Here is a 57,671-nt window from a genome sequence, read left to right as displayed (position 1 = left end):
TGGACTCGGGGCGGCGCACGCGCGCTTCGCCAAGGCGATGCTGGGTCCGACGTTCAACCGGATGCGGGAGCTCGACGCGGACGACACCGAGACGGCCCCGTTCCCGGTGCGCCCGTGACCACGGAGAATGTGCGCATGCCGAACAAGGCTTCCGCAGACCCCAAAAGTTCATCGGCGGGCTCACCGGAGCGACCACGAGGGTGGCTCACCCTCCTTTTCATGATCGCGAGCTTCCCGCTGCGACTCGTCCAGTTCGTGCTGATCGTCTGCGGCACGTTGATCGGGGTCGCCACCGTCGTGATCTGGATCGGTATCCCGATCCTGACGGCGACGATCTGGCTCGTGCGCGCGTTCGGCGACCTGGAACGGGCATGGGTACGGCGGACACTGGGTGTGAGCGTCCCCGACGCGGAACGCGCACGCGGTGACGGCGGGTGGGGCCGACGCTGGTTGACCCGGGCGACCGATCCGACGACGTGGCGCGACCTCGCGTACCTGATGCTCGCCTTCCCCATCGGAATCGTCGAGTTCGCCGTGGGTCTGGTGGCCATCCTGCTCGTGCCGGTCGCGATCTGGGTGATGCCGACGCTCGGATGGCTGCACGCCCAGCTCGCCTCCGCCCTGCTCGGACCTCCGAAGGCGCAGAGGGCGGAGGCGCGGGCCCAGCGGCTGCAAGCGTCGCGGGCGCGCGGCGTGGACGCGGCCGAGGCCGAACGACGACGCATCGAACGCGACCTCCACGACGGCGCGCAACAGCGACTCGTCTCGGTGGCCATGACCCTGGGCCGGGCGAAGGCCAAGGTCGGCGCTGGTACTCGACCCGACACCGACGCGCTGCGGGAGCTGATCGACGAGGCGCATTCCGACGCGAAACTCGCGGTGTCGGAGCTGCGCGACCTCGCCAGGGGCATCTACCCCGCCGTGCTGGCCGACAGGGGCCTCGACGCGGCGCTGTCCGCGCAGGCCGCCAAATCGCCCATTCCCGTCGACGTGACGGTGGAGGTGGAGCCCCGCCCTCCCGCGGCCGTGGAGACGACGGCCTACTTCATCGTGGGTGAGTCTTTGACCAACATCGCCAAGCACTCCGGAGCCGACCGGGCCTCCGTGAGGGTGTGGCGCGACGGCGACACCGTCGTGGTGGAGGTGACCGACGACGGTAAGGGCGGCGCGAGTCTACGACCCGGTGGTGGCCTTGCGGGCCTCGCCGACCGGGCTGCGACCATAGACGGCACCGTTTCCGTCGTCAGCCCACCCGGCGGCCCCACCGTCGTCCGAGCGGACCTGCCGTGTACGTGGTGAGCTGTATCGCACACCTGGGGAGTACACATGCGCGTGGTCATCGCGGAGGACGCCGTCCTGTTGCGGGAGGGGGTGCAGCGGCTGCTGGCCGACGACGGCGTCGAGACGGTGGCCGCTGTGGACAACGGCGATGACCTGATAGAGGCGGTTCAGCAGCACCGTCCGGATCTCACGATCGCGGACGTGCGGATGCCCCCGACGTTCACCGACGAGGGGCTGCGGGCGTCGCTGCGGGCGCGGCAGCTCGTGCCGGGTCTGCCGGTGCTGGTGCTGTCGCAGTACGTCGAGGAGACGTACGCGGTGGAGTTGCTCTCCGGCGGCGCGGGTGGCGTGGGCTACCTGCTGAAGGAACGCGTGGCCGACGTGGCCGAGTTCCTGGACGCCGTGCGGCGCGTGGCGTCCGGAGGCACGGCGATCGACCCCGAAGTGATCAGCCAACTCATGGCGCGGGGGCGCCGGAACCCGCTGGATTCGCTCACCCCGCGCGAATCCGAGGTGCTGAGCCTCATGGCGCAGGGTCTCACCAACAGCGCCATCGCCTCCCGGCTCGTCGTGTCACACGGTGCCGTGGAGAAGCACATCGGCAACATCTTCGCCAAGCTCGGCCTGGAGAGCAGCAACACGGAGCACCGCCGGGTCCGTGCCGTGCTGACCTATCTCGGACGCTGAAGCCCCGACGGTGGGTGAGTGGGGACCGCGGAAAGCGAACCGGGGTTCCCGGCGCCGACGCGCTCGCTTCGCCATGCCGCCCGTGCCGGTGTGTCCCCGGTGTGTCCCCGGTGCGTCCCCGGTGTGTCCCCGGTGTGTCCACTGTGGTGGCCGACACGGTAGGGACAACCCCACCTTCAAGACACCGGCTCGCACCGCTGTTTTCCGCCGCCGGGCACGCCACGATTCGATCATGACTTTGAGTGCGCCGAGAACGGCGACCGTGGTGCCCACCCGAGACCGCTTCCTGGACGTCGTCCGCGCACTGGCCATCGTGGCCGTGGTGGTCCAGCACTGGACCATGCCGGTGCTCGGCTACACCGACGGTCTGCTCACCGCCGGCAACGCGTTCACCACGCCCGGATGGTGGATCGTGACGTGGTTGTCACAGGTCATGCCTCTCGTGTTCTTCACCGGTGGGGCCGCCAACCACCTGTCGCTGACCCGTGCCACCACGGCCCGCTCGTGGCTGTCGAGGCGGCTGAGCAGGCTCCTGCTTCCGGTGCTGCCGCTCCTCGCCGTCTGGACGGCCGTTCCACCGGTGCTGCGGCTGCTCGGCGCCCCTGAGCAGCCCGTGGCGCTGGCGAGTTCGATCGCGGCACAGCTTCTGTGGTTCCTCGGCGTCTACCTGATCACCGTGCTCGCCACGCCGCTGCTCGTCGCCGCCCACCGACGCTGGCGCTGGGCCGTTCCCGCGGTGCTCGCGGCCTTGGCGGCCGTGGTGGACGCCGCCCGCTTCGACGGTATGCCCTACGTCGGCTACGCCAACGCGGTCTTCGTCTGGTTCGCCGTGCACCAGCTCGGTTTCTTCTACTCCGACGGGACGCTCCGACGCCTGTCCCGCCGTGCGGCCCTGTCCGTGTCGGCGGCCGGGTTCGGCGTGACCGCACTCCTCGTGGCCTTCGGCCCGTACGTGGCGAGCATGATCGGAATGCCTGGCGCTCCGATGTCCAACATGAGCCCTCCCGCCGTTGTCCTGGTGTCCCTCGCCGTCGGCCAGATCGGTCTCACTCTCGCCGCCCGCGAATTCCTGACGACGTGGGCAGAACGACCCGCGATCGCCTCGACCCTCGGCTGGCTCGGCAGCCGGTTCATGAGCGTGTACCTGTGGCACATGCCCGCGTTGATCGTGCTCACGGGTGTGACGGTGCTCTGGTTCGACTACGCGACACCACTTCCAGGCACGATCACGTGGTTCGCCACGGCCCCGGGCTGGCTGCTGTCGGCCGGCGCCATCCTGGCCGTGCTGCTACGGGTGTTCGGCCGGTTCGAGACCCACGTGCCGCACTCGGGGCCCACTTCCACGCCCCGGCTCTGTGTCGCGGCGCTGCTCGGCGCCACGGGCACACTCGCGCTGGCCGCCACGGGATTCTCCTCGGCGCCGTGGCCGTGGATCGCCCTGGTCGTCTGCGCCTACGCCCTCACCCGCGTCCGGTCCCGGACGCCGGTGCCTGCCTGAGCAACCGCGACGGCGTGTCGTGCAGCACCGCACGCAGGAACGGTTGCCCCAGGCCCGGGTGCGATTCCGCCCACGACGCCACGGCACGCAACTGGGTGGCATAGGAGTACGGGATGTTCGGGAAGTCGGTCCCCAGCACCACCCGATCGGCGATGTCGACCAGCCGGCTCGGCCAGGCGGCGGGCATGGGCATGAACCCCTCGGTGAACGGCACGCCGACCATCGTGGTGTCCAGGTGGACGTTGGGGTACCGCCGCACCAGTTCCAGTGCGGCGTCGTACTCGGGCATGCCCGCGTGCGCGAGCACCGCCACCAACCGCGGATGCCGGTTCAACACCTGTTCGAAGACCTCGATGCCGGTGTGCTCACCCCGCAGCGGCCCGTGCCCGCAGTGCACCACGACGGGCACACCGGCGTCCGCGATCAGCCCCCACGCGAGGTCGAGCGCCGCGTCGCGGGGATCGTAGGCGCCCACCTGCACATGCGCCTTGAAACATCGCACACCCGCGGTCAGAGCCTCCTCCACGTAGGTCGCCACGGAGGGCTCGGGGAACAACGTCGCGGTGGGGACGGCCTCGGGCACGTCGGCGGCGAACTCGCGCACCCACGTGTTGAGCCACTCGGCCATGTCCGGTTTGTGCGGGTACACCAGCGGCGCGAACGCCCGCACCCCGAGCGACCGCAGTACGGCCAGCCGCTCGGGCTGCGGCAGCCGGTAGTACACCGGCCACCGCAGGCCGTAGTGCTTTTCGGCGTCGTCGAAGTACGCCCACACCTTGCGCAGCACCCGCTCGGGCAGGAAGTGCACGTGGACGTCCACGATCCCGTCGAGGCCGAGTCCACGCACCCAGTCCGCCACGTCCTCGTCGGACCGCGGACCGGGCCCGTGGTGATCGTCGGCGACGCTCAACGGCGGTACTTGCCCTTCGCCGCCCGTCCCATCGCGCGCGCCATCTCGCGCTGCGCGTCGCGCTTGGCGATGGCCTGCCGCTTGTCGTGCGCCTTGCGGCCCTTCGCCAACGCCAACTCGACCTTGACCTTGCCGTCCCTGAAGTACAGCGAGAGCGGCACGAGGCTGAGACCGGACTCCTTCGTCTTGCCGATCAGCTTCTCGATCTCCTTGCGGTGCAGCAGGAGCTTGCGCGTCCGCCGCGGCTCGTGGTTGGTCCACGTGCCGTGCGAGTACTCCGGGATGTGCAGGCCCCGCAGGAACACCTCGCCGTCGTCCACGGTCGCGAACGAGTCGGCCAGCGACGCCTTGCCCGCGCGCAGGCTCTTCACCTCCGTACCCACGAGCGCCACTCCGGCCTCGTAGGTGTCGATGATCGTGTAGTCGTGCCGGGCACGCCGGTTCGACGCGATCACCTTCTGACCGACTTCCTTCGCCATACCTCGACTGTATCTTTCCCTGACGGTCTTCCCGACCGAATTAGTGCCGCACGTACAGGCGCAACGTCGCGTAACCCGTGACCGCCGAGATCAGTATCGACGTGCCGAGCAGTATGGGCGACACCCAGGCGAGGATCTCCACCAGCTCGATCTGGGGAATGACGGACCCCGTCGCCCCGATGATCGAGTCGAGCACCAGGTACTTCAACGCGACCAGGCCGCCCGTGCCGATGACCGCGCCCAGCACACCGGCGACCACCGCCTCCAGGAGGAACGGCAACTGCGTGTACCACCGGGTGGCACCGACGAGACGCATGATGCCCACTTCGGTGCGCCGGGTGAACGCCGAGACCTGGATGGTGTTCGCGATGAGCAGCACGGCCGCGAACGCGGCGATCAACGCGATGATGAACGTACCGTTCCGTCCCGCGTTGAGGATGTCGAAGAATCGTTCGAGGAACTTGTTCTGGTCGTCGACGTGGTCGACACCCTCCATCGCGGAGTACTCCTGCACGAGTACGTCACTACGCTCGGGATTGACGAGCTTCACGTGCAGCGACGAGGGCAGCGACTCGGGACGGGCCAGCTCGACGAGCTCCGGCTGCCCCGCGAAGATCTCCTGGAACCGCTTGTAGGCCTGGTCCCGGTTCTCGTAGATCACCGACTCGACGCCCGGATTCGTCTCCAGCGACTGCCGCAACGTGGTGCACGTGTCGGACGCACACGTGGCGTCGCTCGAACTGACCTCCTCGTTCAGATAGATCGTCACCTGGACGTCGTCGAGGTAGTTCGCCTTCATCTTGTCGATCGTGCGGACGAACAGCAGACCACCGCCGAACATCCCGAGCGAGATGGCCGTGGTGAGGATCATCGCGATGGTCATCGTGACGTTCCGGCGAAGGCCGGTGATGACCTCGCTCAAGACGAAGCTGGCACGCATCGGTACGAGGTTTCCTTGGGTCGGGGGAAGTGGGGAGGCGGGTGGGGGAACGACCGGGAGCGGTCAGCGGCTGACGCCGTACACGCCGCGCCGGTCGTCGCGGACCACGCGCCCGTGATCCAGTTCGACGACCCGACGGCGCATGGAGTCGACGATCGAGTGGTCGTGGGTGGCCATGAGCACCGTCGTTCCGGTGCGGTTGATGCGCTCCAGCAGGAGCATGATGTCCTGACTCGTGTCGGGGTCCAGGTTCCCGGTGGGCTCGTCGGCGAGCAGGACCAGGGGACGGTTCACGAACGCCCGCGCGATCGCGACGCGCTGCTGCTCACCGCCGGACAGCTCGTGAGGCATCCGATCCGACTTGCCGTCCAGGCCGACCAGCTCCAGGACCTCGGGGACGACCCTGTCGATGGTCTTCTTCGGCTTGCCGATCACTTCGAGGGCGAACGCGACGTTCTCCGCCACGGTCTTGTTGGTCAGCAGCCGGAAGTCCTGGAACACGCAGCCGATCGTCTGCCGCAGTCGGGGCACCTTGCGCCGGGGCAACTTGGCGACGTCGAAGTTCGACACCATCACCCGGCCCTGGCTGGGTACCTCCTCCCGCAGCAGAAGCCGCAGGAACGTCGACTTCCCCGAACCCGAGGGGCCGATGAGGAAGACGAACTCACCCTTGTCCACGTCGACCGAGACGTCTGCGAGCGCAGGACGTGAAGAGGTCTTGTAGACCTTGGAGACACTCTCAAGCCGGATCACGGTCGGCCATCCTACAGTCGGAGCCGGTTAAGCCTCGGTTGACCACCGGCTCCGCGCTCCCGCCTACGCGACCTCGGCCTGCTGCTTGCGCCAACGGATGCCGGCGTCGAGAAAACCGTCCAGCTCACCGTCGAGCACGGCCGACGGGTTACCCACTTCGTACTCGGTGCGCAGGTCCTTGACCAGCTGGTACGGGTGCAGCACGTACGAACGCATCTGGTTGCCCCAACTCGAACCGCTGTCACGCAGCGCGTCGAGTTCCTTGCGCTCCTCTTCCTTCTTCCGCTGCAACAGCTTGGCCTGGAGCACCTTCATCGCCGAGGCCTTGTTCTGCAACTGCGACTTCTCGTTCTGACACGACACCACGATGCCCGTGGGCAGGTGGGTGATGCGCACGGCCGAGTCGGTGGTGTTCACGCTCTGCCCACCGGGGCCCGACGAACGGTAGACGTCGACGCGGATGTCCTTCTCGGGCACCTCGACGTGGTCCACCTCCTCGACCTCCGGGAGCACCTCGACGTGCGCGAAGGACGTCTGACGCCTGCTCTGGTTGTCGAACGGCGAGATGCGAACGAGGCGGTGGGTGCCCTGCTCGACCGAAAGCGTCCCGTAGAGGTAGGGCCCGCTGACCTTGAAGGTGGCCGACCGGATGCCCGCTTCTTCGGCGTAGGAGATGTCGTAGACCTGGGTCGGGTAGTCGTGCCGCTCCGCCCACCGCAGGTACATGCGCAGGAGCATCTCCGCCCAGTCGGCCGCGTCCACGCCACCGGCCTCGGACCGGATGGTGACGACGGCGTTGCGCTCGTCGTACTCGCCGGAGAGCAGGGTGCGGACCTCGAGGGCGTCGACGTCGCGAGTGATGTCGGTGAGTTCCGCCTCAGCCTCGGACCGGCTCGCCGCGTCACCTTCGGCTTCGGCCAGCTCGTGCAGCACGGCGAGGTCGTCGACCCGCTGACGCAGTTCGGTGACACGCCTCAGGGAAGCCTGCTTGTGGGAGAGCTGGCTGGTCACCTTCTGGGCGACTTCTGGATCGTTCCAGAGGTCCGGCCGGGCGGCTTCCTCCTCCAGCTCGGCGACCTCCTTGCGGAGCGAATCCAGATCCATTACGGCCTCGATCTGGGCCAGCTTGCCGCCGAGGTCCTTCAGCGCAGCTTCGAAGTCGGCACTCACGAAACACAAGGTTACGGCAAATCGAGCGACCGCTTCCCGGGCGGTCGCTCCGACTCGCCGTCTTCACCGTTCTCGCTGACCCACCGTCACGGCCCGTCAGGCCGACGACACCGCGTCCAGCAGCTTCAGCGCGGCCCTGGCGTGCGCCTGACCGAACTCGGCGACCGCCTTCTCCACCGGGTCGACGGCTGCCTTCACCGCGGCCCTGGCCTCGTCGAGTTCGGCCTTGTAGGTCTCACGGGCCGACTCGAAGAGGGTCGCTCGCTGCTTCGGTGTGAGCACACCCGAGTTGACCACCCTGAGGATGAGCGGACTCCGCAGGTGGTCAGGCGCGGAGGCACTCGTCAGCCACGCCTTGAAGGCCTTCTTCCCCGCGGCCGTGAGGACGTACTGCTGACTGGAACGGGGCCCCTGCTTCCCCAACCGCACGTAACCCTCCTTGTGCAGCGCGGGGAGCTCCCGGTAGACCTGACTCCTCGTGACGCTGAAGAACGTGCCGAATCGTTCCTCAGCCGCCGCCACGAGTTCGCCACCGGTAGCGGGACCGTCATGGAGCAAACCAAGCAATGCTGCGGCAGTTGCGTTCAAATCGGACACGCCTCTACCGTGCCACGAAAATCGAGATCTGTCCACAGTGGTCAGGGTTGCGTCCACAATGGAACCCCTGGTTCACCCTGTGCACCGGGACGGACACACGAAGAAGGCCCGGATCGTAGCGATCCGGGCCTTCTTCGTTTCGTAGCGGGGACAGGATTCGAACCTGCGACCTCTGGGTTATGAGCCCAGCGAGCTACCGAGCTGCTCCACCCCGCGTCGTTGTGATTACCACTCTAGCACATCCGTTTTCCCCCTGTTTCAGGGGGGTCCGGGAGTGTGTCGGCCGTGGCTTTCACCTCTTCGGTGACACCCACTCTACGCCAGGCTGCCCGCACGACGCAAAGTGGGTGTCCCCTGGCTCACAGGATCAGTTGCCCGACCCGGTGAGCTCCTCGTACCGCTGAGCCGCCGCGTCGAGTTCCTGCAGCGCCTCACCCTGGGCCGCGAAGTCCCCGGACTGCTGCGCGTCCTTCAGTTTCTGCAGCGCGGCCTGGATCTCGTCCACGACCTGGTCGACCTCCGTGCCACCCGAATCGCCGTTCGGCGGAGGCACCGCCTGGTCGTCGCCGGGGTTCGGCTGTTCCTGGTCGCCGGTGTCGCCACCGTCCGTTCCACCCTGGTCGGCCGGACCGGTCGCGGCCTCACCCGTCCCTTCGCCGAACACCTCGTCCAACGCCTCGTTGAGCGTCGAGGCGACCCCGATCCGGCCACCGAACGACACCAGCACCCGAGCGAGCTGCGGGTAGCTCTGCGCGTTGCGTTGCTGGATGTAGACCGGTTCGACGTAGAGGAACCCGCCCGCGACGGGCAGCGTCAGCAGGTTGCCGTAGATGATGTCGACGCTCTGGTTGCCGAGCAACGTCCGGTCCTGAGTGAACTTCGGGTTGCTCTGGAACGCGTTCTGGACCTGCACCGGCCCTTCGAGTTGCTGACCACCGCCTGTGGGCAGTTTGAGCACCGTCATCTTGCCGTAGTCATCCGGTTCGGACGACACCGTCACCCACGCCGCGAGGTACTGCCGCGCCAGCGGTGTCAACGCGCTGGTGATCTGGAACGTGGGCTCGTCCTGGCCCGGCGCCTGCGCGTAGATGTAGTACGGCGGCTGGTTGGCCGTGTCGGAGTTCGGGTCGAGACCGCCCTCCTGGGTCGGGTCCTGCGGCACGTTCCAGAACGTCTGGGTCGAGTAGAACTCCTGCGCGTTGTTCACGTGGTACTTCGTCAGCAGCTCACGCTGCACCTTGAAGATGTCCTCCGGGTAGCGGAAGTGCGCCCGCAGTTCCGGGGTGATCTCCGAACTCGGCTTGACCAGCCCGGGGAACGTCTCCATCCACGTCTTCAGCACCGGGTCGTTCTTGTCCACCTCGTACAGCGTCACGGTGCCGTCGAACGCGTCGACGGTGGCCTTGACCGAGTTGCGGATGTAGTTGATCCGGTTGTCCTGCTGACGGGCCACCCCGGTGAGGGAGTCCTCGGTAGCACCCCCCAGCGAGGTCCGCTGGGAGTACGGGTAGTTGTTCAGCGTGGTGTAGCCGTCGACGATCCACTGGATACGTCCGTCGATCACCGCCGGATAGGGATCGCCGTCCACCGTCAACCACGGCGCCACCTTCTCCACCCGCTCGCGCGGATCGCGGTTGTACATGATCTTGGCACCGTCGCTGATCTGGTCGGAGAACAGGATGTTGCGCTCCCCGTACTGCGCGGCGAAGACCAGCCGGTTGAACAGGTTGTCGATCGGAACGCCACCCTTGCCCTCGTAGAGGTAGCTCCGGTCGGTGGCGGTGTCGTACTCACCCGGCGCCTGGCCCCGCGTACCGCCCACGATCGCGTAGTCCGTGGCCAACTCGCCGTAGTAGATGCGGGGTTCCTTGACCTCGATACCCGACCCCTTGGGGTTCTGCGTGTCACTCGTCCGGGCGAGCGGGTAACCACCGTCGCTGTTGGCGTCCTCCAGAGCGCGGTCGATCGTGTTGGCCGGTGCCGCCACGAAGCCGTTACCGTGGGTGTAAACCAGGTGCCGGTTGATCCACGTCTGCTGGTTCTCGGCGAGACCGTTGGTGTTGATCTCCTTGGCGGCGACGATGTACGCCTGCTCCTTGCCGTCGACCGTGTACCGGTCGACGTCCAGCTTCTCGGGGAAGCCGTAGAAGTTCTCCCGGCCGACCCGCTGCGTGAAGGTGGAGCTCAGCACGTTGGGGTCGAGAAGACGGATGTTCGGGATCGTGCCCGAGTCCGCCCGGATCTCCTCGGGGGACGCGTTCGTGTTGCCCGTGTAGTCGTCCCTGATCTCCACGTTCTGCGTGTCGAGCTGGTAGGCGAACTTGGTGGCCGCCATGTTGTGCTCGATCGACTCCGCTTCCTTCTCGTTCGCGTTCGGGCGGACGGAGAACTGCTCCAGCACCGCGGGCCAGGCGACCCCGAGGATCAGCCCCGACAGCAGCAACAACACCAGCGAGATGGCGGGGAGCTGGATGTTCCGCAGGAACGCACCCGCGAAGAACGCGATGGCGCAGAGCACGGAGATGCACAGCAGGATCAGATTGGCCGGCATGGCCGCGTGCAGGTCGGTGTAGGCGGCACCTGTGAAGAGGTCGTTGCGGCCCGACAGCAGCAGCTCGTACCGGTCGAAGAAGTATTCGAGCGCCTTGAACAGCACGAACACACCGATCAGCACAAGCAGGTGCACCTTGGCGGGCGCGGAGATCTGCCCACCCCGGCCCGCCAACCGGATGCCACCGAACAGGTAGTGGGTCACGACGGCGCCGAAGAAGGAGATGACCAGCGCCACGAAGACCCAGCCGAGCAGCCAGCCGTAGAACGGCAGGTCGAACGTGAAGAAGCTGGCGTCCTTGCCGAACACCGGATCGGTACGGCCGAACTCGGTGCCGTTCAGCCACATCTGCACGACTTCCCAGCTGCCCTGACCACTCGCCCCCGCGATGAGACCCGTGACCACCGGGATGCCGACACCGAACAGCTTCGTACGGGCCGCGATCAGCGAGCGGTACCGCGCGAGCGGGTCTTCGGTGCTCGACACGGGGACGAACACGGGGCGTGTGCGGTACGCGAGCCACAGACTCACCGCGAGCAGGCCGCCCACCAGCACACCCGTCGCGAAGAACAGAGCCACCCGGGTCAGCAGTATCGTCGAGAAGACGTCACGCGCACCGACCTCGCCGTACCACAGCCAGTCGACGTACGTGTCCAGCAGACGGGCGCCGAGCAGGAGCAGGAGAACGAGGACGGCCGCGATGATGAGCAACACGCGGGCGCGCCGAGAGAGTTTCGGCAGGCTGGCTGGAGGCCGGGTGGCCACTACGCACACTCCCGTGGTCAAGGCTGTCGTTGTCGGGGCGCCGACCTACGAGCGTCCCTGGTTACCTAACTGTACGGACCGCGACCTGAGTTCCCGAAGCCCCCCAAATCGGGCGCCGCGCAGGCCGAGCCCCTCGCCTGCCAGGATGGCGTCATGACGGAGAGCGAGAACCGGGCAGGTCCCGGAAGGGTAGCCGCACTGGCCCGCGAGGTCGAGGAGTTCGTCGCGAGCGGAGGCTGGGACCAGCAGCCTCAACTGTTCGCGCTGGTGCCGACAGCGGACCTGCTCCGCCAGCAACCCGAACTCGCCGACCAACTCGACCAGAACAGCGAGTTCACCCCGGTCGCCCAGGACTCACTTCCGGAAGGTGACCTCGCGGAGGCCCTCGGTCGCATCGCCTGGCCGGACGCCGTTCACGGCTGCGCCCTCGCCCAGGAGATCATCGTGCTCCCTCCGGACGCCGAGCAGGAGCTGCCCGGCCTGACCGAGGAGACCGACGACGGCGACGTCAGCGAGCAGGACCTGCAACGCCTGCGGCAGGCCGCGGCCGACCACCCGCGCCGTACCGAGGCCCGGCTCGTGGCCGCCGTCCTGCGCGACGGATCGGCCTCCTGTGTCATGCGCCTGCGCGGCGGGGTCACGGGCAACGACGACTCCGAGGCGGTCGACGAGATCGTCGAGAGCCCGGACCTCGCACCGAACCTGATCGACGCGCTGCGAGCCACGCTGCAGCCCTGATCCTCCGGCGTCAGCCTGCGCAGGACGGCACCGGTCGCCCGTTCGCCAACGACTCCAGCGCGCTGACGGCGTCGTCGAGAGTGCCCACCCGCACGAGCTGCAGGCCGTCCGGCGCGGCGGCCACGGCCTCGCCGCAGTTGTCCTCGGGCACGAGGAACGCCGTGGCGCCGGCTTCCCGGGCTGCGACGAGCTTGAACGGGATGCCCCCGATGGCGCCGACGTTGCCCTTCGAGTCGATGGTGCCGGTGCCGGCGACATGCTCGCCTCCGGTCAACTGCCCCGGCGTCAACTCGTCCACGATCGCCAGCGCGAACATCAGTCCGGCCGACGGGCCGCCGACGTCCTCCAGCGCGATCTCCACGTCGAAGGACGTCTCGGCGCTGTCCGAGGGTTGGATGCCGAGGAAGCCGTGCGCGCCGTTCGGGTGTCGCGCCAGGGTCACCGACTCCGTCCGTTCCGCCTCCTCGCCCCGCTGAAACGTCACGGACACCGTCTGCCCGGGTCGTGTGCCACCGAGGACGTCGCGCACCGCGTCGGAGTCGGCCACCTCCCTGCCGTCCACCTTCACGATCCGGTCACCGGGCTCGAGAACCCCCTCGGCGGGGCTGTCGCCCACGACCTGGTCGACCACGGCCACCACCGGGTGACCGAGCTTGCGCAACGCCGCCACCTCGGCGTTGCTCTGCGAGTCCTGGAACTGTCGCAGGTTCTCCCTGCGCACCTCCTCCTCCGACTGCCCCGGCCGGAAGTACTCCTCCCTCGGCGCGAGTGCGTAACGCCCACTGACCCACATACCGAGCGCGCCGAACAACGTCATGTTGTCGTTGAGGGCCACCGTGGTCATGCGGAGCTCACCACCGGTTGGGTAGGTGCGCTCGCCGTCGATCTCGATGACCGAGGTGCCGTCCACCGCGCCGAGGGTGTCGTACGTCGGTCCCGGCCCGAGTGCCACGTAGGGCACGCGAACGAACGCGCCCAACATCGCGAACGTGAGCACGAGCACGGCGCTGGCCACCATCGTCCAGCCGCGCCTGCTCAGCCGGCGCCGGCCGTCGCGGCCCCGTCCGGGGGTCCGCTCCGCACCGCCGGTGTCACTGAGTGTGCCGACGGGGCGCCCGGCGGGTTGCTCGGTCGGTGCTGCCTTGTCCGGGGACTCACTCACGCGACCAGCCTACGGACCATGTACCACGCGCACGCCGTGGGCATCACGGTCCTTTCTACGGACCTCCCCCGGGCCGCGTACGGTGGTGTTATGAGCAACCCACCGTTCGGCTTCGGACTACCCGATCCCGACAAAGGCCGCGACAACGAATCGTCGGGCGGGCAGTCCGGCTCGGGCTCCGACGCCTTCCAGCAGCTGGGACAGATGCTCAGTCAGCTCGGGCAGATGCTCAGCCAGGCCGGTAGCTCCTCAGGGCCGGTGAACTACGACCTGGCCAAACAAATCGCTGTGCAACGCCTGGGCTCCGAGGGGCAGATGGGTTTCTCAGCGGGTGACCAGTCGGGGGAGACGGCCGTACGCGACTCGGCCCACCTCGCGGAGCTCTGGCTGGACGAGGCCACGATCCTCCCCGCCGGGGCCACCACCACCACGACGTGGACGGCGCGGGACTGGATCGACAAGACACTGCCCACCTGGCAACGGTTGTGCGACCCGGTGGCGAGGCAGGTCTCCGGCGCGTGGATGCAGGCTCTCCCCGAGGAGGCCAAGCAGGCGGCCGGGCCGTTGCTCTCGATGGTCGGGCAGATGGGCGGCATGGCGTTCGGCTCTCAACTGGGCAACGCACTGGCCGGGCTCGCGTCCGAGGTCCTCACTTCCACGGACGTGGGACTGCCGCTGGGCCCCGAGACCACGTCGGCGCTGCTGCCCAGGAACATCGACAAGTTCTCCGAGGGGCTGGAGCGGCCGAAGAGCGAGGTGCTCGTGTTCCTCGCGGCGCGGGAGGCCGCGCACCAGCGGCTGTTCGCCCACGTCCCGTGGCTGCGGCAGCGCCTGCTGGCGACGGTCGAGGAGTTCGCCTCGGGGATCACGGTGGACACCAGCGCGCTCGAACAGCTCGCCGGCCGTGTCGATCCCACCAACCCGGCCAGCATCGAGGAAGTCATGTCCTCCGGCCTTCTGGAGCCGCAGACGACGCCTGAGCAGAAGGCGGCGCTCGGCAGGTTGGAGACGCTGCTCGCGCTCGTGGAGGGCTGGGTCGACGTCGTCGTGGCGGACGCTGTCGGCGACCGGCTTCCCGGTGCGGAGGCACTGCGGGAGACCCTGCGTCGACGCCGCGCGACGGGCGGTCCCGCCGAGCAGACGTTCGCGACGCTCGTGGGCCTTGAGCTGCGTCCTCGCCGGATGCGCGCCGCGTCCGCGCTGTGGAAGCTCGTGGGAGACCGACACGGGATGCAGGCCCGTGACACTCTGTGGACCCACCCCGATCTCATGCCGACGGCCGACGATCTCGACGACCCGATCGGCTTCGCCGAGCGTCTCGGTGCGAACGGGGCCCTCGACGACGGCATCGACCCGCTCGCGGAGCTCGAACGGACCGAGCGCGCCCGTCAGGACGAGGGCGAGAACGGGCAGGACGGTGGAGCCGAGCGCCCTGACAGCGACGGGGACGGCAAGGAGTGAGGACGGTGCCGCCGGGTTCGCGCCCAGCGGCACCTGCTCCACCGCGGTCAGTCGTTGCAGGGAGTTGCGCCGCCGAGTCGTTCGGCGGCCGAAAGCCCCTCGAGATACCCGATGGCGCGCTCGGTCTTGGGATACCGCCTGACCAGGTTCCAGAACGTGCGGTTGTGCTCGGCCACGCGAAGGTGCGCCAGTTCGTGCACGAGGACGTAGTCGAGCACCCACGACGGCACGTCCCTGAGCCGTTCGCTGACGCGGATGGTGCGGTCAGCGGGCGTACACGACGCCCACCTCGTGCGCATCGGCGGAACCCAGCGCACACTCGCGGGTTGCGCCGTCCCGTCCAGGTAGCGGCGTGAGAGCTGCGTGCAACGCAGGAGGAGGGCCTCGTCGGAGGCCCGCGCCGGGCTGGCGCGTCGACTCTCCGTGCGTTGCAGCTTGCGCTGCATCTCGGCCACCCAGTGTTTCTCCTCCGCCTTGGTCATGGTGGCAGGGATCAGTACGACGAGCGTGTCACCGTCCCGGTACGCGGTGACCGTCCGGCGGCGTCGTGGACTCCTTCGGACTTCCACTTTCTCTTGCTTGTCAGCGGAATCCCGCTGTGTGCTGTTCCGATTTCTGAGGGAGGGAAACCGTGCATCGGCCACGGGAACAACGGTAAGGCCAAGGACTGACATCATGGCGATCACCGGCCTGGATCACCCCAGTTGTCCACACGTGTGTCACCCTGTGGACAACTCGGTCACCAGGTGTGCGGGGTACGCGGATCACGGCCAGAGTGAGCGCATGACCGGATCACCGCCGCAGGTCGCCTTCCGCGTCCCGCTGCCAAGGCGACCCCGCCTGCGCGCGGGACTGCCCGTGGTGGAACGGCGCGAAGGTGAGCTCCAGATCGGGCTCGACCCACGCCATGGCGTCATCGCGACCGATCTCCCGCCCATCCTGGTGGACGTCCTTCGCGGGTTGGACGGCAGGCGCAGCACCGACACGCTCCTGTCGCTGGTGCGGGACGAGCACGCTGATCGGCTCAAGGCCGTGCTGTGCGGCCTCGCCGAACGAGGCCTCGTCGAGGACGCGGAGGCCTCCGCCGACCCCCTCGGGGCGCCCATGAGTCCGTCCGGCATCGCGGTCGGCTACGCCAACCACTCGATCGGTGTCCACGGCGGTGGCCGGCTGGCGACCGCCGTCACCGCCCTCCTCACCGGAGCTGGGGTGGCCAGGCTCTGTCTCGCCGCCGACGGCGTCGTGGCCAGGGCAGACGTCGGGTCCGGCTTTCGCGACGAGGACGTCGGACGGAACCGCGCGGCCGCGCTCGCGGACGTCGCGAGACGACTCGATCCGGAGGTGCGGGTCTCTCGTCTCCGCCCCGGCGCCACGCCCACCGACCTGGTCGTCCTGACCGACGCGGTGGTGCCCGCCCCCGAGGTGGTGACCGATCTGGTGGCCAGCGGCGTGCCGCACCTGGTGGCGCGGGTCAGAGACGGTGTCGGCATCGTCGGCCCGCTGGTCGTGCCCGGCCGGAGCAGCTGCCTGAGATGCGCGGATCTGCACCGCACCGGACGCGACGCCTGCTGGCCCCGCATCGCCGGTCAGCTCGCCGGGCGGTACCAGGAGGCGGATTTCACAAGCGTGTACGGCACTGCCGCACTGGCGGTGGGCCAGACTCTGCGGGCACTCCGCGCGACACCTCCGGCACTCGCCGTGGAACCACCGCCCACCTGGAACGCGACTCTCGAACTCGACTGCGTCACAGGCGTCGTCACCAGGCGGGAGTGGCCACCTCATCCGCGTTGTCCCTGCGGTGCACCACAGCACCGGGCGCAGCACTGACTTCCCTTTCACATCCCAAAACCGGTGCGGAAGCGGCGGCCCGACAGGCAGAATCGCTGTCGTGACGGACTCCCGCGACTCCCTCGGTGACCAAGCGGACGCACCCCTTCCACGCCGGACGATGGCGCGAACGGCGAAGTTGGCGAGCCTGCCCCTCGGCATAGCAGGCCGGGCCGTCGGTGGGTGGGGCCGACGACTCACCGGGCAAAGCGCCGAGGACATCAACGCCACCCTGTCGGCCAAAGCCGCGGAGCAGCTGTTCGAGGTGCTCGGCACGCTCAAGGGTGGCGCCATGAAGTTCGGGCAGGCACTCAGCGTGTTCGAGGCCGCCGTGCCCGAGGAGTTCGCCGCCCCGTACCGCGACGCGTTGACCCGCCTCCAGTCGGCCGCGCCGCCGATGCCGGTCAGCCAGACACGGCGGGTGCTCGCCGAACAACTCGGTCGCTCCTGGACCAAGCGGTTCGCCGAGTTCGACGACGAACCGGCCGCGGCGGCGAGTATCGGACAGGTGCACCGGGCCGTTTGGCACGACGGCAGAGACGTCGCCGTGAAGGTGCAGTACCCGGGTGCGGACGAGGCGCTGCGCAGCGATCTCAGGCAGCTACAGCGGTTCAGCAGGCTTTTCCAGGCGCTTCTGCCGGGCGCCGAGGTCAAGCCGCTGCTGACGGAGCTCGCCGAGCGCATGAACGAGGAACTCGACTACCGGGGTGAGGCAGACAACCAGCGCCGGTTCGCGAAGGCGTTCCACGATGACGAGAACGTGTTCGTACCCAGAGTGGTGGCGAGCGCCCCGAAGGTGATCGTGTCGGAATGGGTCACGGGAACCCCTTACTCGCGAATCATCGCGGACGGCACGGTCGGGCAACGCAACACGGCGGGCAGACTGCTGGCCGAATTCCACTACTCCTCTCCGGCGAGGGCGCGTCTCCTCCACTCCGACCCGCATCCCGGCAACTTCATGCTGCTCGAGGACGGGCGGCTCTGCGTGATCGACTTCGGTGCTGTCGCGAACCTGCCGGAGGGCGCGCCTCGCGCTCTCGGCGTGATGATGCGGTTGGCTCTCGAAGGCCGGTCACAGGACCTTTTCGAGGTGCTGCGGGCCGAGGGGTTCGTGCGCCCGGAGGTGGGGCTCGACGCCGACGACGTCTACGCCTGGCTGCTGCCGCTCGTCGCCCCGCTGACCGACGAGAGCTTCCACTTCACACGCCAGTGGGCGCAGAAGCAGGCGATGCGTATGGGCGACACGCGGAACAAGGACTTCCACACCGGACGTTCGCTCAACCTGCCACCCCAGTGGTTGTTGATCCATCGGGTCACGGCAGGGGCGATCGGCATTCTGTGCCAACTGGACGCCGAACTGCCCGTGCGCTCGATCGTCGAACGGTGGCAACCCGGCTTCGCCGACTGACGGAAGAACCGCCCACAGGCTCGGGTTGTCCACAGGAATGCTTCTGGGGAGCCGAGTGGCGCCGTTCGCAGGCGGTGGTTGTCCACAACGCGTGCGAGGTGGTGTCGGAGTGTGGAGGCACGGTACAGGCTCGTGGCATGGCGACAACGACCTCCACGACACGATCCGCGACCACAGTTTCCGGGCCCACGCTGACCTCGGTGTTCTCAGCCGTGCGCTCTCCGACTCGTCCGAGGGACAGCCAGGCTCGAGTGCTGTCCGTGGCGCAGCTTCGCGCCCTCGGTGTGCACCCGAGCACGATCACGAAGCGCTGCAGGCCGGGTGGGCCGTGGCGACGACTCGCCCCCGGTGTCGTCCTGCTCGGCACAGGCGAGCCGACCCGTCACCAGTTGCTCCAAGCCACCACCGCCTACCTGGGTCCCGACAGCGTCATCACAGGCCTCGACGCTCTGCGCACCTACGGCGTCCGGCTACCCCCGCCGACAGCCGTCAGGGCGCTCGTGCCCGCGCATCGCCGCCTGACACCGCCCGCGTTCGTGTCCCTCGAACGCACTGCGCGGCTGCCCGTGCCTGTCGACATCGAGGGACTGCCCTACGCCCCACCGGTTCGGGCGACGATCGACGCAGCGCGCCAGGAGGCTGATCCGGACCTTCTTCGGCGTGTGCTGGCACTGCCGGTGCAGGAAGGTCTGTGCACCATCGAGGAGCTTGGTGATGAGCTCGAGAAAGGCAACCAGCGTGGCTCGGCGGCGGTTCGAGTACAGCTCCGCACGTTGGCACGCACCGACCTGTCCGATCTGCGCAGAACCGCGCGGCAGTTGGTACGGCGCTGCCCGTTGCCTCCACCACGTTGGGACACGACCGTCTTCACCCGCGATCGGTGTCGCCTCGGCAGCGTCGACGCATGGTGGGACGACGTTGGCCTGGCATGGTCGGTGACCACCACTGGAGCCCCGGCTTCTCGCGGTGCCAAGGACGAGCGCGACCGTCTCGCCCTCACCTCCGTGGGTGTGGTGCTGGTTCGCACCACACCGTCGATGGTGCGGCACCATTCCGAGTTCGTCATCGCCGAGCTGGTCCGTGGTTTTCGTCAGGCGGCGCGACGGCCCCGCCCCCGCGTGTTGTCCGAAGCCCGTGTCATCGCCGCCTGATCAGCGATGAGAGCGTCAGGACAGTCGTCGCGCCGTGTGCACGGTGCGGGCGTAGAGCACGAACGCGTCGTCGCGCCCACCGACGTAGTGGGGGCTGCCGGGGTCGGTCAGCGCGGCCAGGGTCTCCCGGTCTGCCGGGTCCACCCGATCCCCCACTGTTTCGGCCAGCCAGGTGAACCGCTCGACCACGTACTGGCGGGCGGTCTCGTCCAGAGGAGCGGAATGCTCGACGAGATAGCTGAACGACGTGGGTTCCCCGAGCCCGGCCCGGCTCAGTGCCGCCGTCCAGCCGTAAGGCATGGCGATCGCACCTTCGATCCCCGCGCGCAACTCGCCGAACCAGGCGTCACGCGCCGCATTGAGCCGAGCCTCCAGTCCTGCACGTCCCAGCCCGATGTCCCACGGAATGAATGTCTGCCCCGTCCCACCTTCGGCGAGCGCCAGCATGCCACCAGGGGCGAGCAGCCGCGCGAGTACCGTGACGCCCGCCTGCTGGTCCGGCAGGTGGTGCACCATCGCCGACGCCCAGACGAGGTCGGCCTGCGGAACCCGCGTGTCCAGCGGGTCTGTGGCGACGTCCGCGGCCACCGTGGTCACCGAGACGGTTTCGCCTCCAGCAGCCACGGCCGCCTCCCGCGCCGCCGCGAGAAGCGCGTCACTGGCGTCGACCAGTACCAGGCGTCCTCCACCGTTCTCCCGCAGCACCGAGGCCAGCGCAGTGCTCATCCCCCCTGCCCCGCATCCCGCGTCCACGACGACCGCCCCCGGCGGCAGCCCTCCGGCGAGCTTGGCACCGACGCCGCGTACAGCGTCGCGTTCCAGCATGTCGAGCCGTCGCATAGCGCTCAGCCTGGCCGCCCAGTCGATGTCGTCGTGCGTCGCAGCAGACATGTCGGAGTTCCCTTTCCGTACTCGCGAAGGTGGGGGCAGCGAAGTATTCCGCTACCCCCACCTCGCTCACGAATGATTTCGGTGCGCCCGGCGTTGGGCCCAACCGACCACGCGCGCCCATCGCCGAGTATTCCCGGCGGCTCGGGCCTCACGTTGCTCGGCTGCCGATTGCAGCATGTCCCGTATTCGTTCTCTGGCGAGTTCTTCGTGCATCAACATGGCTGTGTACTCCTTGTTGGTCAGTGTGGGGAAAGGAATGAAGCGGACAACGCGGTGAGTTGCGGTCCGGTGCGGCAGCTGCCGTTCGCGAAACAGTGTGGTGGTCATGCCGCACTCCGCTGTCCGGTCTGCTGCGTTGCTGGGGTTGCCGACGAGGCAGCGGGCACCACCGGGTGCTTACGAGGACGACCACGCGGCCGCTTCCGTGCCACCACCACGCCTCTCTCGAAGATCTCGCCGCCCCATACGCCCCACGGCTCACGCCGGGCGAGCGCACCCGCCAGACAGGAGGCCCTCACAGGGCAGTCACCGCACAGGTACTTCGCCCGCTCCAGGTCCGCCGGAGTTTCGGCGAACCACAGGTCCGCGTCACCCGAGCGGCACGGCAGGTCGGCTTCCGGGGTGGTGACCGAGTCGAGCAAGTCGGCCACGCCCGTCGTACCGGTGTTGTCGTCGGTCAGCAGCTTCTCCGACGCCTTCTCTGACGCGAAGGCGATCGCCGATGACATTCGTTCTCTCCCTCATGTTGTTGTGCGCTACTTGTTTCAGCCGACGCCCGGACCGAAACAGCACAAAGGCCGCGGATCCGGTGTACGGTTCCGCGGCCTTTGTGAGCCTGTTCCACTGACACTCAGGTCAGGGGGCACTCTCCTGTGGGCACAACGGAACCCAGAACTGCTTTGGCAGATCGGCGGTCATACGACGGAATGCCGAATTGACGCCTTCGGCACCGCCGACGGCAGCAGAGAAAGCGGAGACAGCGCTGACGTACACGCTCCCCCGGCTCTGCTGCGCACACCGCGACATCATGACGTGTCGGCGCTCACGGATGGCGTGACCGATCCGAGACAGCGGCGTGCCGGCAATGCCGTTCTTCCAGTTGACCGTCATCGCTGGCACCTCCTCTCGCTGTCCGGCGATCCACCGCTCACAACGGCGGCCAAGATCGCGCAGTATCCACCCAGTGCTTGCAGGTTATTGCCCTGCGCCCGGCGCGGCAACTTATTTTTCGACGAATTTCCCGGACTGCCGAAAAACCCTCCTGACCAGGCGGTTCAGTCCAGGAGCTCACTCGCGGCCGGGGTCCTCGTCGTTGACGACGGTGAGGACCTCCTCGCCGAACCGCTCCACCTTGGCCGTTCCGATGCCGGAGATCGCCACGAGGCCACGGGCATCGGTGGGGCGCTGCTCGGCGATGGCGACGAGCGTGGCGTCGGTGAACACGACGAACGCCGGGATCTTCAGCTCCTTGGCCTTCTCCGCGCGCCATTGCCTGAGTCGTTCGAGAAGTTCCTCGTCGATGTCGGAGGGGCAGTCGGCACAACGCCCGATCTTGATTTCCAGTGTGGATTCAAGGTCGCGGCCACAGACACGGCAGACCGCCCTCGTCCCCGCGCGTCGTCGCGACGGACGGCGGACGCGCGGGGCAGGCTCCTCTTCCCCGGCGAGTCCGTGGAGGAACCGGCTGCGTCTGCGGTGCGGCCGTCCGCCGGGCGTGCGGGAGAGCGACCAGCTGAGCGCGAGGTGTTCCCTGGCCCGGGTCACACCCACGTAGAACAGCCTGCGCTCCTCCTCGATCGCGTCCTCCGTGGTGGCGTGTTGGATCGGCACGGTGCCTTCGGCCAGGCCGACGAGGAAGACGGCATCCCATTCGAGGCCCTTGGCCGCGTGGAGCGACGCGAGTGTCACGCCGTCCACGACAGGCGGATGCTGCGAGGAGGCGCGCTGCTCGAGCTCAGCGACGTAGCGTGCCAGGGCCGGTCGCTCCCCCGCGGACACCGCCGTGAACTCGGCCGTGAAGTCCTGCGCGAGTTCGTACAGGGCCTGCAGCCCGCTCCAGCGTTCGCGGGCCGCGCCACCGCTGGGCTGTCGCAGCCCCCATCCAAGCGGGGCGAGGACCCGCCCCACCAGTGCGGGCAGGTCGGTCGTTCCCGCTTCGGAATCCGATGCCGAAGCGGTGCGCAGGGCGGCCATCGCCTGCCGGACCTCTTGCCGGGAGAAGAAGCGCTCACCTCCCCGGACCTGGTAGGGCACTCCGACATCGGCCAGTGCCTGCTCGTAGCTCTCGGACTGCGCGTTGACCCGGAACAACACAGCGATCTCCGCGGCCGGAACACCGTTGCCCACGAGGTCGCGGATCTGCCGGGCCACCGCGGCGGCCTCGGCGGGTTCGTCGTCGTACTCGGAGAACGTCGGCCGCGGGCCGTCGGGGCGCTGCCCCACGAGGCGCAGTCGTGCGCCTGCGGGACGTCCTCGTGCCCCGCTGATGACCCGGTTGGCCAACTCCACCACCTGCGGCGTGGAGCGGTAGTCCCGCTCGAGCCGGACCACGGTGGCATTCGGGTACCGCCGGGTGAACTCCAACAGGGGGCGCGGCGAAGCACCTCCGAAGGAGTAGATCGTCTGGTTGGCATCGCCGACCACCGTCACGTCGTCGCGTCCACCGAGCCAGGCGTCGAGCAATCGCTGCTGGGCGGGCGTGATGTCCTGGTATTCGTCCACCACGAAGCAGCGGTACCGGTCGCGGAACTCCTCGGCCACCTCGCGGTGCTCCTCCAACGCGGCCGTGGTGTGCAACAGAAGGTCGTCGAAGTCGAGCAGCCGCCGGTCGTTCTTGAGCTCCTCGTAGGTGCGATAGGCGTCCGCGACCCGCTCCGCCGGGTGCCCGATGTCGCGGCGGCGGGCCCGAGCCGCGGACGGGTATTCGTCGGGCCCGACCAGGCACGCCTTCGCCCATTCGATTTCACCCGCGAGATCACGCAGCACCTCGGTCTCGGTGGGCAGCGCCACCTTGTTCGCGGCGAGCCCCACGAGCCGGAGCTTGTTGCCGTCGAGGAGGTCCCACTGCGCATCGCCCACCACGCGAGGCCAGAAGTACCGGAGTTGGCGAAGCGCCGCGGCGTGGAAGGTGCGGGCTTGGGCGCCGTCGACACCGAGTTGCCGCAACCGTGCCCGGAGTTCTCCCGCTGCTCGGGCGGTGAAGGTCACCGCGAGTACCTGCGTCGGGGCGACGTGCCCCTGACGCACGAGGTAGGCGATACGACGAGTGATCGTTCGCGTCTTGCCCGTACCAGCACCCGCGAGCACGCACACCGGGCCGCGAGGAGCACTCGCAGCCGCGCGCTGTTCCGGATCAAGGCCGTCGAGCGGGTCCTTCGACCGGATCGGGCGTTGTGCGCTGGCCACTCTCGCATCCTCGCAGAGGGGACCGACGGGCCGACGCCCACCCGGCCGCCCGTATCCTGGGGAATTATGGCGGGAAAGCAGGACAAGGAAGCTGCCAAGCAGGCCAAGCGGGAGAAGCGCGCGGCTGGTAAGGCCAGGCGGGCACAGATCTTCCAGGCGTTTTCGATGCAGCGCAAAGAGGACAAGGCCCTCATCCCCTGGATGCTCGGGTCTTTCCTCGTCGTGGCCGGAATCGTCTTCGGGCTCGGATGGCTCATGGGGATCGAGTGGTGGCTGCTGCCGATCGGCATCATGCTGGGCCTGCTCGCCGCCATGATCATCTTCGGTCGCCGGGTGCAGAAGACCGTGTTCACGAAGGCCGAGGGGCAGCCGGGTGCCGCCGCGTGGGCCCTGGACAACCTGCGCGGACGCTGGCGTGTGACACAGACGGTGGCCGCGACGACGCAACTCGACGCCGTGCACCGCGTGCTGGGCGGCCCGGGGATCATCCTCGTGGCCGAAGGCGCGCCACACCGCGTGAAGAACCTGATGTCACAGGAGAAGAAGCGCATCGCGCGGCTCGTGGGTGAGACCCCGATCTACGACGTCATCGTGGGAACCGACGAAGGTCAGGTGCCCCTGCGGAAGCTGCAGAGCCACCTCATGAAGCTCCCGCGCAACCTCAGGCCCCGCGACATCGATGTGCTCGAGACCAAGCTCGCGGCCCTCGGCAACCGCGGTGCCGCCATGCCGAAGGGACCCATGCCGCAGGGCGCGAAGATGCGGAACGTCCAGCGCACCATCCGTCGGCGCTGAGCCCCTCGTCGTCGGGGCGGCACACGCCGCCCGGTCAACGCATCGTCACCACGACGGTGTTGGTGAGGCGATCGTGCCAGCCGCGGTTGTCGGCGTTACGCACCGCGGCTGGGATGATGAAGAAGGTCAGCAAACACCGCAGGGCGGCCCTCCACAGTCCGACGACCGCCTTGCCGTCCAACCGCGCCACGCGGATTCCTGTCATCGCCATGCCGGGGGTGAACCCGAAGAACGTCACGGGTACGACCGTGATGACGGCCCAGGCCACCAGCGCCCAGAGGTTGTGCTCCTGCATGGCGGCGAGGTCGGAATAGTCCGGGCGGGTGAAGACCGCCGTCAACAGGGATGCGAGGACCAGGTCCGCCACGAGCGCGAGCAATCTCCGCCCTGTGCCCGCGACAGCGCGGGGTCCGCTCTCGGGAAGCCCGAAGCGCTCACCCGGCCATCGAGGGGGCTCCTGGGTGGTCGCCCCTCCGGACGAGATCGTCTGCAGCCATTCGCCGGTCCATCGTGCCACTCTCCCAGGGTATTCACCGTGCGTCGCCCGCGTCCGGGCCGGTCAATTCACCCGTGTCGCCGACCGGCTGACGAGGTACTCAGTTAACGTCCGCGAAACATCGGGGTGACGGTCGGGCAACACCGCACTCGTAGCGTGATTCGACGAGAGCGACGAGAGCAACGAGAGCACTGCCGCCGGCACCGACCACGAAGGAGCCACCGAGGGTGTCCACTACTCCAGACGAGGTCCTGCGTCTGCTCGCGGACGAGGACGTGCAGTTTGTCGACGTGAGGTTCTGTGACCTGCCAGGCGTGATGCAGCACTTCACCGTTCCCGCGTCGACCTTCGACGCGGAGGCGTTCGAAGAGGGCCTCGCTTTCGACGGATCGTCGGTCCGCGGCTTCCAGTCGATCCACGAGTCCGACATGCTGCTGCTTCCGGACCCCGCGACGGCTCGCATCGACCCGTTCCGCAAGCACAAGACGTTGTCACTGAACTTCTTCGTGCACGACCCGTTCACTCGGGAGCCCTACAGCCGCGACCCTCGCAACATCGCGAGGAAGGCCGAGCAGTACATCACGGAGTCCGGTGTCGCGGACACCGCGTTCTTCGGGCCCGAAGCCGAGTTCTACATCTTCGACTCCGTGCGTTTCGACTCCTCGGAGCACGCGACCTTCCACGAGATCGACTCCGTCGAGGGTTGGTGGAACACCGGCCGCGAGGAGGAAGGCGGCAACAAGGGTTACAAGACCAAGTTCAAGGGTGGCTACTTCCCCGTGCCGCCGGTGGACCACTACGCCGACCTGCGCGACGACATCTCGCAACGGCTCATCGAGTCGGGCTTCGTCCTGGAGCGCGCTCACCACGAGGTCGGCACCGGCGGGCAGACTGAGATCAACTACCGGTTCAACACGCTCCTGCACGCGGCCGACGACCTGCAGCTGTTCAAGTACATCGTCAAGAACACGGCGTTCGCCGCGGGCAAGACGGTGACCTTCATGCCGAAGCCCCTGTTCGGCGACAACGGGTCGGGCATGCACTGCCACCAGTCGCTGTGGAAGGACGGCGACCCGCTGTTCTACGACGAGTCCGGCTACGCCGGCCTGTCGGACATGGCGCGCTACTACATCGGCGGCATCCTGACGCACGCGCCGAGCCTGTTGGCGTTCACGAACCCGACGATCAACTCCTACCACCGCCTGGTGCCGGGGTACGAGGCGCCGGTAAGCCTCGTGTACTCGCAGCGCAACCGTTCCGCGTGCGTGCGCATCCCGATCACGGGCAGCAACGCGAAGGCCAAGCGCATCGAGTTCCGGTGCCCCGACTCGTCCGGCAACCCGTACCTGGCGTTCGCCGCGATGGTGATGGCCGGGCTCGACGGCATCAAGAACAAGATCGAGCCGCCGGAGCCCATCGACAAGGACCTCTACGAGCTTCCTCCCGAGGAGGCCAGGGACGTCAAGCTCGTGCCGAGTGACCTGGGCACCGTTCTGGACACGCTGGAGGCCGACCACGACTTCCTTCTCGAAGGCGGCGTGTTCACTCCCGACGTGATCGAGACGTGGATCTCGTACAAGCGGGAGAACGAGATCGACCCGCTGCGCCTTCGCCCGCACCCGTACGAGTTCGCGCTGTACTACGACGTGTGACGCGAGCGCCGCGCCCACGCGCTGAGCCGGATGGCCCGTCGGCACTCACGCCGGCGGGCCATCGGCGTTCGAGGCGCCGGACAGAACGCGGAACACCGCGCGTGCCGTCTCCTCCGGATCGCCCCCCATGCTCTCCGGCAGCGCGCCGCTCGACCACAGGTGGGCGAAGCCGTGAGCACACGACCACGCCGCCAGAATCGCCGCTCGGTCGGCTACGGCACCGGGCGTGAGCGTGCGAGCACCGTTGACGAGCACCGCACGAGCACGGTCGCGTGCCACGGCCACCGACGGATCGCCGACACGGTAGAGATCGGGGCGGAACATCACGGTGAAGTAGGCCGGTCTCTCCAGCGCGAACCGCACGTAGGCCACGCCGACCCGCTGGAAGTCGTGCGACTCGCGTTCGAGGGCGTCGGCGAACAACTCGTACCCTTCCGCGGCCAAAGCGGTGAACACCCCGGTCTTGTCACCGAAGTGGTGTGCTGGCGCGGCGTGGGAGACGTTGGCACGCCGCGCGAGTTCGCGCAGGCTCCACCCGGCAGGCCCCTGCTCGGTGATGGCTTCGAGCGCGGCGTCGAGAAGCGCGCGCCGCAGGTTTCCGTGGTGATAACCCGAGCCGCCGATCTTCCTCACCCCTCCAGAACTTGACGTTGACAAGTTATCGCACTTCTGCAATCTTGTCAATGTCAAGATTGGAGTGTGCCTTGGTACCCCTCTTCGCTCTCATCGGCGGGTTCGTCGCGTTCCGGCTCGTCGGTCTGGTCGGCGTGGACGTCCTGGACGGCTGGCAACCCGCCCTGCGTGCCGCGTTGGCACTGATGCTGGTGTTCACGGGAGTCCCGCACTTTCTGCCGGGCTGGCGCGACGCCATGGCGGCCATGGTCCCGCCTGCTCTTCCCTACCCCCGGGTGCTGGTGGCCGTCACGGGAGTGCTGGAACTGGGCGGCGCCGTCGCGCTGCTCGTCCCACCCGTCGCTCGGTGGGCCGCGCTGGGGCTGGCGTTGCTCATGCTGGCGATGTTTCCCGCCAACGTGTCCGCGGCTCGGCGCAACCTCACGCTCGGAGGCAGGCCTGTCACCCCGTTACCGCTCCGCACGGTGATGCAGGTGGTCTTCGTCGGCGCGGCCGTCGCCGCCGCCCTGTGACCGGTGGCCGCTACGACGCGGTGCCGCAGAGCACGTCGAGGTCGAGTCCCGCCTCGGCGAAGCGTTCGCGGGGTTCGGCCACGAGCTTGCGCAGGTTCAGGTCCATGAGGCCGAGTGTGCACCGGATGTCGGCCGACGGTGTGCCGTCGATTTTGACGATCTCGTTCGACATCCAGAACACCTTGCCGTCGCCGAACTTCGCACGGCAGCTCACGTCCACCTCGTCGCCCGAGCGCAACTCGCGACGGTAGACGATGTGCGATTCGAGGAGCACGGGAGCCATCCCCCACTTGAGAAGGTCACCGTTGATGCCCCCGGCCTTCTCGAACAGCTCCAGTCGGGCGATCTCGCCGTACTGGTGGTACACGGCGTGGTTCACGTGGCCGAGGCTGTCGAGCTCGTAATGACGCACCTTGACTCGGACTCGGAACGGCTCCAGCTCACTCACGGCCCCACCATATGCCGTCCGCCTCTTCGGCGTCCCCCGGCGGTGACGATCACGACTCGTAGAACAGCCGTTGCACCACGGCGTGAGCGCGGCGCGTCACCCGCCGGTAGGTGTCCAGGAACTCGCCGGGATCGTCGTCGGCGGAAAGACCGAACACCCGCGCCACCGCAGCCAGCTCCCGACCCGAAGCGGGAAGCTGGTCGGACGGCCTGCCCTTGACGAGCATCGTCACGTTGCGCGCCCGGGTGGCCAGCTCCCAGGCGCGAACGAGCGCGTCCACGTCGTCCCGGTCGGCGAGGCCCGCGTCGACGAGCGTGTGCAGCGCGCCGGGAGTCGAGGTCGTGCGCAGACCGGGGATTTCGTGGGCGTACCGCAACTGCATCAACTGCGCCGTCCACTCCACATCGGCCAAGCCACCGCGACCGAGCTTCGTGTGCGTGGTCGGGTCCGCTCCCTTCGGCAGCCGTTCGGTCTCGACCCTCGCCTTGATCCGCCGGATCTGACGTGTCTTCGCCGCGTCCAGGCCGCCGTCCGGGTAACGCAGACCCTCCACGTCCGCCAGGAACCGCTCACCGAGTTCCGGATCACCGGCCACGACCCTGGCCCGCAACAGGGCCTGCGCCTCCCACACCTCTCCCCAGCGTGCGTAGTAAGCGCGGTAGGAGTCCAACGTGCGCACCAGCGGCCCACTGCGTCCCTCGGGCCGTAGCTCGGTGTCCACCACCAGCGGCGGATCCTGACTCGGGGCACCGAGCGCCGAGCGCACCGACTCTGCCACGGAGGTGGCGAACCGGACGGCCTCGGAGTCGCTGGCACCCCCCACCGGCTCGCACACGAACAGCACGTCGGCGTCCGAGCCGTATCCGAGTTCCTCACCGCCGAGCCTGCCCATGCCGATCACGACGATGCGTGCCCGCTCACCGCCTGCCTCCTCGGCCCGCCTGCGCACGGCAGCAGCCAGGGCGGCCTGCAACACCGCCGTCCAGACCGACGACAACGCGACACAGACCGAGCTGACGTCGAGCAGTCCGAGCAGGTCGGCGCAGGCCACGCGCAACAACTCGTGCCTGCGCAGGGAACGGGCTGCCACCACGGTGGCCTCCATGCCCGGCTGCCTGCCCGCCGCGGCGCGCAACGACCGCGCCACCTCCTCGGGAATCCGGCCCGCGAGCGCTTCGCGGTCGCTCAGCCGTTGCAGCACCTCGGGCGCACGTACCAACAGGTCCGGCACCAGTTTGGACGTGCCCAGCAGAGTGGCGAGACGTTCGACGACGGCCGCCTCGTCACGCAGCACCCTGAGGTACCACGGAGTGTCGGCCAACTCCTCGGACACACGCCGGTACGCCAGCAGACCGCCGTCCGGGTCGGGCGTGTCCGCGAGCAGGTCCAGCAGTACGGGCAGCAGCGTCTGCTGGATCGCCGCCCTCCGCGACACCCCGGCAGTCAACGCGCGGATGTGCCGGAGCGCCCCGTCGGGTGCGAGGTAGCCGAGCGCGGCCAGCCGACTGGCGGCCTGCTGGGTCGTCAACCGCAACGCCGCCGTGGGAACCTTCGACACCGCCTCCAGCAGCGGCCGGTAGAACAACTTCTCGTGCAGCCGGCGCACCCGGCGCGCGTGCCTGCGGAACTCGGCGGTCAGCACCTCGCTCTCGGGACGGCCCCGCAACGGCCGCACGGCGCTCGCGCGCGCCAACCATCGCAGCTGCTCCACGTCATCGGGTTCGGGGAACAGGTGCGTGCGCCGCAGCCCTCTCAACTGCAGCCGGTGCTCCACCTTGCGCAGGAACTCGTAGGACTCCCGCAACTCCGCCGCGTCGGCCCGGCCCACGTAACCGCCGGCACCCAGCGCCTCCAGCGCGTCCACAGTAGAAGGTGAACGCAGTGTGGTGTCCGCCCGGCCGTGCACGAGCTGGAGCAGCTGGACGGCGAACTCGACGTCACGCAGACCACCGCGGCCGAGTTTCAGCTCCCGGTCGGCGAGGTCGGCGGGAACGTGGCGCTCGACGCGGCGGCGCATCCGCTGCACGTCGACAACGAAGTCCTCGCGTTCCGCGGCCGACCACACCATGGGCGCCACCAGTTCGGCGTAGCGGCGTCCCAACTCAACGTCACCGGCCACCGGCCGCGCCTTGAGCAGAGCCTGGAACTCCCACGTCCGAGCCCACCGCGTGTAGTACGCCTCGTGGCTTTCGAGCGACCGCACGAGCGCTCCGGCTTTGCCCTCCGGTCTCAGTGCCGCGTCGACCTCGAAGCAGGCCTGGCTCACGATGCGCATGAGTGTCGAGGCCAACCGTGTCGCTACCGGAATGTCGCTCTCACCGACGAACACGACGTCGACGTCGCTGACGTAGTTGAGCTCGCGCGCTCCGCACTTGCCCATCGCGATGACCGCCAACGTCGCGTCGGCGCTGTGCCCCACCTCCTGCTCGGCGACCAACAGTCCCGTCCGTAACGCGGCCTCGGCCAGCGCCGTCAGCGCCCTGGTGGTGTCGCCGAGCGGCGGTTCGTCCAACTCCGGCTCCACGACGTGCGCGAGATCCGACGCCGCGATCTCCAGCAACAGGCCGCGGTACGCGGCTCGCAACGCGCGCGCGGCCGCCGTGCCGGTCAGCACGGTGTCGTCGGTGGTGACGGCCTCCGTCAGTCGTGCGTCGTATTCCCGCACCGGCGTCAGCACAGGGGCGGCGAGACGATGCCATCGAACCGGATCGCTGACGACCAGGTCTCCGAGCACCGTGGAATATCCCAGCACCGACAGCAGCCTCGCTCGGAGCCGCAGATCGGTGCGCAACGCCGCGTCGAGTTCCGTCCACGCGTCCTCGTCCGCACTCCGGATTCGGTCGAGTGTGAGCAGCGCGAGGTTCGGATCGGGCGTACGTGCGAGCGAGGCCAGCACAGCGCCGGCCTCGGGTTCTGGGCCGGTGTCGCTCCACCAGCCCGTGGCACGCAACGCCTCCTGGGCGCCGTGCTCGGTGAAACCGTAGCGAGCAGCCGAGGCCGCCGGACGAACCCGTTCAGCCATCGGCGATCGGTAGGGACGGCCGGGAGGTCTGCGCGGGTTCGAGTCGCCCCGCGGCGAGTTCGACGAACCGGTGGGCGAACGGACGCCACGTTTCGGCGATGTCGGCGTGAGCCTGCGCCAACGTTTCCTCGTCGAACGCGGCCTGCCGTACGGCATCCGCTTTCGATCGGGTTTTGGTCGCCCATCGCAACACCACGTCCGGAGTGGTCTCGATGTGGAACTGGATTCCGTAGACACGACGGCCCAGACGGAATGCCTGGTTCTCGTACCGTGGCGACGACGCCAGCAGTACGGCATTGCGCGGTAACTGCGCGATCTCGTCCGAATGGAACTGCAAGACGTCCTGCATGAGGGGCAGGTCTGCGAACAGCGGATCGATCCACGCCGCGTCCTTCTTCGCGACGAGTGACGGACCGACCTCAGGCCCGTCGTGCCCGGCCGTCACCCGGCCACCTGCCGAGACTGCCAGCAGTTGCGCACCGAGACAGACACACAGTGTGGTTCTGTCCTGCGCGACGGCGGCACTCAGCAGGGTCCGGATGCCGGCCAACCACGGGTGCCGCTCGTCCTGCTCGGCGTTCATGCCACCGCCGAGCACCACGACCCCGTCATGACCGTCCAGCGACGAGGGCAGTTCGCGATCTGGCATCAGCCTCAGATCGACCGACGCATCGGCTTCGGCGAACCAGTCACCGAGCGGCCCCAGGGGAGCGAACGGATCCGGCTGGATAACGAGAAGGCGAGGTGCACTCACCAGCCCAGCTTACGGCTTCGGGCCACGCAGGCAGCAATACTCACAACCCGGAAAAGACGAAAGCCCCAGGATCGGCGGGAGACGTTTCCGTCTCGACCTGCCGACCGCTGGGGCCTTCCTCATTTTCACTATTTGTTCGGCGGTGTCCTACTCTCCCACACCCCTTCGGGTGCAGTACCATCGGCGCTGGTGGGCTTAGCTTCCGGGTTCGGAATGGGACCGGGCGTTTCCCCTACCGCTGTGACCACCGAAACTCTGGGAAACAATCACGCCGGGTGTGTTCCCGGGGTGGTGTTTCAGAGTTGCAGAGTGGGTGCGTAGCATGTTTGTGGGCAAGCCCTCGGCCGATTAGTACCAGTCCACTCGTAAACACATTGCTGTGCGTCCATGTCTGGCCTATCAACCCCATCGTCTTTGGGGGGCCTTACCCACTCGAGGGTGGTGGGAGACCTCATCTTGGAACAGGCTTCCCGCTTAGATGCCTTCAGCGGTTATCCCTTCCGAACGTAGCTAACCAGCCATGCTCCTGGCGGAACAACTGGCATACCAGAGGTTCGTCCGTCCCGGTCCTCTCGTACTAGGGACAGCCTTCCTCAAGTCTCCAACGCGCGCGGCGGATAGGGACCGAACTGTCTCACGACGTTCTAAACCCAGCTCGCGTGCCGCTTTAATGGGCGAACAGCCCAACCCTTGGGACCTACTCCGGCCCCAGGATGCGACGAGCCGACATCGAGGTGCCAAACCATGCCGTCGATATGGACTCTTGGGCAAGATCAGCCTGTTATCCCCGGGGTACCTTTTATCCGTTGAGCGACACCCCTTCCACCAGGAGGTGCCGGATCACTAGTCCCTGCTTTCGCACCTGCTCGACCTGTCGGTCTCACAGTCAAGCTCCCTTGTGCACTTACACTCGACACCTGATTGCCAACCAGGCTGAGGGAACCTTTGGGTGCCTCCGTTACTCTTTGGGAGGCAACCGCCCCAGTTAAACTACCCACCAGGCACTGTCCCTGAACCGGCTCACGGTCCGAGGTTAGATTCCCAATCCGGCCAGAGTGGTATTTCAACAATGACTCCACAACCACTGGCGTGGCTGCTTCCCAGTCTCCCACCTATCCTACACAAGCCGAACCGAAAACCAATACCAAGCTATAGTAAAGGTCCCGGGGTCTTTCCGTCCTGCCGCGCGAAACGAGCATCTTTACTCGTAGTGCAATTTCGCCGGGCCTGTGGTTGAGACAGCCGGAAAGTCGTTACGCCATTCGTGCAGGTCGGAACTTACCCGACAAGGAATTTCGCTACCTTAGGATGGTTATAGTTACCACCGCCGTTTACTGGCGCTTAAATTCTCAGCTTCACCCCCCGAAAGGGGCTAACCGGTCCTCTTAACGTTCCAGCACCGGGCAGGCGTCAGTCCATATACCTCGACTTACGTCTTCGCATGGACCTGTGTTTTTAATAAACAGTCGCTTTCCGCTGGTCTCTGCGGCCAACCCACCCTAGCCCGCGCAGGGCTTCAGGTGTTTTGGCCCCCCTTCTCCCGAAGTTACGGGGGCAATTTGCCGAGTTCCTTAACCACAGTTCACCCGATCGCCTTGGTATTCTCTACCTGACCACCTGTGTCGGTTTGGGGTACGGGCCACGCGCGCACTCGCTAGAGGCTTTTCTCGGCAGCAGAGGATCACCCTACTTCGCCACAACGGCTATGCATCACGCCTCACCCTCGTCATTCAAGACAGCCCAGCGGATTTCCCTACCGGGCGGGCCACACGCTTACACCAGTATCACCACTGACTGGCGGGGCTACCTTCCTGCGTCACCCCATCGCTTGGCTACTACAGGATCAGGTCCCACGCACCCCACACACCACCCCGAAGGGCGGACGCGCAGGGCGGGTGGTTAGTCTCACCTGCCTCGCCAGGGACGCACACACGCGGGTACGGGAATATCAACCCGTTGTCCATCGACTACGCCTGTCGGCCTCGCCTTAGGTCCCGACTTACCCTGGGCGGAACAACCTGGCCCAGGAACCCTTGGTCATCCGGCGGCAGAGATTCTCACTCTGCATTCGCTACTCATGCCTGCATTCTCACTCCCACACCCTCCACAACTCGGTTCCCCGGCTGCTTCCCTGGATGCAGGACGCTCCCCTACCCATCCACACGACTGGACCCAAGCCCCGAAGGACCCGAGCCGATCACCTGTGTGAATGACACAGCTTCGGCGGTGTGCTTAAGCCCCGCTACATTGTCGGCGCAGAACCACTTGACCAGTGAGCTATTACGCACTCTTTCAAGGATGGCTGCTTCTAAGCCAACCTCCTGGTTGTCTCAGCGACTCCACATCCTTTCCCACTGAGCACACACTTAGGGGCCTTAGCTGGTGTTCTGGGCTGTTTCCCTCTCGACGACGAAGCTTATCCCCCGCCGTCTCACTGCCGCGCTCTCACACACCTGTATTCGGAGTTTGGTTGACTTCGGTAAGCCGGTAAGCCCCCTAGGCCATCCAGTAGCTCTACCCCAGATGTGAAACACGCGACGCTGCACCTAAATGCATTTCGGGGAGAACCAGCTATCACGGAGTTTGATTGGCCTTTCACCCCTACCCACAGCTCATCCCCCAGGTTTTCAACCCTGGTGGGTTCGGGCCTCCACACCGTCTTACCGGCGCTTCACCCTGGCCATGGGTAGATCACCCCGCTTCGGGTCTAGACCACGCGACTACAACGCCCTGTTCAGACTCGCTTTCGCTCCGGCTACCCCACTCGGGTTAACCTCGCCACGCAGCACTAACTCGCAGGCTCATTCTTCAAAAGGCACGCCATCACCCCACAGGGCTCTGACGGCTTGCAGGCACACGGTTTCAGGTACTCTTTCACTCCCCTCCCGGGGTACTTTTCATCTTTCCCTCACGGTACTCGTCCGCTATCGGTCACTAGGAAGTATTTAGGCTTACCGGGTGGTCCCGGCGGATTCACAGCGAATTCCACGGGCTCGCTGCTACTCGGGAACACCACCAAGACAATGCCATGCAGTTTTCGCGTACGGGACTCTCACCCACTCCGGTCACGCATCCCAACGTGTTCCGCTAACCACACACACCATCCCCAGCAGTGTCAGCTACTGGACAGTGGCTCCCACAACACCGCACACACAACGCCTGACAGCTTCACCATGTGCACGGTTTAGCCTCTTCCGCTTTCGCTCGCCACTACTCACGGAATCACGGTTGTTTTCTCTTCCTACGGGTACTGAGATGTTTCACTTCCCCGCGTTCCCTCCACACCGGCTATACATTCACCGGCGGGTGACACCCCATCACGGGTGCCGGGTTTCCCCATTCGGACATCCTCGGATCACAGCTCGGTTGACAGCTCCCCGAGGCTTATCGCAGCCTCCCACGTCCTTCATCGGCTCCTAGTGCCAAGACATCCACCATGTGCCCTACACAACTTGACCACAAAGATGCTCGCACCCACTCTGCAATTCTCAAACACCACGCCAGAAACAACACAGCGTGTTGCCTCAAAACCCAACAGCGTGCCAGCGATCCGGTCGACACCCCCGCACCCCAACGGCACGGGCCGGCATCCACCACTAGTAGCGGTTCACACTAAGCTCTAACGAGCAGTCAAGCTCCTTAGAAAGGAGGTGATCCAGCCGCACCTTCCGGTACGGCTACCTTGTTACGACTTCGTCCCAATCGCCAGTCCCACCTTCGACCACTCCCTCCCCGAAGGGTTGGGCCATGGGCTTCGGGTGTTACCGACTTTCATGACGTGACGGGCGGTGTGTACAAGGCCCGGGAACGTATTCACCGCAGCAATGCTGATCTGCGATTACTAGCGACTCCGACTTCACGCAGTCGAGTTGCAGACTGCGATCCGAACTGAGACCGGCTTTGAGGGATTCGCTCCACCTCACGGTATCGCCACCCACTGTACCGGCCATTGTAGCATGTGTGAAGCCCTGGACATAAGGGGCATGATGACTTGACGTCATCCCCACCTTCCTCCGAGTTGACCCCGGCAGTCTCCCACGAGTCCCCGGCATTACCCGCTGGCAACATGGGACAAGGGTTGCGCTCGTTGCGGGACTTAACCCAACATCTCACGACACGAGCTGACGACAGCCATGCACCACCTGTGCACCAGCCACAAGGGAAACCCCATCTCTGAGGCGATCCGGTGCATGTCAAGCCCAGGTAAGGTTCTTCGCGTTGCATCGAATTAATCCACATGCTCCGCCGCTTGTGCGGGCCCCCGTCAATTCCTTTGAGTTTTAGCCTTGCGGCCGTACTCCCCAGGCGGGGCGCTTAATGCGTTAGCTACGGCACGGGACGCGTGAACAGCACCCCACACCTAGCGCCCAACGTTTACGGCGTGGACTACCAGGGTATCTAATCCTGTTCGCTCCCCACGCTTTCGCTCCTCAGCGTCAGTTTCGGCCCAGAGACCCGCCTTCGCCACCGGTGTTCCTCCTGATATCTGCGCATTCCACCGCTACACCAGGAATTCCAGTCTCCCCTACCGAACTCAAGTGATGCCCGTATCCACCGCCCGCCCACGGTTAAGCCGCAGGTTTTCACGGCAGACGTGACACACCGCCTACGAGCTCTTTACGCCCAATAATTCCGGACAACGCTTGCACCCTACGTATTACCGCGGCTGCTGGCACGTAGTTGGCCGGTGCTTCTTCTCCCGGTACCGTCACTTGCGCTTCGTCCCGGGCGAAAGGGGTTTACAACCCGAAGGCCGTCATCCCCCACGCGGCGTCGCTGCATCAGGCTTGCGCCCATTGTGCAATATTCCCCACTGCTGCCTCCCGTAGGAGTCTGGGCCGTGTCTCAGTCCCAGTGTGGCCGGTCACCCTCTCAGGCCGGCTACCCGTCGTCGCCTTGGTAGGCCATCACCCCACCAACAAGCTGATAGGCCGCGGGCTCAACCTGTACCGCCGGAACTTTCCACACCCCACCATGCGGTGAGGCGTCCTATCCGGTATTAGACCCAGTTTCCCGGGCTTATCCCAGAGTACAGGGCAGATTACCCACGTGTTACTCACCCGTTCGCCACTCATCCACCCAGCAAGCTGGGCTTCAGCGTTCGACTTGCATGTGTTAAGCACGCCGCCAGCGTTCGTCCTGAGCCAGGATCAAACTCTCCAACAATGAACAGTCAATCCGATGACTCACATGTCATCTCAAAGAAACCCACAAAAAAGGGGCTCAAAAGAGCACTACTAGCATGACAATCACTAGCACACTGTTGAGTTCTCAAACAACACACATTGTGTATTTCCAGCCACCGGGCGCAACCAACCCCACCACCAAAACCGATGATGAAGCAGTCTCACCCACCCGGGGAAGCCCACTCTACCACACCCGTGGGAGCTTGGTTCGCCATCCCCGCACCGAGTACCCCGCCCCGGCCCTTCCGGGCCCGGCCGGTCTCCCCGGCGACGAAAAGAAGATTACACGCCCCCAAAACCCACCCGAACAGGGGGGTCCCCTAACCACATTTCCCCAGCTCAGACACCCCAACACAACAGTGAACGACTCAAAGCACCGGGAGCAGGGTCCTCAGCTCGTACGGCGTGACCTGACTGCGGTAGTTGTCCCACTCGACGCGCTTGTTGCGGAGGAAGAAGTCGTAGACGTGTTCGCCCAGCGCCTCCGGCAGCAGCTCCGACCGTTCCATCTCGGCGAGCGCCTCGCCCAGGTTCTGGGGCAGCTCGGTGTAGCCGGCCGCCTTGCGCTCGGCGTCGGAGAGCGTCCAGATGTTGTCCTCGGCGGCGGGCGGCAGCTCGTAGCCCTTCTCGATTCCCTTGAGGCCGGCCGCGAGGATCACCGAGTACGCCAGGTACGGGTTGCACGCCGAGTCCGGGGTACGGATCTCCACCCTGCGCGAGGACGCCTTACCCGGCGAGTACATGGGCACGCGCACGAGAGCCGAACGGTTGGCGCGCCCCCACGACACCGTCGTCGGGGCCTCGCCCCCCTGGATCAGGCGCTTGTAGGAGTTCACCCACTGGTTCGTGACCGCCGAGATCTCCCTCGCGTGGTGCAACAGTCCCGCGACGAACGCCTTGCCGGTCTCCGACAGCTCGTACGGGTCCTCCGGGCTGTAGAAGGCGTTGCGGTCTCCCTCGAACAGCGACACGTGGGTGTGCATCCCCGAACCGGGCTGGTCGCTGAACGGCTTCGGCATGAAAGTGGCGCGCACTCCCTGCGTGAGGGCAACCTCCTTGACGACGTAGCGGAACGTCATCACGTTGTCGGCCATCGTCAGCGCGTCGGCGTACCGCAGGTCGATCTCCTGCTGGCCGGGCGCGGCCTCGTGGTGGGAGAACTCGACGGAGATGCCCATCTCCTCCAGTGCCTCGATGGCGTGGCGGCGGAAGTGGGTCGCCGTGGCGTGGCTGGCCTGGTCGAAGTACCCCCCGTTGTCGGCGGGTTCCGGCTCCCGCCCGTCCTCGGGCATGTTCGCCAGGAGGAAGAACTCGATCTCGGGGTGCACGTAGCAGGTGAAGCCCGCCTCGCTGGCCTTCGAGAGCTGTCGGCGCAGCACGTGGCGCGGGTCCGCCCACGACGGCGAGCCGTCCGGCATGGCGATGTCGCAGAACATCCGCGCGGAGTAGTGGTCGCCGTCCGTGGTCTCCCACGGCAGGACCTGGAACGTCGCGGGATCGGGCTTGGCCACCATGTCGGACTCGTACACGCGGGCGAAACCCTCGATGGCGGAGCCGTCGAAGCCGATGCCCTCGCTGAAGGCACCTTCGAGCTCGGCGGGCGCGACGGCCACCGACTTGAGGAACCCGAGGACGTCGGTGAACCACAGGCGCACGAACCGGATGTCGCGTTCCTCGAGCGTGCGCAGCACGAACTCCTGCTGGCGATCCATGCCGCGACCCTATGCGCGACGTGTTAACGCGGTGTTTCGGGACGCATCCTCGTCCGGCCTATCGCCCGGGAGGGTGGTGCCCACCTTGTCTGGCCGGCGAAGAACGCCCCGATACGGTAATTCGCATGCTCCTCCGTCGCCTCGCGCAACTCCTCCTCGTCGCGCTGGTCGCGTCGGCACCACTGTCGGCGTGCGCCGGTAATCCCGACAACACCGGGCCGCTTCCCGAGGCGGCGGGCCTGGTCGACGCGGCGGCGGACAACCTGCGCGAGCTGACCAGCGTGGCCTTCGAGTTCCGAGTGAGCGGCGCGATTCCCGGCCTACCGGTGCGGGAGGTCGAGGGCGTCGCCGCCCGCGAGGACGGATCGAGCGGCACGGCGAGCGGTCACGCCGACGCGCAACTGCTCACCGAGCGCGTCCAGTACTCGTTCGTCGTCGAGGACGACACGCTCACCTTGACCGACCCGGACGGCAGCACGGTGCGACAGCCCGTACCCGCCGGGTACGCCCCCACCCGACTGCTGGATCCCGAAGACGGCATTCGACGGCTGCTCACGGAGGCCACCGGCCTGCGGACGGAGACCCGCGAGGAACTGGACGACGTCGAGACCTACCGGATCGACGGCGAACTGGGCCACCAGGCGATCTCGGCGCTGGTGGCCGGCGTACACGACGACGTCGACGTCAAGTTCTGGATCGCGGAGAAGGGCGACCGGCTCATGCGGGTCTGGGTCCAGGTGCCCCCGAGGAAGAAGAACGAGGGTGCCGTGCAGTTGGAGCTTGCGCTGAGCGGCCACAACGCGGCCGAACCACGGCCGGCGGGTGAGCCCACCGGCCGTTCGTGACCCGGCGGTTCACCGGCAGCGGGTGCCCTCCGGCGGAAGGGTGCCGTCGACGAGGTAGGCGATACCCGCCTGGTCGACGCACGCGTTGCCCACCGAAAGGAACGCCGTGTGCTGGGCACCCTCGAACGTCAGGAGCCTGCCGTTCATCGCCTTCGCGAGGTTGACACCCGCCTGGTACGGCGTGGCCGGATCGTTCGTCGTGGAGATCACCAGCGTCGGCGGGACACCGTCGACGTCGGGCAGGTGCGGCTCGGAGGTGTGCTCCACCGGCCAGAACGCGCAGGCGTCCCTCGCCGACGACGGTGGCAGACCGGAGTCGAGGAACTCGGCCTTCTCGACGTATTCGGCCTGTGCCTCCTCGATGCGCTCGCGATCGGTCACGGGCGGGTCGTCGACGCAGCGGATCGCCACCAGCCCCTCCTGCGCCGAGGAGTACTTCCCGTCGGGGCCGCGCTCGTAGTACATGTCGGCCAACGCCATCATGACCGTGCCCTCGCCCCTGGCGAGCGTGGCGAGCCCCTGGTTGAGCGTCGGCCAGAGCTGCCTGCTGTACAGCGACGCCACGGTGCCGGTGGTGGCGTCCTCGTAGGAGAGCATCCGCCCGTCGGGCAGCTTCACCGGCTCGTCCAGCAGCGGCCGGACGAGCTCGTGGTAGGCCTGGACGGCCGTCCCCGCGTCCCGGCCCAGCGCGCAGTCGGGGCGGCCGACGCACCATTCGACGAACTTGCCGAAGGTGCCGCCGAAGCCCTCCGCCTGCGCGACCAGTGACTCGACCATGTCCTGCTCGGGGTCGAGCGCCCCGTCGAGCAGCAGTGCGCGCACGTTGCGTGGGAACGTCTCGGCGTAGGTGTAGCCGATCCGCGTGCCGTAGGAGTAGCCGAGGTAGGTGAGCTTCTCGTCACCGAGCGCGGAACGCAGTACGTCCATGTCGCGCACCACGTCGCGAGTGCCGAGGTTGGCGAGCATCTTCTCGCCGTGCGGGGTGCGCTCGGCGCATTTGGCCGCGAACTCCTTCGCGTCGTTCTCCGCGTCGGCGACGTCGTCGACGCCGTCCATGGCTGTCATGTCGGCGCGGTCGGCGTCCATCTCGGCGTCGGTGAGGCACTCGACAGCGGGCTCGCTGGCCCCCACACCGCGAGGGTCGAAGCCCACGAGGTCGAACCGCTTGCCCAGCTCGGTGTTCCCCACCGCACCCGAGAGCTGAGCGGCCGTGGTCATGCCCGACCCACCCGGCCCGCCCGGGTTCAGCACCAGCGAGCCGATGCGGCGGTCGGGGTCGCTCGCCTGCCTGCGGAGCAGCCCCACGGTGATCGTGGTGCCCTGCGGCTCGGAGTACGACAGTGGGACGGTGAGCCGCGCGCACTCGAGGCCGTCGCCGGCGAACGCCTGCGTCGCCATCATGTTCGTGGCGTACGGCGCGCAGTCGCCCCATTCGAGCTGCTGCGCGTAGAACTTCTCCAGCCCCTCCGGGACCGGGCCCGCGGGCACGGCAGGCCCGTCGTCGGCGGAGTTCGAACAGGCGGTCAGCGACGAAAGAAGGAGGAGACCCGCCGCCACCGGCAGGTAGCGTTTCGTGGTGCGCACGCCTGCGATCGTGCCATCACCACTGTGAACTCGGCACGGCGACGGCTACGTTGGGCGTGGCGCGGGCGAGTAGATGGGAGAAGCGCAGGTGGCGTTCTTGAGCCGGGTTTCGAAGACGCTGAGACGAATGCTGTCCCGGCCCGCGAGTGCGGACCTGACGCGGTACGAAGCGCTCCTCTCGCGTATCGGCGAGCTGGAGCCCGAACTGGAGAAGCTGTCCGACGCCGAACTCACCGAGCGGGCCACGGCCGTGCGGGAGATGGGCGAGACCGACGCCGACCTGCTGGTCGAGGTGTGCGCACTGGGCCGGGAGGCGGCTCGGAGAGCCCTCTCCGAGCGCGCCTTCGACGTGCAGTTGCTGGGCACGATGGGCCTGCTCACGGGGCACGTCGTACAGATGGCCACCGGTGAGGGCAAGACCCTCTCGGGTGCGCTCGCCGCGGCGGGCTACGCGCTGCAGGGCAAGCGCGTGCACGTCATCTCGGTGAACGACTACCTCGCGCGCCGCGACGCCGAGTGGATGAAACCGGTGTACGACCTGCTCGGGGTGTCCGTGGGGTGGGTCGAGCCCGCGTTGACCGCGCAGGAGCGCCGCGACGCCTACCACCGGGAGGTCTGCTACGGCGCGGTCAGCGAGATCGGGTTCGACGTGCTGCGCGACCGGCTGGTGACGTCGGTTGAGGAACTCACGCAGCCGGAGCCCGAGGTCGCCATCGTGGACGAGGCCGACTCGGTGCTCGTGGACGAGGCGCGGGTCCCGCTGGTGATGGCGGGTTCCGTCGACGCCGGTGTGGCCGACGAGGAGGTCGCCAACATCGTGCGGCGCCTACGGGTCGGACTGCACTACGAGACCGACCCCGACGGCCGTAACGCCTGGCTCACCACGGCGGGCGCCTCCGTGGTGGAGAAGGCGCTCGGCGGCATCGACCTCTACGGCGACGCGGGCGCCGACCGGCTCGCGGCGGTGAACGCCGCCCTCCACGCACACGCGCTGCTGACGAGGGACGTCGACTACCTGGTGCGCGACGGGAAGGTGCAGCTCATCAACGCCTCCAGGGGCCGGGTCGCCGAGTTGCAGCGCTGGCCCGACGGCCTCCAGGCCGCGGTGGAGGCGAAGGAGCAGCTCCCGCCGTCGGATCACGGGGAGATCCTCGACTCCATCACGGTGCAGGCGTTGATCGCTCGCTACCCCCAGGTGGCCGGCATGACCGGCACCGCGGTGGCGGTGGCCGAGCAGCTCCAGGAGTTCTACAAGCTCGACGTGGCCGTCATCCCGCCGAACACCCCCACGATCCGCGAGGACCTCCCGCACCGCGTGTACACCACGCCGACCCGCAAGCTCCGCGCCATCGTGGAGGAGATCCGCGAGGTGCACGAGACCGGAAGGCCGATCCTCGTGGGCACGCAGGACGTCGCCGAGTCCGAGGAGCTGGCGGAGAAACTGCGCAAGACCGGGCTCTCGTGCGTCGTGCTCAACGCGCGCAACGACGCCGAGGAGGCCGCCGTCATCGCCGGGGCCGGAGCCCACGGGGCGATCACGGTGTCGACGCAGATGGCGGGCCGGGGCACCGACATCAGGCTGGGAGGCGCCGACGGCGCCGACGCCGAACGGGTCGCGGAACTCGGCGGTCTCCACGTCATCGGTACCGCTCGGTATCCGAGCAGCAGGCTGGACGACCAGCTTCGCGGACGCGCGGGACGGCAGGGTGACCCGGGCAGCTCGGTGTTCTTCGCCAGCCTCGGTGACGAGCTGGTGCTCGCGCACGCGCCCGACATCCCCGAAGGCATCCCGAGCGACGAGGACACCGGTGAGATCACCGACGTGGCCGCCCACCGGCAGATCAACCACGCCCAGCGCGTCGCCGAGGGCGTCGACCTGGAGATCCACCGCAACACGTGGCGCTACACGCGGCTCATCGAGCACCAGCGCGCGGAGCTGCTGCGGTTCCGGGACGAGGTGCTGCGCACCGACACGGCCGCCACCCTGCTGCAGCAGGCCAAACCGGACCGCTACGCCGAGCTCGCCGACTCGCTCGACGAGGAGACTCTGCAGCGGGTGTGTCGGGAGATCGTGCTGTTCCACCTCGACCAGCTCTGGACCGACCACCTGGCGTTCCTCACCGAGGTGCGCGAGACGATCCACCTGCGCGCGCTCGCGAAGGAGACGCCGCTCGACGAGTTCCATCGGACGGCGATCCCGGCGTTCCGCAGGATCCGCGAGGAGCTGGAGAAGCGCTCCGCCAAGACGCTGGTGGAGGCGGAGGTCACGGACGAGGGCGTCGACCTGGTGCGCGCCGGTGTCCGCAGACCCACTTCCACCTGGACCTACCTGGTGCAGGACAACCCGTTCGACTCCGACGCCGAGCAGGCACTCAAGAAGGTGCGAAGCATGCTTCGCAAGAAGCGGTCCTGAGCGCGTGGGTGAGAATGGGAGCATGCCACAACTGCGCATCGCCCTGGCCCAGGTGAACCCGACCGTCGGTGATCTTTCCGGGAACTCCGAACTCGTCGTCGAGCACACCCGGCTGGCGGCAGCGGAGGGAGCCCACGTCGTGGTGTTCCCCGAGATGACGTTGACCGGCTATCCGGTGGAGGACCTCGCGCTGCGCAGCGCGTTCGCCGAGGCTTCGAAGACCGCCGTCGACGACCTCGCCGGTGCGGTGGTGGACGCCGGGTGCGGGGACGTGCTCGTGGTCGTGGGCTACCTCGACTCCGACGAGGTGGGTCCGCGCAACGCCGTCGCGGTGCTGTACCGGGGCGAGGTGGTGGCCAGGCAGTTCAAGCACCACCTGCCCAACTACGGCGTGTTCGACGAGCGCCGGTACTTCAAACCGGGCGACGAGCTCACCGTGTTGCGACTGCACGGCCTCGACCTGGGCATGGTGGTGTGCGAGGACCTGTGGCAGGACGGCGGGCCGGTGACCGCGCTGGGCGCGGCCGGGGTGGATCTCGTGCTGTCCCCGAACGCCTCGCCCTACGAACGGGCCAAGGACGACGTGCGGCTGCCTCTGGTGGCCCGGCGGGCCGCCGAGGCCGGGGCCCCCATCGTGTACACGAACCAGGTCGGCGGGCAGGACGACCTCGTGTTCGACGGCGACTCCATCGTGGTGGCCGAGGACGGGACGCTGCTGGCCCGCGCGCCCCAGTTCGTCGAGCACCTGCTCGTGGTCGACCTCGAGTTGCCGCAGCGGCGGCGGGAGGACGTCGCGGGCTCCGGGAACACCGAGGAAACCGTCGAGGGTTTCCGCGTGCGACGACGGGTCCTCGGTGACACCCCGCTGGAGGCGTACTCCCCCACTCACCGGCTCGTGATCGCCGAACCGTTGCCGGACGAGGCGGAGGTGTGGTCGGCCCTCGTGGTGGGCCTGCGCGACTACGTGCGCAAGAACGGGTTCCGTTCGGTGATCCTCGGGTTCTCCGGTGGCATCGACTCCGCGGTGACGGCCGCCCTGGCCGCCGACGCACTCGGCGCCGACGCCGTCCACGGCGTGGCGATGCCGTCGAAGTACTCCTCCGAGCACTCGCGCGCCGACGCCGCCGACCTGGCCGAGCGGCTCGGCTGCCACTTCCGCGTCGAGCCCGTGGAGAACATGGTCGCCACCTACGTCGACCAGCTGGACCTGACGGGGCTGGCCGAGGAGAACATCCAGGCCCGGGTGCGGGGCATGTTGCTGATGGCGCTGTCCAACCTGGAGGGCCACCTCGTGCTCGCCACCGGCAACAAGACCGAGCTGGCCGTCGGGTACTCCACGATCTACGGTGACGCGGTGGGCGGGTTCGCGCCCATCAAGGACGTGTTCAAGACACAGGTGTGGGAACTCGCGCGCTGGCGCAACGCGGAGGCCGAGAAACGCGGCGAGACGCCGCCGATCCCCCCGAACTCGATCACCAAGCCGCCGTCGGCCGAGTTGCGGCCGGGGCAACTCGACACCGACTCGTTGCCCGACTACGAGCTGCTCGACGACATCCTCGACGACTACGTCGAGGGTGATCGCGGGTTCGCCGACCTGCTCGCGGCCGGGTTCGACGCCGAAGTCGTCGACCGGGTGGTGCGGCTGGTGGACCGCGCGGAGTACAAGCGCAGGCAGTACCCGCCCGGCACGAAGATCACGTTCAAGGCGTTCGGCCGTGACCGCAGGCTGCCCATGACCAACCTCTGGCGAGAGGTCCACCAGCCGTGACGACCGAGCCCACCGGTTTCGCCGTGTTCGGCACGTCCCTCGGACACTGCGGGATCGCCTGGCGGGCGGGCACCGTGGTGCGCGGCCTGCTTCCCGAGGCCGACGCCGACGACGTCCGCTCGCACCTCGTCACCGTGGTGCCGGATGCGGTGGAGGCTCCCGTCCCCGTGTCGCTACAGCCCGCGGTCGACGGTGTGGTGTCGCTGCTGCGCGGCGAGGCGGTGGATCTTTCGGACGTGCCGCTCGACCTGACCACCGTGCCCGCGTTCCACCGCCGGGTCTACGAGTTCGTGCGCACGGTACCGGTGGGCCACACGGTGACGTACGGCGACGTCGCCGCCCACCTCGGCGAACCGCACGCGGCGCGGGCCGTTGGCCGCGCGCTGGGGGCCAACCCGTTCCCGCCCATCGTCCCGTGTCACCGGGTGCTGGGCGCGAACGGCGCGATCGGCGGGTTCTCCGGGCCAGGCGGGGTCGGCACCAAACAGCGGCTGCTCAGCGTGGAACGAGTTCACGGCGACCAACCGGCGCTGTTCGACCTCTGACCGGGCCGCGCCGGCGGGCGCCACGGTGACAGCCACGGGGTCTGCGGCCAGCCCTCCGCCGCTGCCATGAGCGGCAACGCGGTGGCGCCGTCGATCGACTCCCGGATGATGTCGGCGTGCCCGGCGTGCCGGGCCGTCTCCTCGATCAGGTGCAGCAACACCCACCGCACCGACCACGCGTCCACGTCGTCCGGGAACCACGGCACGTCGCGGGGCACGGGCACGGGGCGGCCGAGGTCGTCGATGTCCGCGACGACCTCCTCGGTACGCGTGGCCACCCGCTCGTACTCCCCGATGAGGTCTGCGAGGGTTTCGCCGGGCGCGAGCCGCAGATCGTCGCCGGGATCGGTCAGCCCGAGACCGCACACGATGTCGATCCAAATCCGCTCCGTGCGGCAGACGTGTTTGAGGATGCCGCCGATGCTCAGCGAACTCACCGTCGGTGTCCTCCGGATCTGCTGGTCGGTCAGCCCGTACGCTGCGAGGCACAACACGTACCGCTGCTGCGCGAGGTAGTCGAGCAGTCCCTCGCGTTCGTCGGCGACGGGCCCGATCAGCCCAGGCACGGGGTGGACCCTTCCGGTTGCGGGGACCGCTCCGGCGGCCGCCGCGCGCCGCCCATGCGGAGGATGTAGACGGCCCCGACGCCGAACAACACGGAGGCTCCGAGGGTCTGCAGCCGCGCGGCCAGCCCCACGAAGCGGCCGTCGAGCAGCCAGCCCGCGGCGACGAGCGCGGCCCACAGCGCGAACTGGAGCACGAACAGCGCCCGGGTGACCACCCTCCACCGACCGCGCCACCAGGCCCCCACGATCAACGGTCCCCCGACGTACTGCACCCCCGCCGCCAGCACCAACAGGTCGCCGACATGTCCGGTCGGGGCACACAACCCCGCCCCCTCGGGGAGGCACTGGGGCGGGAAAGCCGCCCGGAGCAGCAGCAACAGGCCGTACCCGAACAGCACCACCACGGTGAGCCTGCCCGGCCAGTGCACGGGCGCGATGCGGAACAGAGAGGGACCGGCCAGCACGAAGGCAGCTCCGGCGACCCCGTCGGTGTACCGGAACACCTCGCGGTAGGGCTGCCCGGCGGAGGCCAGGCGAGCCGGGACGGTGTGCCACGGCGACAGCTCGGTGTCGAGGAACGTCTCGGCGAGGAAACCGGCATGGGACACGGCACCGACGAACAGCAACACCGCCGTGAGCCGACGGACCGCACCCAGGGGTGGCTCGGCACGATGCAGGCCCGACAGCATGGCGAGTTACTTACCACGCATCACTCTTTCGCGGTAGGCGCGTGATCACTCACCGCGTCGGTTGCCGGGTATGTGAAGCTCGTCGCAGCGGGATGGGCAGTGTTTCCAGTGGGTGGGACGCTGGAGGACGCCAACGATCCACGACCCGGGGACCGCCGAGCGGCCTCGAGGGAAGGACGGTTCGACAGCAATGTCATCTGACACGCCCCAGGCACACCCGGACGCTGCCGGAAGCGGGGAGACCACCGCACCTTACGGGCAGCCACCCGCGGAGCAGGCGCCGCTACGCAAACGCGTCCGCATCCACCATCTGCAGGAGATGAAGGAACGCGGCGAGCCGTGGCCGATGCTCACCGCCTACGACACCTACACCGCCCGCCTGTTCGAGGACGCGGGCATCCCGGTGTTGCTGGTCGGCGACTCGGCGGCCAACACCGTGTACGGCTACGAGTCCTCGCTCCCGATCACCGTCGACGAGATGCTCCCTCTGGTCAGAGCGGTCACCAGGTCGGTCACCAAGGCGCTCGTGGTGGCGGACCTGCCGTTCGGCTCCTACCAGGCTTCACCCGAACAGGCCGTGGCCACGGCGGCGCGGTTCATGAAGGAGGGCCGCGCCCACGCCGTCAAGCTGGAGGGCGGGCGCAGGTTCGCCGCCCACGTGGAAGCCGTGACCGCGGCAGGGGTGCCCGTGATGGGCCACATCGGTTTCACTCCCCAGAGTGAGCACAATCTCGGCGGCTACCGCGTCCAGGGGCGTGGCGCCTCGGGCGACGGCCTCATCGCCGACGCGCTGGCGCTGCAGGACGCGGGCGCGTTCGCGGTGGTCATGGAGATGGTGCCCTCGGAGGTCGCCAAGCAGATCACCCACGATCTGCGCATCCCCACCGTGGGCATCGGCGCGGGACCGGACTGCGACGCTCAGGTACTCGTGTGGCAGGACATGGCCGGGCTGCGCACCGGCCGCGTCCCTCGGTTCGTCAAGCAGTACGCCGACCTCGCCGGAGCGCTCACCACGGCGGCGAGGACGTTCGCCGACGACGTGCGGCAGCGGTCGTTCCCCGCCGCGGAACACACCTTCCACTGACGCCGGCGCGGACCTGCTAAGAACGACCCGGCGCCGGCGAGCACCGAACGTGGGCGGGCGCCGGGTCGTTCGACAGGAGGTAGGCGGTGTCGCGGGTGGTGCCGGAGCCGGACTTGTACCCGCCGATCGCTCCCCATGCCACCGGCATGTTGGAGGTCGGCGACGGGCAGCGGGTGTACTGGGAGGTCAGCGGCGCGCCCGACGGCAAACCGGCGGTGGTGTTGCACGGCGGACCGGGCAGCGGAAGCAACCCGGTGTCGCGTCGGCACTTCGACCCGGCCGTGTACCGGATCGTGCAGTTCGACCAGCGGGGCTCGGGCCGCAGCACGCCGCACGTCAGCGACCGGAACGTCGACCTGTCGGCGAACACGACGTGGCACCTGGTCGCCGACATGGAGGCCCTGCGGGAGCATCTCGGCATCGACCGCTGGCTCGTGTTCGGCGGTTCGTGGGGGGCCACACTCGCGCTCGCCTACGCGCAGACCCACCCGTCACGGGTCAGTGAGCTGGTGCTGCGCGGGGTTTTCACGGCCCGCAGGGCCGAACTCGACTGGCTCTACAACGGCGGCGCGGGGCACCTGTTTCCCGAGCCGTGGCAGCGCTACGTCGACGTGGTGCCACCGCCCGCGCGGGGTGGTGACCTGCTCGCCGCGTACCGCGACCTCGTCGACAGCCCGGACGCCGACGTCGCCGAGCGGGCGGCCGTGGCGTGGAGCGCGTGGGAGGGCGCGATCGTGTCGATCACCCCGCAGCCGGGCTTCCACGCGAGTTACAGCGCCCCGCCGTTCGCCGTCGCGTTCGCCCGCATCGCCCTGCACTACTTCGCGAACGGCGCGTGGCTGGAGGAGGGGCAACTGCTACGCGACGCCCACCGCCTCGCCGGCATCCCCGGACACATCGTCCAGGGCCGCTACGACCTGGTGTGCCCGCCGATCACCGCGTTCGAGCTGCACCGCGCGTGGCCGGACTCCACGCTGACCATGGTCGACGGTGCGGGGCACGCGGTCACCGACCCGGGCGTGCTGCGGGCCCTGCGCCGCGCGACGGACGCCTTCGCCGCACGCCCCTGAAGCGCTCACCGGGTTCGGACGTTCGCGAGGGCGGCCTCCAGTTCCGCTCTGGCGTCGGCCAGCGACGGGCCGTACCACGTGAGCCTGCGCCCCGAGACCAGCGCGTAGGGCACACCGGGAAAGTGGTCGGGGCCGTCGTCGTCGGTGAAGACGTACGGCTCGTCGGGGAGCACCAGCAGCTCGGCGTCGCCGTCGGCGAACCGGGCCCGCAACTGCTCCACGGTGGGTCGCGGGTAGCGGTCGGCGTGCCCGGCGTAGACGTTGTGGACGCCGAGGCGGCGCAGCACGTCGCCGCCGAAGGTGTCGCGGCCCAGCACCACCCACGGCTTGCGCCACACCGGCACCACGGCGCGGACGCGCACGGCAGGCGTGTCCCGCCACGCGTCCTCGGCCTCGGTCAGCCAGGTGGGAACCGCCACGTCGAACGCACGCGTGAACAGCGTGCGCAGCGACTCCAGGGCCATGGGCACGGTCGCGGGTGCGGCCGTGACCCACACCGCGATGCCCGCCTCACGCAACCGGCGCACGTCCTCGGGCCGGTTCTCCTCGGCGTTGCCCAGCACCAGGTCGGGGGCGCAGTCGAGCACCGCGTCGACCTTCGGGTACTTCGAGCCACCGACCCTGGGCACGGCCAGCCCGGCGGGGTGCGTGCAGTAGTCGGTGGCGCCCACGAGCACTCCGGGAACGGTCTCGGCCACGGCCTCCGTCAGTGACGGCACCAGTGACACCACCCGGTTCGGCAGGCCGGAGAGCACGACGTCGTCGCCCAGGTCGTCCTTCATGCCGTGTACTCCACCAGAACGTCGGCGTGGCACGGCTCGGGGGCGCACCAACAGCCCAGCGCCCGCCCGTTCAGCTCGCCGTCGCGCAGGCGGCGCAGCAACCCGGGCTGGTCGCGCAGATAGTCCCGGTAGTGCCGGACCATCATGGTGCGGTCCTGCTTCGCCTCCTTCACGAAGGGGTTGGCGAAGTCGGACTCGGGCCAGGAGTGCCGGTTCCCGGCGTGCCCGACGTAGGTGATGAGGCCCTCGTCCACCAGCCACGGCACGAGATGCTTGTGCGGTCCCGACTTCCGCACGTTCACCACGACACTGTGTCCGGCCAGGACCCGCTCCCGCAGCGCGCGCTCCTCGTCGGTCCAGCCCTCCGTCGATCCGTCCTCACTACGCTCACGCCTGTTCAAAGCACATCCTCCGGTCGGCGACATCGACCTCGGTGAGACGCACGGTGATCTCACTGCCCTCCGGGACCGTCACGTCGGCGCAGCGGACCAGCACGGGCGGGTTCCGCACGAACACCTCCGCCGATCCCGTCGCGTCGAAGCGCAACACCACCCCGTCGAACGTCGTCCCCACGCGCTCGGCGAGCACCCACGCGCCGACCTGGTCGAGACAGGCCCGTTCGACCCGGGACGCCCGTGTGTCGGACAACCCCATCAGCCGCGGTAGTTCCGGGAGTGACCGGCGCGCCCACTCCGGGACGTCCCTGCCTTCGGTGACCGCGAGGCACACCTCGGTGGCGAAGCGGTCCACCAACCGCCGGATGGGTGCGGTGACGTGCGCGTACGGACTGCCGATGCCCCCGTGGCCGACCGACTCGGGGACCTCGCCGTCGAAGGCGGTGTAGCCGGCGCCCCGCAACAGCCGCACCGTCGCCGCGTGCAACGCCAGCGACGCGGGATCGGCCGGATCGAGCTCGGCCAGTACCTCCGAGACACCCGCCGAGTCCGGCCACGGCACACCGAGCGTGCGGGCGGACCGCCGCAGCCAGTCCACGGCGTCGTCACCCGCCTCGGGCACCGTGCGGAGTACGCCGACCCCCGCCTCGATCATCAGCTTCGCCGCCACCATGCCCGTGAGCAACGAAAGCTCGGCGTTCCACTCCTCCACCTCGTGTCTCAGCCTGCGCACCAACGCCCAACCGCCCTCGGGTTCGGCCCGGATGCGTTGTTCGGGCACCTGCGGCTCCAGCGCGCCCCGCCGGGCCGCGCGCTCCCGCCGCAACCTGCCCAGCTCCGGCAGCGCGGCCACGGACGGGTGTGGTGTGCCGGCCCGCAACGCCTCGGCCACCGAGTCGTGGTCGAGCTGCTCCACCGAGCGCACCCACGCCCGGCGCACCCGGACCGCGCACGGTTCCCCCTCGGCGTCCACGTCGAGCGTCCACAACACCGCGGGTCGCACCACTCCGGGCAGCAGGCTCGCGGCCTGCTCGGCCAGCATCGGCGGATGCAGCCCCACGTTGCCGTCCGGCAGGTACAGCGTCTGGCCACGGCGTCGCGCCTCGGCGTCCAGCGCACCACCGGGAACGACGAACGCGGCGACGTCGGCGATCGCGTAGTGCACACGGAACCCGCGCCTGCCGCGCCGCGTCAGCAGCACCGCCTGGTCCAGGTCCTTGGCACCCAGCGGGTCGACGGTCACGAGAGGCAGGTCGGTGGCGTCGGAGCGACGGCCCGGACAGGAGAGGGGATCACCGGCGACGACCTCGGCCTCTGCCAGAGCCTGCGGCGGGAACGACTCCGGCAGCGCGAACTCGGCGCGCAGCGAGGCGAAATCGCCGGCGCCCTGGCCGTGCGCCACCAGAGCCACACCTCGACACTAACCCGGCAGCCCCGGATGTCGCCGCTCGTGCCGGATCACGGCTCGTCGACGTCCTCGCCCTCCCACTCGGCCTCCGCCCGATCGGCACGCTTCGTGCGCTCCTTGGCGATTTCCAACGCGCGCCGCGCGGTGGCCTCGTCGGGATACGGCCCCATGAGGTCGATGGCTCGCGACAGCTCGCCGTGCTCGACCTCGCCTGTCCGCGTGTTGTACCACCAGCCCGTCGGCGGGTTCGGGTCCTTACGTTTGGCTGCCATAGATGTCAGCCTGGCATGGACCGGTCAACGGCGATAGCGGTAAGGGATCTCCGTCGGCTCGTCACCGGTCGGACCGAATTCCGGCGCCGGGCTCTCCGAGTCCGCCGCTGCGGGTCCGGACCGGCCCGGCTCGTCGCGCGGTCCGGCCGTGCCGCTCGCCGGTTCCAGCTCGTCGAACCAGCCGCGATCCCCCGGGCCCAGACCGGGCGTTTCGGGCGGTTTCGGCGCGGGTTCGGGCGCCGAAGCCGCAGCCGGGGGCGACGTGAGGGACGGCGCCGTGGGCGGTGGTGGCAGCGGGGGCGCCGACGACCCGGGGGTGGTCGTGGTGCGCCACACCGGCTGCGGACCGATGTTCATGGGTACGGCACCCGGCTTGGCCGCTCCGCCCTCCGGCGCGTCGGCGGTGTGGCCCGGTTTGCGTACGACCGGATCGAGGCACGGCACGAGAGCGACGGTGTTCTCCGGGTCCTCCACCCGCCTGCCGGTGCGGTCGCGGTAGACCATCTCGCCGTCGGCGTCGAGCTCCACCAGGTAGCCCGCTCCCGCGAGCTGCTCCTCGTCCAGGTCGACCAGTCGCTCGGGACGCGACGGCACCACGCGGTACGTCGGCCACGACAGGTTCCGGTGCGTCTCGTGGAACTGGGCGAGCAACGCGGCCATCTGCTGTTGCCACGGCAACGGCATGTCCTCGGCCAGCGAGCGCGGCAGCACCACGTAGTTCTCCGTGACCCCGGGGGCCTCCGTGGACAGCTGATCGGCCAGGGGCGTGCTCGACGCGACACCCCGGTCCGGCCGGAGCGGCTGGTTCACCCGCCGCCCCTGCGCGGGCGTACCGAACGCCGCGTCGAACGCCTGAGGCACCACGACCGGGCTCTTCGCTTTCCTTCGCCTACCCCACTGCTTGGCCACGCCTTCTCCTCACACACCGGGCCGCACGGCCTGCGGCACGAGACCGGCCTCGTCGAACGAGAAGTCCCGCGTGTGCACGGGAACACCGGACTGCTGTGCCTCCACGATCTTCCCCTCACCCAGGTACATGGCGACGTGGTGGATCGTCGACGGGTCCGACGAGTCGTAGGCCCAGAACACCAGGTCGCCCGGCTGCGCCTCCTCCACCGGCAACATCGCTCCCGCCCCGTACTGGTCGCGGGACACGCGCGGCAGCGTGATCCCGGCCGCCTCGTAGGCCGTCTGCATCAGCCCGGAGCAGTCGTACGCGTCCGGGCCCTCCGCGCCCCACACGTACGGCTTGCCGCGCTCGTCGAGCGCGAACTCGATGGCCTTGGCCGCCTCCTCGTTGGGCGGCAGCGCGGCCCCCATGCCGGGTCCGCACCCCGTGGCGTCGGACACCTCCCCGAGTGTCTCGACGAGGTGCACCGCCATCGGCTCCCACCGGTGGTAGCGGTCGGGGAACGCCGAACGCTCCACGGCCTGCGCCGCGTCACCGGGCCGCATGTCCTCCCAACCGGGAATGGCCTCCAGTACGTCGTAGAACTTGTTCACCGCGTAGGTGGGATCGGTGACCTGCGCGGGCGAGCCCCACCCCATCGACGGCCGCATCTGGAAGATCCCGAGTGAGTCCCGGTCGCCGTAGTTGACGTTGCGCAACCCCGACTCGGTCATACCGGCCTGGATCGCGATCTGCCACGCCCTCGGCGAGAGCTCCCGTTCCTTGCCGATCGAGATGATGAGCGAGACCGTGCCCAGTTGTTCGTCGGTCAGGTTCGCGGCGTCGTTCGCGCCCCGGCCCTGCTGTCCCGGCTGGGTGGGGCCGAGCGCCGCGTTGCAGCTCAACGGGGTGGCGTGGACCTGTTGCCGCTGGCTGTCGAGCACCATCACCGCGCCGGCGGCCACGAGCACGGTGGTGGTCGCGGCGGCGACGAATCCGATCAGCAGTCCGGCTCGCACGGCGGCATCACCCCCTCACTCGACTGCCTCGGTGTAGCCGGTCACCCGCCACCCGTCGTCGGTCTCGATCACGGTGACGAGCAACGTCGGCCCGTCGGTGGTGACCTCGGCCTTCACCGACCGGGTGTAGGCCTCACGTGCCTTCGGCTCACCGACGACCTTGGTGGCCTCGACGTTGGACGGGTCCACGGTTCGAAGCTGCGGCAGGAACTCCGCCGTGGTGTACGGGCGCAGGCTCTCCAGCCACGCGTCCTGGGCACCGTCCTCCGGCGCGGCCGCCCACGCGGTGACCCACTGCTTCGCCACCTCCAACGCCTCGGGCGCGGGCTCGGCCGTGGTGGGCGTGGCGAGCGGTTCGGAAAGACGCGTCGGGAGCGTCTCCCGGTCGAGCGTCGGCTCCGCGCTGCCCTCCGGCGAGCGAGCGACACTGTCCGAAGTGGACCCAGTGGACCCGGCCGCCCCCGGCGAGCCGGGAGCCGTCCCGTTGTCACCCACCAGTCTCGGGACGAGCAGCCCCGCGGCGATCATCAACGCGACGACCAGGACGACGGTGCCCACGAGGTGTGTCGGCGAGCGCATCGGCCAGCCCCACAGGCGGCGGTACACCGCCGCCCGGCCCCGGTTCGTACGAATCGGCATACCCGCGCCCCCTACCGGACCACGCGGTCGGTGTCGCGACCGTCGTCACGGACCTCGAGTCCCCGCGACGGCCGGTAGAGCACGAACACGGGCTTGCCCGCCACCAGCTCGTGTTCCACGCGGCGAGGCTGCGGCACGGCGGCCGGAGCCGCGTTCCGCACCGGGGGCGAGGTGGACGGCGCCGCCGTCACGGGGTCGGCGCTCGCCGACAGTCGCGACGGCACCACCACGGGATCCACGTCGTCCAGCCGGTCCCAGCCGGGATCGCTCACCGGCGCGGTATCGACCCTGCGGCTGCCGCCCGAGACCACCGGCATAGGGCCCTGCCCACTCACGTAGTCACCGGGTGACCGGCTCGGCGGGTACCCGCCGAACACCCCCGCGGAGTCGCTTCCCGCCGCGGGCAACGCCGCCCGCGCACCGGGCGACCACAGCGTGGCCGGGTGCGCACCACCGCCCGCCCGCGTGTCGAGGCGCTCGGCCGTGGCCACGACCGTCGCTTCGGGACGGTTGCGCCCACCCGCGAGCACCCCTCCGGTGCCCCGCGTGTTCGCACCGCCCTCGGCGGCGTCCTGCTCCGCCACCGTCTTCCAGAACTCGTCCTGGGGGCTGGGCGTGTCACCGCCACGGCGGAACCGGGAGAAGAGGCCTCCGCGCGGCGTCGGCACCGCCGCACCGACCATGCCGACGGACATCTCCACCATCTGCCACAACCGTTTGCCCGGCTTGCCCACCATGAACAGCAACACGGTGACCAGGCCCGCGACCACCATCTGGGTCAGCATCGACAGCGCGCTGCCCGCCGTGAAGATGGCCCGCAACAGCAACGCCTGCACACCCGCGAGCACCGACAGCACCAGCAGGTTGAACGCGACCGTTCCGACGACCCGGCCGACACGGCGCAGGATGTCGTGGTGCAGGATCGCGACGAGACCGATCAGCGGTGCCGTCAACGTGAACAGGCGCACCAGGATCTGCGCCAGCAGCACCGCCGCCTTCGCGAACAACTGGAACAGCGCGTAACACAGGCTCTGCAGGAACGCGAGGAAGCCGACGCCGGTGCGGCTGCCGTCCTCACCCGTGAAGTAGCCCGACGCGGGGCCGAGTTGGCCCGCGATCTCGCGGTACGCCGACTTCTTCTCCTCGATCAGCGCCTCGTCGGCGTCGTCGCCGCTGCGCATCTCCTCCCACGTGAACGCCTGCGCGTCGAGCAACTCCCTGCCGAACTCGTCCGCCTGCGGTGAGTCGGGAGCACCGAACTCCCCACGCAGCCAGTTGTCGTAGACCACCTCGTTGTGCAGGTCGGTGGGCAGGATGTGCCGCACCACACGGTCTTCGGTCTCGTCGACGAACCCGGCCTGGATGTTGGTGGTGGTCTGCACGATGGCGCGGTCGATGTCGTCGTAGTAGCGCAGCAGCGCCATCGACGACGCGGCCAGCCACACCCCGCCGAGCGCGAACAGCGCGCGTTTGCTCACCGTGGACAGGTCGCCCCGCCAGATGTTGCGGAACAGCAGGATCGCCAGCAGCAGGGCGAAGAGGCCGAAGAGCTGGGTGTAGACGTTGTCGTAGACGGCCTTCGCGCCCTCCGAAACGGCGTTGTAGATCGGGTTGAGCAGCCCGCCCTCCAGCACCGTGTAGTGCAGCGAGTTCGTGGCGCCGACGATGTTCTTGGCGATGTTGAAGAGCTGGTTGCCCGCCCACGTGTCGATGGTGGACTCCGGCGAGCCGAGGCTGAGCGCGCCGTTGTCGCAGTCGTAGACGTGCCACACCATGCCCGCGTAGCTGTAGTCGAGGTAGGCGCTGCCCGCCTCCCCGTTCGCGGCCGGTGGGTCGATGGCGCCCACCATGCCCGACCCAGGGCGTTCCGGGTTCGGGACCTCGCACCCGTCCTGCGCGGACGCGGGCGCGGTGATCGTCAGTTGGAGCCCCAGCACCGCCACGACCATCGCGAGCGCGGGCCCCCTGCGCCGCACGGGGCCGCCACGACGGCGCGCCCGCAGCGCCCGCCACGCCCACGCGCAGCAGGCCACGGCCACCAACGTCATGATCGTGTTCATGCCGCATCCCTGCCGGTGCCGCCCTTGCCGGCTCCCGCGTGCTCCTTGCCCTCCGAGCGCGCCTTCCCGGCCCCGTTCTCACGTGCGCCGTCGGCCTCGGTCGTGCCCGCCAGCACGTCCTCCTCGGTGAGGCCGACCTCCCGCTCCGCCGCGCGTTCCAGTTCCTCGTCCAGCTCCGGCTCCGGTGGCTCGGGCAGAGGCGCGGCGCCCTCGCTCCCACCGTTCTCGTTGGCCGCACCACCGGCGGTGGGAGCCCGGCGCGCGGCGTTCGACGCCGAACCGGGTGTGGTGTCGAGTGCCGTGCGCAGGTGTTCGAGGTGCGGACCGGAGAAGTCCACCCGGATACGTTCGACGCCACCGGCGCCGTCGGCGAAGATGAACTGCCGCGGCTCGGTGTCACGCTCGACGTCGCGGCGCGAACCCGGCCTGCGGCCCAGCGCCGCGACCACGTGCTCGTAGCCCACCCCGACCGGCACCTTGAGCAGGCGCAACGCGTCGGACTGGGTCTCGTCGTCGTCGAGCCGGCCCACGAACACCGAGTCGAGCAGTGCCACGAAGCCCTGGATCCTCAGGAAGTCGGCGGGGATCTGCGACGACAGCAGCACGCGCACGTTCCACTTCCGCGAGTCGCGCGCGAACCGGTTCATGAGCACCCGCCCTGTGGGCACCTCGGACAGGAAGAACGCCTCGTCGATCCAGACGCCCTTGCGTTCCTCCTTCGGCTTCTCGTACACCGAGCGTTGGGTGAGCCACGCCGCG

At 68.4% G+C, this 57,671-nt stretch carries 50 protein-coding genes, 1 tRNA gene and 3 rRNA genes (2 of these 54 cut by a window edge); 18 read left to right on the top strand and 36 right to left on the bottom strand.

All coding sequences use genetic code 11. The features are described 5' to 3' along the window. The 4 genes from SACCYDRAFT_RS04390 to SACCYDRAFT_RS04375 form a co-directional block, all read left to right on the top strand. A protein-coding gene (locus tag SACCYDRAFT_RS04390; protein ID WP_005453951.1) for a sensor domain-containing protein crosses the window boundary here: on the top strand, positions 1-118 show its final stretch. 581 nt of this gene lie to the left of the window's left edge; only the last 118 of its 699 coding nucleotides appear in the window; the start codon falls outside the window, past its left edge; it ends in the stop codon at positions 116-118. A 17-nt stretch (positions 119-135) separates the two neighbouring features. After that, entirely contained in the window at positions 136-1,299 is a 1,164-nt protein-coding gene (locus SACCYDRAFT_RS04385) for a sensor histidine kinase (protein ID WP_085979187.1), read from the top strand. Positions 1,300-1,326: 27 nt separating this feature from the next. After that, entirely contained in the window at positions 1,327-1,968 is a 642-nt protein-coding gene (locus SACCYDRAFT_RS04380) for a response regulator transcription factor (RefSeq protein WP_005453948.1), read from the top strand. A 232-nt stretch (positions 1,969-2,200) separates the two neighbouring features. Further along, positions 2,201-3,466 carry an acyltransferase family protein gene (locus tag SACCYDRAFT_RS04375; protein ID WP_005453946.1) on the top strand — a complete coding sequence of 422 codons (1,266 nt, stop codon included), beginning with the start codon at positions 2,201-2,203 and terminating at the stop codon, positions 3,464-3,466. Here the strand turns inward: SACCYDRAFT_RS04375 and SACCYDRAFT_RS04370 are convergent. From SACCYDRAFT_RS04370 to SACCYDRAFT_RS04335, 8 genes are all read right to left on the bottom strand, one after another. Next, on the bottom strand, positions 3,429-4,376 hold the full coding sequence (locus SACCYDRAFT_RS04370) for an amidohydrolase family protein (RefSeq protein WP_005453943.1): 948 nt from the start codon (positions 4,374-4,376) through the stop codon (positions 3,429-3,431). The genes SACCYDRAFT_RS04375 and SACCYDRAFT_RS04370 overlap by 38 nt on opposite strands. After that, a complete protein-coding gene (gene smpB, locus SACCYDRAFT_RS04365) occupies positions 4,373-4,855 on the bottom strand; it encodes an SsrA-binding protein SmpB (protein ID WP_005453941.1) in 483 nt (160 codons plus the stop codon). Before smpB ends, SACCYDRAFT_RS04370 begins: the two co-directional genes overlap by 4 nt. Positions 4,856-4,895: 40 nt before the next feature. After that, entirely contained in the window at positions 4,896-5,795 is a 900-nt protein-coding gene (gene ftsX / locus SACCYDRAFT_RS04360; RefSeq protein WP_005453939.1) for a permease-like cell division protein FtsX, read from the bottom strand. Positions 5,796-5,858: 63 nt separating this feature from the next. Continuing rightward, positions 5,859-6,548 (bottom strand): cell division ATP-binding protein FtsE, encoded by a 690-nt coding sequence (gene ftsE / locus SACCYDRAFT_RS04355; protein WP_005453937.1) that lies wholly within the window; start codon positions 6,546-6,548, stop codon positions 5,859-5,861. Positions 6,549-6,611: 63 nt separating this feature from the next. Further along, positions 6,612-7,718: a peptide chain release factor 2 gene (prfB, locus tag SACCYDRAFT_RS04350; RefSeq protein ID WP_005453936.1), complete on the bottom strand. Its 1,107-nt coding sequence runs from the start codon at positions 7,716-7,718 to the stop codon at positions 6,612-6,614. Between the two features lie 96 nt (positions 7,719-7,814). Then, positions 7,815-8,315, bottom strand: coding sequence for a PadR family transcriptional regulator (locus SACCYDRAFT_RS04345; RefSeq protein ID WP_085979171.1), 501 nt, complete (start codon positions 8,313-8,315; stop codon positions 7,815-7,817). Between the two features lie 142 nt (positions 8,316-8,457). Further along, positions 8,458-8,531 (bottom strand) — tRNA-Met (locus SACCYDRAFT_RS04340). Between the two features lie 151 nt (positions 8,532-8,682). Next, entirely contained in the window at positions 8,683-11,631 is a 2,949-nt protein-coding gene (locus tag SACCYDRAFT_RS04335; protein WP_005453933.1) for a UPF0182 family protein, read from the bottom strand. A 153-nt stretch (positions 11,632-11,784) separates the two neighbouring features. Between SACCYDRAFT_RS04335 and SACCYDRAFT_RS04330 the strand changes: the two genes are divergently transcribed. After that, entirely contained in the window at positions 11,785-12,369 is a 585-nt protein-coding gene (locus tag SACCYDRAFT_RS04330) for a PPA1309 family protein (RefSeq protein ID WP_005453932.1), read from the top strand. Between the two features lie 10 nt (positions 12,370-12,379). Here SACCYDRAFT_RS04330 and SACCYDRAFT_RS04325 read toward each other — a convergent pair whose 3' ends face one another. Continuing rightward, positions 12,380-13,531 (bottom strand): YlbL family protein, encoded by a 1,152-nt coding sequence (locus tag SACCYDRAFT_RS04325; RefSeq protein WP_005453931.1) that lies wholly within the window; start codon positions 13,529-13,531, stop codon positions 12,380-12,382. Positions 13,532-13,621: 90 nt separating this feature from the next. Between SACCYDRAFT_RS04325 and SACCYDRAFT_RS04320 the strand changes: the two genes are divergently transcribed. Further along, positions 13,622-14,992: a zinc-dependent metalloprotease gene (locus SACCYDRAFT_RS04320; RefSeq protein ID WP_043536140.1), complete on the top strand. Its 1,371-nt coding sequence runs from the start codon at positions 13,622-13,624 to the stop codon at positions 14,990-14,992. 47 nt (positions 14,993-15,039) lie between these two features. On the opposite strand, the gene SACCYDRAFT_RS04315 is transcribed toward SACCYDRAFT_RS04320, so the two are convergent. Then, positions 15,040-15,561 carry a M48 metallopeptidase family protein gene (locus SACCYDRAFT_RS04315; protein WP_005453929.1) on the bottom strand — a complete coding sequence of 174 codons (522 nt, stop codon included), beginning with the start codon at positions 15,559-15,561 and terminating at the stop codon, positions 15,040-15,042. A gap of 214 nt (positions 15,562-15,775) precedes the next feature. Between SACCYDRAFT_RS04315 and SACCYDRAFT_RS04310 the strand changes: the two genes are divergently transcribed. The 3 genes from SACCYDRAFT_RS04310 (at position 15,776) to SACCYDRAFT_RS04300 (ending at position 19,378) form a co-directional block, all read left to right on the top strand. After that, a complete protein-coding gene (locus tag SACCYDRAFT_RS04310) occupies positions 15,776-16,819 on the top strand; it encodes a ThiF family adenylyltransferase (RefSeq protein ID WP_043537048.1) in 1,044 nt (347 codons plus the stop codon). A gap of 61 nt (positions 16,820-16,880) precedes the next feature. Further along, positions 16,881-18,227: an ABC1 kinase family protein gene (locus tag SACCYDRAFT_RS04305; protein ID WP_005453927.1), complete on the top strand. Its 1,347-nt coding sequence runs from the start codon at positions 16,881-16,883 to the stop codon at positions 18,225-18,227. A 260-nt stretch (positions 18,228-18,487) separates the two neighbouring features. Beyond that, positions 18,488-19,378: a hypothetical protein gene (locus tag SACCYDRAFT_RS04300; RefSeq protein WP_232283778.1), complete on the top strand. Its 891-nt coding sequence runs from the start codon at positions 18,488-18,490 to the stop codon at positions 19,376-19,378. Positions 19,379-19,393: 15 nt separating this feature from the next. Here the strand turns inward: SACCYDRAFT_RS04300 and SACCYDRAFT_RS04295 are convergent, their stop codons facing one another. The 5 genes from SACCYDRAFT_RS04295 to SACCYDRAFT_RS04285 all read right to left on the bottom strand — a co-directional run bounded on the left by SACCYDRAFT_RS04295 (position 19,394) and on the right by SACCYDRAFT_RS04285 (position 23,674). Next, positions 19,394-20,269 (bottom strand): class I SAM-dependent methyltransferase, encoded by an 876-nt coding sequence (locus SACCYDRAFT_RS04295; RefSeq protein WP_005453924.1) that lies wholly within the window; start codon positions 20,267-20,269, stop codon positions 19,394-19,396. A gap of 66 nt (positions 20,270-20,335) precedes the next feature. Beyond that, on the bottom strand, positions 20,336-20,596 hold the full coding sequence (locus SACCYDRAFT_RS25665; RefSeq protein ID WP_005453922.1) for a hypothetical protein: 261 nt from the start codon (positions 20,594-20,596) through the stop codon (positions 20,336-20,338). Then, positions 20,593-20,997 carry a WhiB family transcriptional regulator gene (locus SACCYDRAFT_RS04290; protein WP_005453921.1) on the bottom strand — a complete coding sequence of 135 codons (405 nt, stop codon included), beginning with the start codon at positions 20,995-20,997 and terminating at the stop codon, positions 20,593-20,595. The genes SACCYDRAFT_RS25665 and SACCYDRAFT_RS04290 overlap by 4 nt, the downstream gene beginning before the upstream one ends. Before the next feature lie 127 nt (positions 20,998-21,124). Beyond that, positions 21,125-21,379 carry a hypothetical protein gene (locus tag SACCYDRAFT_RS25660; protein ID WP_005453920.1) on the bottom strand — a complete coding sequence of 85 codons (255 nt, stop codon included), beginning with the start codon at positions 21,377-21,379 and terminating at the stop codon, positions 21,125-21,127. A 177-nt stretch (positions 21,380-21,556) separates the two neighbouring features. Then, complete coding sequence (locus tag SACCYDRAFT_RS04285) at positions 21,557-23,674, bottom strand: ATP-dependent DNA helicase UvrD2 (protein ID WP_005453919.1); 2,118 nt, start codon at positions 23,672-23,674, stop codon at positions 21,557-21,559. Positions 23,675-23,740: 66 nt separating this feature from the next. Here SACCYDRAFT_RS04285 and SACCYDRAFT_RS04280 point away from each other — a divergent pair, with 66 nt between their 5' ends. Beyond that, positions 23,741-24,469 (top strand): DUF4191 domain-containing protein, encoded by a 729-nt coding sequence (locus tag SACCYDRAFT_RS04280; RefSeq protein ID WP_005453918.1) that lies wholly within the window; start codon positions 23,741-23,743, stop codon positions 24,467-24,469. Between the two features lie 34 nt (positions 24,470-24,503). On the opposite strand, the gene SACCYDRAFT_RS04275 is transcribed toward SACCYDRAFT_RS04280, so the two are convergent. Further along, on the bottom strand, positions 24,504-24,986 hold the full coding sequence (locus tag SACCYDRAFT_RS04275) for an RDD family protein (protein ID WP_005453917.1): 483 nt from the start codon (positions 24,984-24,986) through the stop codon (positions 24,504-24,506). Positions 24,987-25,192: 206 nt separating this feature from the next. Here SACCYDRAFT_RS04275 and glnA (SACCYDRAFT_RS04270) point away from each other — a divergent pair, with 206 nt between their 5' ends. Continuing rightward, on the top strand, positions 25,193-26,617 hold the full coding sequence (gene glnA / locus SACCYDRAFT_RS04270) for a type I glutamate--ammonia ligase (RefSeq protein ID WP_005453914.1): 1,425 nt from the start codon (positions 25,193-25,195) through the stop codon (positions 26,615-26,617). A 45-nt stretch (positions 26,618-26,662) separates the two neighbouring features. Here glnA (SACCYDRAFT_RS04270) and SACCYDRAFT_RS04265 read toward each other — a convergent pair whose 3' ends face one another. Next, entirely contained in the window at positions 26,663-27,250 is a 588-nt protein-coding gene (locus tag SACCYDRAFT_RS04265) for a TetR/AcrR family transcriptional regulator (RefSeq protein WP_005453912.1), read from the bottom strand. Positions 27,251-27,321: 71 nt separating this feature from the next. Here SACCYDRAFT_RS04265 and SACCYDRAFT_RS04260 point away from each other — a divergent pair, with 71 nt between their 5' ends. Then, entirely contained in the window at positions 27,322-27,762 is a 441-nt protein-coding gene (locus SACCYDRAFT_RS04260; protein WP_005453910.1) for a DoxX family protein, read from the top strand. A 10-nt stretch (positions 27,763-27,772) separates the two neighbouring features. Here SACCYDRAFT_RS04260 and SACCYDRAFT_RS04255 read toward each other — a convergent pair whose 3' ends face one another. The 7 genes from SACCYDRAFT_RS04255 to glnA (SACCYDRAFT_RS04225) all read right to left on the bottom strand — a co-directional run bounded on the left by SACCYDRAFT_RS04255 (position 27,773) and on the right by glnA (SACCYDRAFT_RS04225) (position 38,884). Next, entirely contained in the window at positions 27,773-28,210 is a 438-nt protein-coding gene (locus SACCYDRAFT_RS04255) for an acyl-CoA thioesterase (RefSeq protein WP_005453908.1), read from the bottom strand. Positions 28,211-28,259: 49 nt separating this feature from the next. Further along, complete coding sequence (locus tag SACCYDRAFT_RS04250; protein ID WP_005453906.1) at positions 28,260-31,232, bottom strand: bifunctional [glutamine synthetase] adenylyltransferase/[glutamine synthetase]-adenylyl-L-tyrosine phosphorylase; 2,973 nt, start codon at positions 31,230-31,232, stop codon at positions 28,260-28,262. Further along, positions 31,225-31,986 carry a type 1 glutamine amidotransferase gene (locus tag SACCYDRAFT_RS04245; protein WP_005453904.1) on the bottom strand — a complete coding sequence of 254 codons (762 nt, stop codon included), beginning with the start codon at positions 31,984-31,986 and terminating at the stop codon, positions 31,225-31,227. Before SACCYDRAFT_RS04245 ends, SACCYDRAFT_RS04250 begins: the two co-directional genes overlap by 8 nt. A gap of 134 nt (positions 31,987-32,120) precedes the next feature. Next, positions 32,121-32,238: ribosomal RNA gene (rrf, locus tag SACCYDRAFT_RS04240) — 5S ribosomal RNA — on the bottom strand. 76 nt (positions 32,239-32,314) lie between these two features. Beyond that, positions 32,315-35,444: ribosomal RNA gene (locus SACCYDRAFT_RS04235) — 23S ribosomal RNA — on the bottom strand. 185 nt (positions 35,445-35,629) lie between these two features. Then, a 16S ribosomal RNA gene (locus tag SACCYDRAFT_RS04230) occupies positions 35,630-37,152 on the bottom strand. Together the 16S, 23S and 5S rRNA genes form the textbook arrangement of a ribosomal RNA operon. Before the next feature lie 388 nt (positions 37,153-37,540). Beyond that, a complete protein-coding gene (gene glnA, locus SACCYDRAFT_RS04225; RefSeq protein ID WP_005453900.1) occupies positions 37,541-38,884 on the bottom strand; it encodes a type I glutamate--ammonia ligase in 1,344 nt (447 codons plus the stop codon). A gap of 125 nt (positions 38,885-39,009) precedes the next feature. Between glnA (SACCYDRAFT_RS04225) and SACCYDRAFT_RS04220 the strand changes: the two genes are divergently transcribed. After that, positions 39,010-39,729 (top strand): LppX_LprAFG lipoprotein, encoded by a 720-nt coding sequence (locus tag SACCYDRAFT_RS04220; protein WP_005453898.1) that lies wholly within the window; start codon positions 39,010-39,012, stop codon positions 39,727-39,729. 9 nt (positions 39,730-39,738) lie between these two features. Here the strand turns inward: SACCYDRAFT_RS04220 and SACCYDRAFT_RS04215 are convergent, their stop codons facing one another. Then, entirely contained in the window at positions 39,739-41,313 is a 1,575-nt protein-coding gene (locus tag SACCYDRAFT_RS04215; RefSeq protein WP_005453896.1) for an alpha/beta hydrolase, read from the bottom strand. Between the two features lie 88 nt (positions 41,314-41,401). Between SACCYDRAFT_RS04215 and secA2 the strand changes: the two genes are divergently transcribed. From secA2 to SACCYDRAFT_RS04200, 3 genes are read left to right on the top strand one after another with little or no spacing between them, the layout of a single operon-like run. Then, positions 41,402-43,726: an accessory Sec system translocase SecA2 gene (gene secA2, locus SACCYDRAFT_RS04210; protein WP_005453894.1), complete on the top strand. Its 2,325-nt coding sequence runs from the start codon at positions 41,402-41,404 to the stop codon at positions 43,724-43,726. 22 nt (positions 43,727-43,748) lie between these two features. Continuing rightward, positions 43,749-45,494 carry an NAD+ synthase gene (locus SACCYDRAFT_RS04205; protein ID WP_005453892.1) on the top strand — a complete coding sequence of 582 codons (1,746 nt, stop codon included), beginning with the start codon at positions 43,749-43,751 and terminating at the stop codon, positions 45,492-45,494. Next, positions 45,491-46,039 carry a methylated-DNA--[protein]-cysteine S-methyltransferase gene (locus SACCYDRAFT_RS04200; protein ID WP_005453890.1) on the top strand — a complete coding sequence of 183 codons (549 nt, stop codon included), beginning with the start codon at positions 45,491-45,493 and terminating at the stop codon, positions 46,037-46,039. Before SACCYDRAFT_RS04205 ends, SACCYDRAFT_RS04200 begins: the two co-directional genes overlap by 4 nt. On the opposite strand, the gene SACCYDRAFT_RS04195 is transcribed toward SACCYDRAFT_RS04200, so the two are convergent. Beyond that, positions 46,006-46,605 carry a DinB family protein gene (locus SACCYDRAFT_RS04195; RefSeq protein WP_005453888.1) on the bottom strand — a complete coding sequence of 200 codons (600 nt, stop codon included), beginning with the start codon at positions 46,603-46,605 and terminating at the stop codon, positions 46,006-46,008. The genes SACCYDRAFT_RS04200 and SACCYDRAFT_RS04195 overlap by 34 nt on opposite strands. After that, positions 46,593-47,294: a DUF998 domain-containing protein gene (locus SACCYDRAFT_RS04190; protein ID WP_005453886.1), complete on the bottom strand. Its 702-nt coding sequence runs from the start codon at positions 47,292-47,294 to the stop codon at positions 46,593-46,595. Before SACCYDRAFT_RS04190 ends, SACCYDRAFT_RS04195 begins: the two co-directional genes overlap by 13 nt. 190 nt (positions 47,295-47,484) lie before the next feature. On the opposite strand from SACCYDRAFT_RS04190, the gene panB reads away from it, so the two are divergent. Together panB and pip are read left to right on the top strand one after the other, a co-directional pair. Next, on the top strand, positions 47,485-48,378 hold the full coding sequence (gene panB / locus SACCYDRAFT_RS04185; RefSeq protein ID WP_005453884.1) for a 3-methyl-2-oxobutanoate hydroxymethyltransferase: 894 nt from the start codon (positions 47,485-47,487) through the stop codon (positions 48,376-48,378). Between the two features lie 86 nt (positions 48,379-48,464). Further along, the gene (gene pip / locus SACCYDRAFT_RS04180) at positions 48,465-49,448 is read left to right on the top strand and encodes a prolyl aminopeptidase (RefSeq protein WP_005453882.1); all 984 of its coding nucleotides are present in this window, start codon (positions 48,465-48,467) and stop codon (positions 49,446-49,448) included. A gap of 5 nt (positions 49,449-49,453) precedes the next feature. Here pip and SACCYDRAFT_RS04175 read toward each other — a convergent pair whose 3' ends face one another. The 9 genes in view from SACCYDRAFT_RS04175 to SACCYDRAFT_RS04135 are tightly spaced (at most 47 nt apart) and all read right to left on the bottom strand, a layout consistent with a single transcriptional unit that may run on beyond the window. Beyond that, positions 49,454-50,230, bottom strand: a complete 777-nt coding sequence (locus tag SACCYDRAFT_RS04175; RefSeq protein ID WP_005453880.1) for a helical backbone metal receptor — start codon at positions 50,228-50,230, stop codon at positions 49,454-49,456. Beyond that, a complete protein-coding gene (locus SACCYDRAFT_RS04170) occupies positions 50,227-50,631 on the bottom strand; it encodes a DUF4326 domain-containing protein (protein ID WP_005453879.1) in 405 nt (134 codons plus the stop codon). Before SACCYDRAFT_RS04170 ends, SACCYDRAFT_RS04175 begins: the two co-directional genes overlap by 4 nt. Then, positions 50,618-52,036, bottom strand: a complete 1,419-nt coding sequence (locus SACCYDRAFT_RS04165; RefSeq protein WP_043536137.1) for an RNB domain-containing ribonuclease — start codon at positions 52,034-52,036, stop codon at positions 50,618-50,620. Before SACCYDRAFT_RS04165 ends, SACCYDRAFT_RS04170 begins: the two co-directional genes overlap by 14 nt. A 47-nt stretch (positions 52,037-52,083) precedes the next feature. Further along, positions 52,084-52,305 carry a hypothetical protein gene (locus tag SACCYDRAFT_RS04160; protein ID WP_005453877.1) on the bottom strand — a complete coding sequence of 74 codons (222 nt, stop codon included), beginning with the start codon at positions 52,303-52,305 and terminating at the stop codon, positions 52,084-52,086. A 24-nt stretch (positions 52,306-52,329) separates the two neighbouring features. Then, positions 52,330-53,214: a hypothetical protein gene (locus SACCYDRAFT_RS04155; RefSeq protein ID WP_005453876.1), complete on the bottom strand. Its 885-nt coding sequence runs from the start codon at positions 53,212-53,214 to the stop codon at positions 52,330-52,332. Positions 53,215-53,223: 9 nt separating this feature from the next. Beyond that, positions 53,224-54,213: a C40 family peptidase gene (locus tag SACCYDRAFT_RS04150; RefSeq protein WP_005453874.1), complete on the bottom strand. Its 990-nt coding sequence runs from the start codon at positions 54,211-54,213 to the stop codon at positions 53,224-53,226. A gap of 15 nt (positions 54,214-54,228) precedes the next feature. Next, positions 54,229-54,852, bottom strand: a complete 624-nt coding sequence (locus tag SACCYDRAFT_RS04145) for a hypothetical protein (RefSeq protein WP_005453873.1) — start codon at positions 54,850-54,852, stop codon at positions 54,229-54,231. Between the two features lie 11 nt (positions 54,853-54,863). Beyond that, a complete protein-coding gene (locus SACCYDRAFT_RS04140; protein WP_005453872.1) occupies positions 54,864-56,912 on the bottom strand; it encodes a hypothetical protein in 2,049 nt (682 codons plus the stop codon). Then, positions 56,909-57,671, bottom strand: partial view of an ATP-binding protein gene (locus SACCYDRAFT_RS04135; RefSeq protein WP_005453871.1) — the 3' end only. The gene runs 2,150 nt beyond the window's last position; only the last 763 of its 2,913 coding nucleotides appear in the window; its start codon lies off the right edge, out of view; it ends in the stop codon at positions 56,909-56,911. The genes SACCYDRAFT_RS04140 and SACCYDRAFT_RS04135 overlap by 4 nt, the downstream gene beginning before the upstream one ends.

The organism is Saccharomonospora cyanea NA-134, assembly GCF_000244975.1.
In the GTDB taxonomy this organism is placed as follows: domain Bacteria; phylum Actinomycetota; class Actinomycetes; order Mycobacteriales; family Pseudonocardiaceae; genus Saccharomonospora; species Saccharomonospora cyanea.
This window is presented reverse-complemented; position numbering and strand designations above follow the sequence as displayed.

Excerpts from the sequence above, each read along its gene's own strand:
- SACCYDRAFT_RS04385 (WP_085979187.1), top strand. The coding sequence starts at position 136 with ATGCCGAACAAGGCTTCCGCAGACCCCAAAAGTTCATCGGCGGGCTCA.
- SACCYDRAFT_RS04380 (WP_005453948.1), top strand. The coding sequence starts at position 1,327 with ATGCGCGTGGTCATCGCGGAGGACGCCGTCCTGTTGCGGGAGGGGGTG.
- SACCYDRAFT_RS04375 (WP_005453946.1), top strand. The coding sequence starts at position 2,201 with ATGACTTTGAGTGCGCCGAGAACGGCGACCGTGGTGCCCACCCGAGAC.
- smpB (WP_005453941.1), bottom strand. The coding sequence starts at position 4,855 with ATGGCGAAGGAAGTCGGTCAGAAGGTGATCGCGTCGAACCGGCGTGCC.
- ftsX (WP_005453939.1), bottom strand. The coding sequence starts at position 5,795 with ATGCGTGCCAGCTTCGTCTTGAGCGAGGTCATCACCGGCCTTCGCCGG.
- SACCYDRAFT_RS04330 (WP_005453932.1), top strand. The coding sequence starts at position 11,785 with ATGACGGAGAGCGAGAACCGGGCAGGTCCCGGAAGGGTAGCCGCACTG.
- SACCYDRAFT_RS04320 (WP_043536140.1), top strand. The coding sequence starts at position 13,622 with ATGAGCAACCCACCGTTCGGCTTCGGACTACCCGATCCCGACAAAGGC.
- SACCYDRAFT_RS04310 (WP_043537048.1), top strand. The coding sequence starts at position 15,776 with ATGACCGGATCACCGCCGCAGGTCGCCTTCCGCGTCCCGCTGCCAAGG.
- SACCYDRAFT_RS04295 (WP_005453924.1), bottom strand. The coding sequence starts at position 20,269 with ATGTCTGCTGCGACGCACGACGACATCGACTGGGCGGCCAGGCTGAGC.
- SACCYDRAFT_RS25665 (WP_005453922.1), bottom strand. The coding sequence starts at position 20,596 with ATGACCACCACACTGTTTCGCGAACGGCAGCTGCCGCACCGGACCGCA.
- SACCYDRAFT_RS04290 (WP_005453921.1), bottom strand. The coding sequence starts at position 20,997 with ATGTCATCGGCGATCGCCTTCGCGTCAGAGAAGGCGTCGGAGAAGCTG.
- SACCYDRAFT_RS25660 (WP_005453920.1), bottom strand. The coding sequence starts at position 21,379 with ATGACGGTCAACTGGAAGAACGGCATTGCCGGCACGCCGCTGTCTCGG.
- SACCYDRAFT_RS04280 (WP_005453918.1), top strand. The coding sequence starts at position 23,741 with ATGGCGGGAAAGCAGGACAAGGAAGCTGCCAAGCAGGCCAAGCGGGAG.
- SACCYDRAFT_RS04250 (WP_005453906.1), bottom strand. The coding sequence starts at position 31,232 with ATGGCTGAACGGGTTCGTCCGGCGGCCTCGGCTGCTCGCTACGGTTTC.
- glnA (WP_005453900.1), bottom strand. The coding sequence starts at position 38,884 with ATGGATCGCCAGCAGGAGTTCGTGCTGCGCACGCTCGAGGAACGCGAC.
- SACCYDRAFT_RS04220 (WP_005453898.1), top strand. The coding sequence starts at position 39,010 with ATGCTCCTCCGTCGCCTCGCGCAACTCCTCCTCGTCGCGCTGGTCGCG.
- SACCYDRAFT_RS04205 (WP_005453892.1), top strand. The coding sequence starts at position 43,749 with ATGCCACAACTGCGCATCGCCCTGGCCCAGGTGAACCCGACCGTCGGT.
- SACCYDRAFT_RS04190 (WP_005453886.1), bottom strand. The coding sequence starts at position 47,294 with ATGCTGTCGGGCCTGCATCGTGCCGAGCCACCCCTGGGTGCGGTCCGT.
- panB (WP_005453884.1), top strand. The coding sequence starts at position 47,485 with ATGTCATCTGACACGCCCCAGGCACACCCGGACGCTGCCGGAAGCGGG.
- SACCYDRAFT_RS04175 (WP_005453880.1), bottom strand. The coding sequence starts at position 50,230 with ATGAAGGACGACCTGGGCGACGACGTCGTGCTCTCCGGCCTGCCGAAC.
- SACCYDRAFT_RS04160 (WP_005453877.1), bottom strand. The coding sequence starts at position 52,305 with ATGGCAGCCAAACGTAAGGACCCGAACCCGCCGACGGGCTGGTGGTAC.
- SACCYDRAFT_RS04145 (WP_005453873.1), bottom strand. The coding sequence starts at position 54,852 with ATGCCGATTCGTACGAACCGGGGCCGGGCGGCGGTGTACCGCCGCCTG.
- SACCYDRAFT_RS04140 (WP_005453872.1), bottom strand. The coding sequence starts at position 56,912 with ATGAACACGATCATGACGTTGGTGGCCGTGGCCTGCTGCGCGTGGGCG.